The organism is Leptotrichia sp. HMT-225 (assembly GCF_030644325.1).
GTDB lineage: Bacteria > Fusobacteriota > Fusobacteriia > Fusobacteriales > Leptotrichiaceae > Leptotrichia > Leptotrichia massiliensis.
Genome location: NZ_CP130323.1, coordinates 2,076,167 through 2,133,837, shown reverse-complemented (window position 1 = coordinate 2,133,837; position 57,671 = coordinate 2,076,167). Strand labels below are relative to the sequence as shown.

47 protein-coding genes, 1 tRNA gene, 1 other RNA gene and 1 other annotated feature (2 of these 50 running past the window's edge) are annotated in these 57,671 nt (G+C 29.1%); of the genes, 35 read left to right on the top strand and 14 right to left on the bottom strand.

Features of this window, described 5'->3' with window-relative positions; all coding sequences use genetic code 11:
- A protein-coding gene (gene accC / locus QU666_RS10225; RefSeq protein ID WP_021769073.1) for an acetyl-CoA carboxylase biotin carboxylase subunit crosses the window boundary here: on the bottom strand, positions 1-857 show its 5' portion. It extends 487 nt beyond the left edge of the window; only the first 857 of its 1,344 coding nucleotides appear in the window; its start codon is at positions 855-857; its stop codon lies off the left edge, out of view.
- 578 nt (positions 858-1,435) lie between these two features.
- Positions 1,436-2,017, bottom strand: coding sequence for a helix-hairpin-helix domain-containing protein (locus QU666_RS10220; protein WP_021769074.1), 582 nt, complete (start codon positions 2,015-2,017; stop codon positions 1,436-1,438).
- 676 nt (positions 2,018-2,693) lie between these two features.
- On the opposite strand from QU666_RS10220, the gene QU666_RS10215 reads away from it, so the two are divergent.
- Both QU666_RS10215 and QU666_RS10210 read left to right on the top strand, forming a co-directional pair.
- On the top strand, positions 2,694-4,520 hold the full coding sequence (locus tag QU666_RS10215) for a DUF4153 domain-containing protein (RefSeq protein ID WP_021769075.1): 1,827 nt from the start codon (positions 2,694-2,696) through the stop codon (positions 4,518-4,520).
- Positions 4,521-4,845: 325 nt separating this feature from the next.
- On the top strand, positions 4,846-5,706 hold the full coding sequence (locus tag QU666_RS10210; RefSeq protein ID WP_021769076.1) for a lipopolysaccharide assembly protein LapB: 861 nt from the start codon (positions 4,846-4,848) through the stop codon (positions 5,704-5,706).
- A gap of 102 nt (positions 5,707-5,808) precedes the next feature.
- Here QU666_RS10210 and sfsA read toward each other — a convergent pair whose 3' ends face one another.
- Entirely contained in the window at positions 5,809-6,549 is a 741-nt protein-coding gene (sfsA, locus tag QU666_RS10205) for a DNA/RNA nuclease SfsA (RefSeq protein ID WP_021769077.1), read from the bottom strand.
- Positions 6,550-6,701: 152 nt separating this feature from the next.
- Here sfsA and QU666_RS10200 point away from each other — a divergent pair, with 152 nt between their 5' ends.
- The 5 genes from QU666_RS10200 (at position 6,702) to pflA (ending at position 14,622) form a co-directional block, all read left to right on the top strand.
- The gene (locus tag QU666_RS10200; RefSeq protein ID WP_021769078.1) at positions 6,702-7,526 is read left to right on the top strand and encodes an undecaprenyl-diphosphate phosphatase; all 825 of its coding nucleotides are present in this window, start codon (positions 6,702-6,704) and stop codon (positions 7,524-7,526) included.
- On the top strand, positions 7,527-9,050 hold the full coding sequence (locus QU666_RS10195; protein ID WP_021769079.1) for a coproporphyrinogen III oxidase: 1,524 nt from the start codon (positions 7,527-7,529) through the stop codon (positions 9,048-9,050).
- Positions 9,051-9,384: 334 nt separating this feature from the next.
- Positions 9,385-10,809 carry a hypothetical protein gene (locus QU666_RS10190; protein WP_304984825.1) on the top strand — a complete coding sequence of 475 codons (1,425 nt, stop codon included), beginning with the start codon at positions 9,385-9,387 and terminating at the stop codon, positions 10,807-10,809.
- Between the two features lie 266 nt (positions 10,810-11,075).
- Positions 11,076-13,307 carry a formate C-acetyltransferase gene (gene pflB / locus QU666_RS10185; protein ID WP_021769938.1) on the top strand — a complete coding sequence of 744 codons (2,232 nt, stop codon included), beginning with the start codon at positions 11,076-11,078 and terminating at the stop codon, positions 13,305-13,307.
- A 586-nt stretch (positions 13,308-13,893) separates the two neighbouring features.
- The gene (pflA, locus tag QU666_RS10180) at positions 13,894-14,622 is read left to right on the top strand and encodes a pyruvate formate-lyase-activating protein (protein ID WP_036071733.1); all 729 of its coding nucleotides are present in this window, start codon (positions 13,894-13,896) and stop codon (positions 14,620-14,622) included.
- 50 nt (positions 14,623-14,672) lie between these two features.
- On the opposite strand, the gene QU666_RS10175 is transcribed toward pflA, so the two are convergent.
- Together QU666_RS10175 and QU666_RS10170 are read right to left on the bottom strand one after the other, a co-directional pair.
- The gene (locus QU666_RS10175) at positions 14,673-14,990 is read right to left on the bottom strand and encodes a thioredoxin family protein (protein ID WP_021769999.1); all 318 of its coding nucleotides are present in this window, start codon (positions 14,988-14,990) and stop codon (positions 14,673-14,675) included.
- Positions 14,991-15,006: 16 nt separating this feature from the next.
- Positions 15,007-15,660 (bottom strand): 2'-5' RNA ligase family protein, encoded by a 654-nt coding sequence (locus tag QU666_RS10170; RefSeq protein WP_021770000.1) that lies wholly within the window; start codon positions 15,658-15,660, stop codon positions 15,007-15,009.
- Between the two features lie 373 nt (positions 15,661-16,033).
- On the opposite strand from QU666_RS10170, the gene QU666_RS10165 reads away from it, so the two are divergent.
- The 25 genes from QU666_RS10165 (at position 16,034) to QU666_RS10045 (ending at position 45,567) form a co-directional block, all read left to right on the top strand.
- Positions 16,034-17,521, top strand: coding sequence for a nucleotidyltransferase family protein (locus tag QU666_RS10165; protein WP_021770001.1), 1,488 nt, complete (start codon positions 16,034-16,036; stop codon positions 17,519-17,521).
- A gap of 165 nt (positions 17,522-17,686) precedes the next feature.
- On the top strand, positions 17,687-18,640 hold the full coding sequence (locus tag QU666_RS10160; RefSeq protein ID WP_036071722.1) for an alpha/beta hydrolase: 954 nt from the start codon (positions 17,687-17,689) through the stop codon (positions 18,638-18,640).
- Positions 18,641-18,737: 97 nt separating this feature from the next.
- The gene (locus QU666_RS10155; protein WP_036071726.1) at positions 18,738-20,066 is read left to right on the top strand and encodes an MFS transporter; all 1,329 of its coding nucleotides are present in this window, start codon (positions 18,738-18,740) and stop codon (positions 20,064-20,066) included.
- Positions 20,067-20,111: 45 nt separating this feature from the next.
- Complete coding sequence (locus QU666_RS10150) at positions 20,112-20,930, top strand: transketolase (protein WP_304984824.1); 819 nt, start codon at positions 20,112-20,114, stop codon at positions 20,928-20,930.
- A gap of 81 nt (positions 20,931-21,011) precedes the next feature.
- Positions 21,012-21,938, top strand: coding sequence for a transketolase family protein (locus tag QU666_RS10145; RefSeq protein ID WP_304984823.1), 927 nt, complete (start codon positions 21,012-21,014; stop codon positions 21,936-21,938).
- A gap of 41 nt (positions 21,939-21,979) precedes the next feature.
- An RNA gene (gene rnpB, locus QU666_RS10140) (RNase P RNA component class A) lies at positions 21,980-22,327 on the top strand.
- Positions 22,328-22,923: 596 nt separating this feature from the next.
- Positions 22,924-25,188, top strand: coding sequence for a glycogen/starch/alpha-glucan family phosphorylase (gene glgP / locus QU666_RS10135; RefSeq protein ID WP_021768939.1), 2,265 nt, complete (start codon positions 22,924-22,926; stop codon positions 25,186-25,188).
- A 163-nt stretch (positions 25,189-25,351) separates the two neighbouring features.
- Positions 25,352-25,525 carry a hypothetical protein gene (locus QU666_RS10130; RefSeq protein WP_021768938.1) on the top strand — a complete coding sequence of 58 codons (174 nt, stop codon included), beginning with the start codon at positions 25,352-25,354 and terminating at the stop codon, positions 25,523-25,525.
- Positions 25,526-26,030: 505 nt separating this feature from the next.
- On the top strand, positions 26,031-26,180 hold the full coding sequence (gene rpmG / locus QU666_RS10125) for a 50S ribosomal protein L33 (protein WP_006807173.1): 150 nt from the start codon (positions 26,031-26,033) through the stop codon (positions 26,178-26,180).
- Between the two features lie 16 nt (positions 26,181-26,196).
- Positions 26,197-26,272 (top strand) — tRNA-Trp (locus tag QU666_RS10120).
- 161 nt (positions 26,273-26,433) lie between these two features.
- On the top strand, positions 26,434-26,649 hold the full coding sequence (gene secE / locus QU666_RS10115; RefSeq protein ID WP_021768937.1) for a preprotein translocase subunit SecE: 216 nt from the start codon (positions 26,434-26,436) through the stop codon (positions 26,647-26,649).
- A 1-nt stretch (position 26,650) separates the two neighbouring features.
- A complete protein-coding gene (nusG, locus tag QU666_RS10110) occupies positions 26,651-27,277 on the top strand; it encodes a transcription termination/antitermination protein NusG (protein WP_021768936.1) in 627 nt (208 codons plus the stop codon).
- Between the two features lie 118 nt (positions 27,278-27,395).
- Entirely contained in the window at positions 27,396-27,821 is a 426-nt protein-coding gene (rplK, locus tag QU666_RS10105) for a 50S ribosomal protein L11 (protein WP_006805107.1), read from the top strand.
- Between the two features lie 110 nt (positions 27,822-27,931).
- Positions 27,932-28,639, top strand: coding sequence for a 50S ribosomal protein L1 (gene rplA / locus QU666_RS10100; RefSeq protein WP_021768935.1), 708 nt, complete (start codon positions 27,932-27,934; stop codon positions 28,637-28,639).
- A gap of 164 nt (positions 28,640-28,803) precedes the next feature.
- Positions 28,804-28,969: a sequence feature (ribosomal protein L10 leader region), on the top strand.
- Between the two features lie 11 nt (positions 28,970-28,980).
- Positions 28,981-29,496 (top strand): 50S ribosomal protein L10, encoded by a 516-nt coding sequence (gene rplJ, locus QU666_RS10095; RefSeq protein ID WP_021768934.1) that lies wholly within the window; start codon positions 28,981-28,983, stop codon positions 29,494-29,496.
- A 69-nt stretch (positions 29,497-29,565) separates the two neighbouring features.
- On the top strand, positions 29,566-29,937 hold the full coding sequence (gene rplL / locus QU666_RS10090) for a 50S ribosomal protein L7/L12 (RefSeq protein ID WP_021768933.1): 372 nt from the start codon (positions 29,566-29,568) through the stop codon (positions 29,935-29,937).
- Between the two features lie 623 nt (positions 29,938-30,560).
- Positions 30,561-34,007 carry a DNA-directed RNA polymerase subunit beta gene (gene rpoB / locus QU666_RS10085; protein ID WP_021768931.1) on the top strand — a complete coding sequence of 1,149 codons (3,447 nt, stop codon included), beginning with the start codon at positions 30,561-30,563 and terminating at the stop codon, positions 34,005-34,007.
- Between the two features lie 109 nt (positions 34,008-34,116).
- On the top strand, positions 34,117-38,178 hold the full coding sequence (rpoC, locus tag QU666_RS10080) for a DNA-directed RNA polymerase subunit beta' (RefSeq protein ID WP_021768930.1): 4,062 nt from the start codon (positions 34,117-34,119) through the stop codon (positions 38,176-38,178).
- A 169-nt stretch (positions 38,179-38,347) separates the two neighbouring features.
- On the top strand, positions 38,348-38,893 hold the full coding sequence (gene gmk / locus QU666_RS10075; RefSeq protein WP_021768929.1) for a guanylate kinase: 546 nt from the start codon (positions 38,348-38,350) through the stop codon (positions 38,891-38,893).
- A 91-nt stretch (positions 38,894-38,984) separates the two neighbouring features.
- Complete coding sequence (gene rpoZ, locus QU666_RS10070; protein WP_021768928.1) at positions 38,985-39,191, top strand: DNA-directed RNA polymerase subunit omega; 207 nt, start codon at positions 38,985-38,987, stop codon at positions 39,189-39,191.
- Positions 39,192-39,291: 100 nt separating this feature from the next.
- Positions 39,292-41,115 carry a DNA primase gene (gene dnaG / locus QU666_RS10065; RefSeq protein WP_021768927.1) on the top strand — a complete coding sequence of 608 codons (1,824 nt, stop codon included), beginning with the start codon at positions 39,292-39,294 and terminating at the stop codon, positions 41,113-41,115.
- Entirely contained in the window at positions 41,108-42,286 is a 1,179-nt protein-coding gene (gene rpoD / locus QU666_RS10060; RefSeq protein WP_021768926.1) for an RNA polymerase sigma factor RpoD, read from the top strand. Before dnaG ends, rpoD begins: the two co-directional genes overlap by 8 nt.
- 52 nt (positions 42,287-42,338) lie before the next feature.
- On the top strand, positions 42,339-43,289 hold the full coding sequence (locus tag QU666_RS10055; protein ID WP_021768925.1) for a DNA-directed RNA polymerase sigma-70 factor: 951 nt from the start codon (positions 42,339-42,341) through the stop codon (positions 43,287-43,289).
- A gap of 26 nt (positions 43,290-43,315) precedes the next feature.
- Positions 43,316-44,128 (top strand): Nif3-like dinuclear metal center hexameric protein, encoded by an 813-nt coding sequence (locus QU666_RS10050; RefSeq protein WP_021768924.1) that lies wholly within the window; start codon positions 43,316-43,318, stop codon positions 44,126-44,128.
- 224 nt (positions 44,129-44,352) lie between these two features.
- On the top strand, positions 44,353-45,567 hold the full coding sequence (locus tag QU666_RS10045; protein WP_021768923.1) for an NRAMP family divalent metal transporter: 1,215 nt from the start codon (positions 44,353-44,355) through the stop codon (positions 45,565-45,567).
- 95 nt (positions 45,568-45,662) lie between these two features.
- Here the strand turns inward: QU666_RS10045 and QU666_RS10040 are convergent, their stop codons facing one another.
- From QU666_RS10040 to QU666_RS10000, 9 genes are all read right to left on the bottom strand, one after another.
- Positions 45,663-46,739, bottom strand: coding sequence for a PD-(D/E)XK nuclease family protein (locus tag QU666_RS10040; protein WP_021768922.1), 1,077 nt, complete (start codon positions 46,737-46,739; stop codon positions 45,663-45,665).
- Positions 46,740-46,772: 33 nt separating this feature from the next.
- Positions 46,773-47,480, bottom strand: coding sequence for a hypothetical protein (locus QU666_RS10035; protein ID WP_021768921.1), 708 nt, complete (start codon positions 47,478-47,480; stop codon positions 46,773-46,775).
- 24 nt (positions 47,481-47,504) lie between these two features.
- Positions 47,505-48,452, bottom strand: a complete 948-nt coding sequence (locus QU666_RS10030) for a YafY family protein (RefSeq protein ID WP_021768920.1) — start codon at positions 48,450-48,452, stop codon at positions 47,505-47,507.
- 93 nt (positions 48,453-48,545) lie between these two features.
- Complete coding sequence (locus QU666_RS10025) at positions 48,546-49,646, bottom strand: hypothetical protein (RefSeq protein WP_021768919.1); 1,101 nt, start codon at positions 49,644-49,646, stop codon at positions 48,546-48,548.
- A 131-nt stretch (positions 49,647-49,777) separates the two neighbouring features.
- Positions 49,778-50,347, bottom strand: a complete 570-nt coding sequence (gene cbiT, locus QU666_RS10020; RefSeq protein ID WP_021768918.1) for a precorrin-6Y C5,15-methyltransferase (decarboxylating) subunit CbiT — start codon at positions 50,345-50,347, stop codon at positions 49,778-49,780.
- A 193-nt stretch (positions 50,348-50,540) separates the two neighbouring features.
- Positions 50,541-51,905 (bottom strand): PFL family protein, encoded by a 1,365-nt coding sequence (locus QU666_RS10015; protein WP_021768917.1) that lies wholly within the window; start codon positions 51,903-51,905, stop codon positions 50,541-50,543.
- A 49-nt stretch (positions 51,906-51,954) separates the two neighbouring features.
- Entirely contained in the window at positions 51,955-52,230 is a 276-nt protein-coding gene (locus QU666_RS10010) for an ACT domain-containing protein (RefSeq protein WP_006805198.1), read from the bottom strand.
- A gap of 186 nt (positions 52,231-52,416) precedes the next feature.
- Positions 52,417-52,782 carry a tetratricopeptide repeat protein gene (locus QU666_RS10005; RefSeq protein ID WP_021768916.1) on the bottom strand — a complete coding sequence of 122 codons (366 nt, stop codon included), beginning with the start codon at positions 52,780-52,782 and terminating at the stop codon, positions 52,417-52,419.
- Positions 52,783-52,835: 53 nt separating this feature from the next.
- Entirely contained in the window at positions 52,836-53,276 is a 441-nt protein-coding gene (locus tag QU666_RS10000) for a tetratricopeptide repeat protein (RefSeq protein WP_021768915.1), read from the bottom strand.
- A 224-nt stretch (positions 53,277-53,500) separates the two neighbouring features.
- On the opposite strand from QU666_RS10000, the gene sppA reads away from it, so the two are divergent.
- The 3 genes from sppA to thiI form a co-directional block, all read left to right on the top strand.
- Positions 53,501-55,285 carry a signal peptide peptidase SppA gene (gene sppA, locus QU666_RS09995; protein ID WP_021768914.1) on the top strand — a complete coding sequence of 595 codons (1,785 nt, stop codon included), beginning with the start codon at positions 53,501-53,503 and terminating at the stop codon, positions 55,283-55,285.
- A 214-nt stretch (positions 55,286-55,499) separates the two neighbouring features.
- Positions 55,500-56,648, top strand: a complete 1,149-nt coding sequence (locus QU666_RS09990) for a cysteine desulfurase family protein (protein ID WP_036070496.1) — start codon at positions 55,500-55,502, stop codon at positions 56,646-56,648.
- A 32-nt stretch (positions 56,649-56,680) separates the two neighbouring features.
- On the top strand, positions 56,681-57,671 hold the 5' portion of the coding sequence (gene thiI / locus QU666_RS09985) for a tRNA uracil 4-sulfurtransferase ThiI (protein WP_021768912.1). Its footprint extends 200 nt past the window's final position; only the first 991 of its 1,191 coding nucleotides appear in the window; the start codon lies at positions 56,681-56,683; its stop codon lies off the right edge, out of view.

The following is a 57,671-nucleotide window of genomic DNA, read 5'->3' as shown; positions in this document are numbered from 1 at the left end:
AAGTAATATGAGCCATCTGCTCCCATTATAAATTCTATAGTTCCAGCATTTGTATAATTTACTGCTTTTGCTGCCAGAATAGCATATTTATTTAGTGCTTCCCGAGTTTCTGGGGAAATTGCAGGAGATGGCGATTCTTCTACTAATTTTTGATGATTTCTCTGAACAGAACAGTCTCTTTCGCCAAGAGCCACTACATTTCCAAAATTATCAGCAATTACTTGAATTTCTATATGTCTTGGATCTTCTATAAATTTTTCAATGTACATAGTATCGTCACCAAACGCATTTATGGATTCCCGTTGAGCTACATTAAATAAAAATTCAAAACCGTTTCTATCTTTTACAACACGCATTCCTTTTCCGCCACCACCAGAAGAAGCCTTTACCATAACAGGGTAGCCGATATTTTCAGCAGCTTTCATTCCAGATTCTACATCATAAACAGGTTCTTTTGTTCCTGGTACAACTGGTACTCCAGCATCCATCATTGTTTTTCTAGCCTGAGATTTATTCCCCATTCTATCGATAACTTTAGCCGTTGGACCAATAAAGTTTATTCCATTTTCCTCGCACATTTTTACAAACTCTGAATTTTCCGACAAAAAGCCGTATCCAGGATGAATCGCATCTGCTCCCACATTCAAGGCAGCTGTAATAATACTTTCCTTATTCAAATAACTATTTCTTGCAGGTCCTTCTCCAATGCAAATACTTTGATCAGCCAATTTTATATGAAGACTATCCTTATCTTCCTTTGAGTAAATTGCAACACTCAAAATCCCCATGTTTCTACAGGCTCTAATAATTCTAACCGCAATTTCCCCACGATTTGCAATTAATATTTTTTTTATCATAAATATATCCCCTTTCTCTTTTTTTATTTTAAAATGATTTTATTATAGTTGATTTTGTTCAATATTATAATTTTATATGACATTATTAAGATTAATGATTTTTAATTAAAATTGATAAAAGTTATTTTTGGTAATAAATATTTTTTCTGCTTTTTTATGTTTTATCTTTTTTATAAAGCAAAGGGGAACAGTCGCCATCCCCCTTTGCAAACCTGGCTTGTCTAAGAATTTTTCTGAAATAAAAACGAAACTCGCTACGTAAAACTTCGCTCAAACAATCGTTTTTATTCCAAAAAAATCACGACAATTTTAGTTTAATTAATTCAAATGATAAGTAAAATTTCATTAAAGAAAAAATAACAGTTTGAGCTTTTTTGAGTAAAATTGAAACTATATTTAGTTAATGGTATCAAAATAATCTAAAAATAAGAAATTGATAAATAAAAATCAAGATTAAAAAAAATTATTAATCTGAATAATTAAGGATAAATTTGGCAATTTAATAAAATAATAAAAATAAAATTAGTATAAATTAGATTATTTAAGCAGCAGATTTTTTTAATTTAATACATTATATTTTATTCAATAAATTTTATTTTATCTTCAATTTCTGCATAACGCTCTTTTCCGATAATCTTTTCTAAATCGACATTCGATCTTATGTTATTTTTTTCAATTTCAGGAAGTAATTTTTTTATTTCCTTATTTGTAAATCCTATTTTTTTTAATTCTTTTTCATTTAACTTGTTAATGCTGCATTTTGTAATTTCACGTCCATAATTTTTGGTTGAATCCTGAATTTTTTCATTATCCACAAACAAAAATTTTTGTGCGATTTCAAAGCCAGACTTTCCAAATCCTGAAATATTTTTTACTTCATTAATATCTTTAATAATACCAACTTCATCTCTATATTTTACAAATTTTTCAGCCTTATTTTTATTAATTCCCAATTTTAGCAAATCCTTGTATTCAACATTATTAATATCAAATTTTACATTACTTTTTGTCAAATCAGCATCTTTTTTAGCCTTTTCCTTTTTATAATTTTTTTCCTTACTAATCTCAATTTCTGGAATATTTTTGTCCTCAATTAAAAGTCTTAAAAAATTTCCCGCAATTAACAGCATTACAAAAATAATGACATATTTTATTTTCATAAATAATCCCCCTTTTGATTACATTATACTTGAAATTTCCCCCAAATCTGCCACTTAAATAAAATAACTTATATTTTATGACAAATTATATCATATTGATTTGTTATTTGGTAGATAAAAAAATTAAAATTTGAATTTTATAATTCTGTAATCATTAAACAAAATTTTTAATTATTTAATTAAGTTATTTTCTTAATCACTTATTTTTTATAATATTTTAATTAATTATTATTTTTTTATTTATAATTCTAACAAAATTTTGCTTGGAATTTATTTTAATAAAATTATCTTTTGTAATTATACTAAAAATTGTCGTGATTTTTTTGTAATGAAATTGACTGTTTGAGCTTTTTCAAAACATTTAAGTTATAATCAATTTAAGAGTTAGTAATAACTTTTATTAAAAAGCGAGTTTCAATTTTATTTCAAAAAAATGCTTAGACGAGCCAGGATTATAAAGGGGATGGCGATTGATCCCCTTTATACTTAAAATATAAAAATAACTATTAATCAAAAAAATTTAGAAAATAACTTTGCTGAGTTTTTTGAAGTAGAAAACAAGAAAATAAAATAATTTTCTCATTTTTTTTTAATAAAAATATGGTATCATTATTATGAAATAAATGATTTATTGAATTTTAAAGAAGAAATTGAAATATGATAAGAGGTGATTTTTATGAAAAAGATTAAAGAAAATGTAAAGAAACTTCTTTTGCATTTTAAAAGTGGGGTTGAGAGATTTCCAATAACGATTATTTTAGCTTTTCTGCACTTTATTACAGGAATATACATAGCTGAAGTTAGGAGTTTTCAGTCTGATGAATTTGTTGAAGTTAATCTTCTTTTGTTTGGAAGTATTTTTATTACAGCAATGTGTGAGATGCTTTATGAAAAATATTTTTATAAGCAAAATAGATGGTTAGTTAGAGGTATTTATTCGGTTATAACATTTGCTGTATCAATTATTGTTTTTGTAGAGTATTTACGAACTAGTGATTATTACAATATTTATTATTTTACATTGATTCCGATTTCAATAGTTCTGTTTTTATTAATTCCTATTTTGAAAAAAAAGGAGAATAAAGAAAAATATTTACAGTCAGTATTTTCAAATTTTGTTATAACAGGTATTTTTGTGGCAGTTCTCTGGATTGGTATTGAAATAATACTGACAACAGTAAATTATTTGTTTTTTAATTCTGGAGATAGTTTATTTTTTAGATTGACTACTTATTCTTTTTGGTTTATAACTGAAGTATTTGGAGCATCATTGTTTTTATCTTTATTGAAAAAACCAGATGATAATCTTGAAAATTATGAATTTCCATTTATTTTTAATTTATTGATTAAATTTGTAATTATTCCATTAATTATTATTTATACAGGTGTTTTATATATTTATATGATGAAGGTTCTTATATCCATGCATTTGCCAAAAGGATTAATTTCTCACCTTGTACTTTGGTACACAGCATTTAGTGTCGCTGTTATGATTTTAATAACGCCATTTACACAGAAAGATAAATTTTTTGAGAACTTTAAGAAGTATTTTCCATATTTTTCGATACCCTTAATTTTTGCTTCACTATTTGCAGTTTTTCAAAGAACGTATCAATATGGAATTACAGAGAATCGGTATTATGTACTAATTTCAATATTCTGGCTACTTTTCTGCATGATTTTATATATTAGAAAAATGAATATCACAGGAATTTTTATAAGTTTAATTGCCTGTTTAGTCATTTCGGTTTATACTCCGCTTAGTGCCAAAAATGTAAGTAATTTTAGTCAAAGTCAAAGATTAAAAAGAATGCTTGTAAAATACGGAGCTTTAAAAGATGAAAAAATTTCTAAAATTACACAAAAATTGAATAATAGTGAAGGAAGTCAAATTTATACAACGCTTCAATATATATCTGATAACAGCACTATTGCAAAATTAAATTTCAAAAATGAAAAAGGTGAAGTTTATTCGACTCTTGGAGATTTGGAAAAAGGGCTGGATGTGAAAGAGTCATGGAAAGATTATTATTACAGAAGTGATGATGAAGGAAATTATGAAGAACGGAAAGTTGTCACATATAAAGTAAAAAATAGTGAAAATGCTGAAATTATATCTGATATAGCAGGTTATGATAACTTTATATCTTACAAGAATGTTTATAATGAGGATTCGACAAATCAGGAAAATGAATCTGAAAAATATAAAATTATTTTAAAAAATAAAACAATCACAATAAACAGTAAAGATGAAGCAGAACTTGCTAAAATAAACTACGAAGATGTAGTAAAACAAATAGCATCCAAATTAAGAACTTCAAAATTACCAGTTACAAGTGATACAGTATATGAAGTTCCACAAAAGGATTTGGAATATATTGGAACAATAGGAAAAATTAATTATAAAATTTCTTTAAGAAGTATTAATGAGGAAATAATAAATGGAAAACCAAAAGATTTATATTATGAAGAATTTGATTTTATGTTTTCTGAGAAGAAATAGTTTTATATTATACCCCATTTAAAAAGCGAATATTATATTTTAATTATTTAGAAATATTAGGTTTTACTCCTTTGCTAAATAAGTTTATAATAGACCTGTTCGATAACTATATATATTTAGAATTTAATAAAACAAATATTCTAAAGCAAGGGGTCTTGACCCCTTGTGAAAATAAAAAAACTTAGGTTATCGAACACATCTAATAAATTCCTTGTTTAAATGGGGTTTAGTATTAAAATAACGGTAAAACAGCGGCAACTCTTGAATTTAATTAAAAAAAATGTTATTATGACATAAAATAATTAATTTTTGTAGAAGGAGAGAAATGAAAGAGCGTATAATAGGTATAATTTATTTGATTGTATATTGTTTAGTTTATCTTTGTATTCTAATTCCCGTAGTTGGAATTATTGCTTTTGTGCTACTTATTTTACTTAATTTAATAAAAGTCGAAACTAGATATATTGATATTTTATTTTTATTGTTAATTTTATCAATTCCAATGTACAATTTTTTTAAGCCAGTTAAGCAAAAAGCTGATTTATGGATGAATAAACTTGTAAAATTATACGAGAAAGTCTTGAGTAAATATGTGAATCGTATGAATAAAAAATATAAAAATGATATGAATTTTTTATATGAAGACCTGAATCCAGATAAATTTATAGAATGTATAAAACATGAATATAAAAAATATAAGATACTTTTAAATATTAATCTTAGTCTTGGATATTATTTTAAGGGAGATATAGAACAATCATATAAATTTTTAAAAAATATTGATTTGTCGGAAAAATCAGTATTAGATGAAAATTCCAAATTATCAATTAATATTAGAAAGGCTGCTTTGTTAAACAAAATTGGAAGAAAGGAAGAAGCAATAAATATTTACAATAACCTTATAAAAAAAGATGATTTTGATATTGAAATAAAAAATTCATTGGAAAATTTAAAAATAGATTTGTATTATGAGAATGATAACGAGAAAATGATAAATCATATACAAACGTTATTACAAAAAGAAACAATAAAATGTTTTGTTATTGATTTAAAATTTCAACTTGCAAAATATAAAGAAAAAGCAGGAGAGATAGAAGAAGCAAGAAAATTATATGAAGAAGTTATCAAAAATGGGAATAAGTTATATATTGTAGAAGAGGCAAAAGAAAAGTTGAATAAAATGTAAGTATAAAAAAATAAATCGGAATATATTCAAAATATTGATTAATTCCGATTTTTTGTTGATTTAAATATTTTTAACTATGTTATGATTTTTTTTATTTTAATATTAAAATAGTTTTTCTGCTACTTCTATATTTTTCACAAAACACACTTTTCCATCTTTCCTGTACTCCAAAAGCATTGGATAAATTTCCACTCCATTTTTTATCGCTTCATAAAAAGTTTCTGAAAAGTCCCTGTCGATGATATGTTCAGGTGCAAAAATTTCTGATTTTCTAAAAATTAAAATAAAAACAGCCGTCCTAAATCCCTCTTTTTTAAGTTCTATGAGTTCCTTCAGATGTTTTAAGGCACGCACAGAAGGAGAGCCAGGAAATTGGGCAGTTTTTCCATTTACCAAAGTACAGCCTTTTACTTCGACATAAATTTTATCCTTTTCAGTTTCCAGATAAAAATCCAGCTTGCTGTTATTATGCTTAATTTCGGGCTTTATATACAAAGGCTTTCCAAATGGGGAAATTTGTGCATTGTTAAATATAGATTCTGTAATATAGCGATGAAAGGCTGTATTAATAAGTATAATTTCTCCATGAACTTTTACTGCGATTACGTCCCATCTAGTTTTTCGATTCTCATTATTAGCCTTTTTTATAAGCAATTCAGCTTCATCAATCAATAATTCCGTCAGCCTGCCGGTATCATGCAAATGAGCAAAATCTTCTCCAGAATAATCTTCATTTTTACAGTTGCTTTTAAATTCAAATCTAACTGTAAATCGGGTAACCCTTTCTTTAAAATTTACAATTTTATCATAATTTATTGTATAAAGAATTTTATTTTTTTTCATTTATCTTTCCTCTTTAAGTAGTTATGATTTTAGAATATCACATTTAAAATAAATAAACAAGAAAATTTTATGACTATTAATAAAGTAAAAAATATGTGATATAATAAATGATAATTTAAAAAATAGGTTTAATAAAAAGAAAGGAAAATATTATGTTTGCAGATATTATTAAAGTATTTATTTTAAGCCTTGTGGAAGGGCTTACAGAATTTATACCTGTCAGCAGCACAGGGCATATGATTATTGTGGATCAGTTTTTGCAGCTTTCACAAAATGAGGAGTTTGCCAATGCATTTAAGATAATTATACAGCTGGGGGCGATTTTATCGGTAGTTGTATATTATTGGAAAAGAATTGTTCCATTTGCAAAAGGGCTTAGCAAGAGTCAGAGGGCTGATATTATTCAGATGTGGATAAAAATAGTAATTGCAGTGCTTCCTGCAGTTGTGCTGGGACTTTTGTTTGACGATATTATTGATAAAGTGCTGTTTAATTCGGTAGTTGTGGCAATAATGCTGGTTATCTATGGAGTTATACTTATTTGGCTTGAATCTAGGAAGAAAAAGGAAGGCGGAATTGCTTCAATTACTCAGATGTCAGTAAAAACTGCAATTGGAGTAGGGCTGTTTCAATGTCTTGCGATGATTCCTGGAACTTCGAGATCGGCTGCTACAATTATTGGTGGAGTTTTGCTTGGATTAAATAGAGTTTTAGCAACGGAATTTTCATTTTTTCTTGCGATTCCAACAATGCTTGGGGCGACACTCTTGAAACTGGTAAAACTTGGTACGGCTTTAAGCGGGTATGAATGGTTTCTGATTGCTTTAGGATTCGTTTTATCATTTGTATTTGCGTATGCTGTGATAAAAGTCTTTATGGATTACATTAAAAAGCATGATTTCAAGGTATTTGGATATTATCGAATTATTCTTGGGATAATTGTGCTGGTGCTATACTTTATGGGAGCTATAAAATAGATGATAAGAGCGAATATTGAGATTAATCAGAACAAACTTGAGGAATTTATGCGTGTGCTTTTACCTGAGCACTATGATATTCTTTTTGAAAATAGTGAAAATGATGTGGAAATTAGTGTTAATTTTAGAAAAAATCAAGATGTGGAAAACTTTGACAATGATTGTGGAAAACTAAAAGATTCAGAAAGGGATAATACAGAAACAATTACTGTAAATACAGCATTAATTGATAATAAAAATGGAAAAATTTTAAAAGAAGTAACATTTTCACATAAGAAAGTCAATGAAGAATATTTTGATCAGGCAGAAGTTATGGCAAAAAGTTCCTTAATGAAACTTTTTGATAAAAAAAATGAATATAAATGGGGTATTTTAATAGGAGTACGTCCTACAAAGATTGTAGGGCGTTTTTTAAAGATGGGATTATCTTATAATGAAATTAACGAAATATTGGAAAAAATATATCTTGTAAGCAATGAAAAAAGAAAACTTCTGCTAGACATTGTAAAACGTCAAGAGCCATATCTGGACAAAGAAACAATAGGAATTTATATCGGAATCGCTTTTTGCCCTACAAAATGTTCATACTGTTCATTCCCAGCCTATCTGCTACGTGGAAAATATGCAGAGCGATATGATGAATACATAGGGTCTATTTATCACGAAATCCGTGAAATTGGTCAATTAACACAGGAATTAGGCTTAAAAATTAATACGATTTATATTGGTGGAGGAACGCCTTCAATTTTAACGGCGAAAGAAATTGACAAATTGCTAAAAACAGTAAAAGAAAACTATAATTTAGATTATTTAAAGGAATTTACATTTGAAGCTGGAAGAATTGATACGCTGGATGAAGAAAAATTAGCTATTATCAAAAGCTATGGAATAAATAAAATTAGTATAAATCCGCAGTCTTTTAATGAAAAAACTTTAAAACTTGTAAATCGTTATCACGATAGGGAGCAATTTGATAATGTTTACAAACTTGCTAAAAATTTTGGATTGGAAATAAATATGGACTTGATTTTAGGCTTGCCACGTGAAACTACAGAAGATATTTTGTACACAATGGAAGAAATTTCCAAATACGATATGGAAAATCTGACAATTCACAATTTGGCAATAAAAAATGCCAGCCGTCTTAACAAAGAAAATTATGCTCATGAAGAAATACTGGATTATGAAAAAATTTACAAGAAAATTGAAAATGTAACTGAAAATAAAGGGCTTTTTCCATATTATATGTATCGCCAGAAAAATAGCTTTCAATGGGGAGAAAATCTAGGCTATTCACTAAATGGAAGCGAGTCGATTTACAATATAGAAATGATTGAGGAAAATAAGACAATCATTGGAATTGGGGCTGGAGCGATTACAAAACTTATCTGGTTTGATGAAGAAAAAAATCGGGATAATATAAAAAGGCTTGTGAATCCCAAAGATCCGCTGGTATGGATGAATGAGCTGGAAGATCGGCTGGAACAGAAAAAATCTGAAATTCAGAAGTTATTTGAAAAATAAATATTTTTTAAAGAGAGAACGATAACAGTTTTCTCTTTTTTTATTTTGAAATATTATAAGATAAAAAATAATTGAATATTTTGAAATATATTAGTATGTATTATTCTTTAAATAATAGGTATTTTTAGATAATATTTCATGATATGTTTTAAATTGATTTAATTTTAAATTAATATATATAAAATTAACAAAAGTCAATGTTTACAGGTTATTTTTGAAAAGTAAAAAAACAAAAAATATCGTCTAAAAAAATGAACTCATAATTGTTATTATGAAAATGTTTGTAGCTATTATTATTGCTACAAAGTTAAGAATTATGGGGTGAAAGTAGGCAGTGGAAATTGACTTTAATGAGAGTGACTTGTTAAAAGAAGTTTTAAATTTTAAAATTGCAAGTAGAAAATATTTAGAAGAAAAATATGGATTTAAAAGATTGGATTATACTATTGAGAATATAAATGATTTTTTAAGAAACAACAATAATGGAATAATACACAAAACTAAACACTATTTGTATTATTTTGGAAAATATGATGAAAAAATATTTAAAATAGAAGATAGAAACATAAACATGAAAATGTTGTTTAGAAGGGAACTTATTTCAATTATTGTATTATTTAAAAAAGAAAAATTAAATATTTATCAATTTAATAAACAAATAAATCGAACACAGGAAAATACAAAAAATATACAAAATGATTTGAAGCAGATATTAAAAAATTTTAATATCAAATATTCAGAATATATGAAATGCGAAAGTATTGAAAAATTATTTAAAGAAAAAAATTATAATATAAAAGAAATAGGTGAAGGTTATTTGAAGGAAATTTTATCTAAAAGATTAGAAAAAATTTATCTTGGAAAAAGTACGTATCAAGAAAATTTTTATTTTAAATTACTTAATGACATTTTGGGTCTTAAAAATATCAAGTATATCAAAAAAGTACTTTTTTCATACATAGAAACATATACCAATATAATTTCAACAGATGAAAAATATAGTATGTTAACATATTTAATTTCTAATATAAAAAATGATAATCTAAAAAGTAGATTCAATATAAAAAGAAACAAGGAAAATGAAGAATATTTTTTTATACTAAATAAAATTTTTAAAAAAGAAAAAATAGAAATGAATCTAAAATTTGCAACAATGTTTTATAAAAAGTTACATAAAAAAAGAGAAAATTATAAAAAAGTAATGGATGAAATTAATAATGAATTGTCATTTGATGAAACTGTAAAAATACAAAATAAAAATATTGAAAAAATAAATAATCAAGATAAAATACAAATTTATAACATTGCAGAATCATCAGTACATTTTGAAAATGAAAATTTATTGAATAAACAAATAGTAAAACAGTATATTCAGTCTGACAAAATTCCTAAAATCTCAACATTAGTATTAATAGATTTGGAAGAAAAAGAAATTTTAAGAACATATAATAAAATAAAAAAACTTTTTAATTTTATAAATATAGTAAAAGTAGAACATTTAGTATCATTTAAAAAAATAATTTCTAAAATCAGCAATGATTATGAACAAATTCTCTTAATTTCAAGTTCAAAATTTGTGAATACAATAAAAAATTTTTCAGATATACCAATTTATCATTTTGAAATAGAAAAAGAAAAAGGAGCACTGAAAAATCGGATTCATTTTTTAAAACAAATGATATATTTGAGAACAATGATGTTACAACATCTAGAATTTAAAAAAGAAAGAAAAATATTTCCTAAAAAGATTAAAAATTAAAAATAAAATTAAAATAATTGGGTGCATTTCAAAAAAAAGAACAAAAAATAGTAATAAACCTTCTAAAAATAACAAGTTATTTTTTTCACTATAAATAAGAAGTTTTATAGATTTTTGTTAGAAAAAAAATATTAAAAAATTTTATAAAATATGTTTGCTTTTAAAAATTTTTTGAGGTATAATAAGACATAGAGTGAGAACAATATTATAATGATTACAAAACAAAGCAAATAAATAAAAAAATTGAAAGGATGTGTTGTTAAATAATGAACGCATGGAGAGGATTTAAAGAAGGAAACTGGAAAGACAACATTGATGTTACAGAATTTATCAGATTGAATTACACTGAGTACTTGGGAGACGACAGTTTTTTGGAAGGACCAACAGAAGCTACTACTGAATTGTGGAAAAGTCTTTCAGAAAAATTCAAGGTAGAAAGGGAAAAAGGTATTTATGATGCAGAAACTAAAATACCTTCACAAATTGACGCTTATGGAGCAGGATACATCAATAAGGATTTGGAACAAATCGTAGGATTGCAAACTGACGCTCCTTTAAAAAGAGCAATTTTCCCAAATGGTGGATTGAGAATGGTAAAAAACAGTTTGGAAGCATTTGGATATGAACTAGATCCCCAAACTGAAGAAATTTTTACTAAATATAGAAAAACTCATAATGATGGAGTTTTCTCAGCATATACTGATCAAATCAGAAAAGCAAGAAAAACAGGAATTATAACTGGACTTCCAGATGCTTACGGACGTGGAAGAATTATTGGAGATTATAGAAGAGTTGTACTTTACGGAGTAGACAGATTAATTGCTGACAGACAAAATCAATTGAAAAATATGGATCCAGCTGAAATGACAGAAGATGTAATAAGACTTAGAGAAGAAATTTTTGAACAAATTAAAGCATTACATGCATTAAAAAGAATGGCTGAAGCTTATGGATTTGACATTTCACAACCTGCAACTAATGGTAAGGAAGCAGTACAATGGTTATATTTTGCATACTTAGCTGCTACAAAAGATCAAAATGGAGCTGCAATGAGTATCGGAAGAACTTCTACATTCTTAGATATTTTCTTGGAAAGAGATTTGCAAGAAGGAACTTTGACTGAAAAAGAAGCTCAAGAAATTATGGATCACTTTGTTATGAAATTAAGAATAATCAGATTCTTAAGAACACCTGAATATGATGCATTATTCTCAGGAGATCCAGTTTGGGTAACTGAATCAATCGGTGGTATTGGAGAAGACGGAAGATCATTAGTTACTAAAAACTCATTCAGAATTTTACATACATTGTACAACATGGGAACTTCGCCTGAACCAAACTTAACAGTTTTATGGAGTGAACAATTACCTGAAACTTGGAAAAAATTCTGTGCTAAAGTATCAATTGATACATCATCAGTACAATATGAAAATGACGATATTATGAGACCACAATTTGGTAATGACTATGGAATCGCTTGTTGTGTATCTCCAATGACTATCGGACACCAAATGCAATTCTTTGGAGCGAGAGTAAACTTACCAAAAGCATTATTGTATGCAATTAATGGTGGAAAAGATGAAAAATTAAAAATTCAAGTAACTCCAGAAGGACAATTTGAGCCAATTAAGAGTGAATATCTTGAATTTGATGAAGTATGGGAAAAACTTGATAAAGTATTAGACTGGTTAGCTTCAACTTATGTTAAATCATTGAATATTATTCACTATATGCATGATAAATATTCTTATGAAGCATTAGAAATGGCATTGCATGATGTTCATATCAGAAGAACAGAAGCATTTGGAATTGCAGGGTTATCAATCATTGCAGATTCATTGGCAGCTATCAAATATGGTAAAGTAAAAGTTGTAAGAGATGAAGAAGGGGATGCAGTTGACTATATCAATGAAAAAGACTATGTTCCATTCGGAAATAATGACGATGCGACAGATCAGTTTGCAGTAGACATTACAAGAAGATTTATGAACAAATTAAGAACTCATAAAATGTACAGAGATGCAACTCCAACACAATCTGTATTAACAATTACTTCAAACGTAGTATATGGTAAGAAAACAGGAAATACTCCTGATGGAAGAAGAGCTGGAGCACCATTTGGTCCAGGAGCAAACCCTATGCACGGAAGAGATACAAGAGGAGCTGTTGCTTCACTTGCCTCAGTAGCTAAAATTCCGTTTGAAGATGCAAACGATGGAATTTCTTACACATTTGCAATTACACCAGAAACATTAGGTAAAAATTCAAATGAAAAACAAACTAACCTAGTTGGATTAATGGATGGATACTTCAATCAAACAGGACATCACTTGAATGTAAACGTATTTGGAAGAGAATTGCTGGAAGATGCAATGGAACATCCTGAAAATTATCCTCAATTAACAATCAGAGTTTCTGGATATGCAGTAAACTTTGTTAAATTGACTAAAGAACAACAATTAGATGTAATTAACAGAACAATCTCAAGTAAAATGTAATTGAAAATTGATAAAAATCTGAAAATTAACTGGTAATTTTCAACTAATATGAGCAATGTCGCATAGTTTCATAAAATATGAGTTATGCGGCATTCTTTTCTATTGTATGATAATTTATATTAAACTCCATTTAAAAATGGGAATAAATTTTTATAATAGGGTTGTTTGATAGTCAATTCATAAGCATTTAACTAAATTATTTTTTATTATTTTTTAGATATTTTGATTAATAAATATTTTTTCATATTACTATGTTTTTTCATTTTTATTTTCGTAGGATTGCTCATTGCCGCAAAACCTTATCTTGCAGTAAAGGTTTGTCCTAATAATTAAAATTGTGGCAAGATTGCTACGCAATAACCTATGGCTAGTCTACGACATTTCTCTGTACTGACAAAAAACTCGCTATGCTCAAACAGTTTTGTCAGCACAGAAAAATGCTCCGACAGATTAGTTTATACTAGACTATGTTTAAAAAAATGAAAATAATATAGTATTAAATTCCACTAGGAAATAGTATAAAATAAAATTTAAGTTATCGAATAATTTATTGAATAAAAAAAGAAAGAGAGAAATTAATATGGAAGTGAAAGGGTATATACATTCGTTTGAATCATTTGGGACTAAAGATGGACCAGGAATTAGATTTGTGTTATTTTTACAGGGGTGTCCGCTTAGATGTCTGTATTGCCATAATGTTGATACTTGGGAAATTAAAGATAAAAAGATTGTGATGACTGCACAGGAAGTCATGAAGGAGATTCTGAAAGTAAAAGGATTCATAAAGACTGGAGGAGTTACAGTTTCTGGGGGTGAGCCTTTGATGCAGCCTGAATTTTTGATGGAGTTGTTTAAGCTTTGTCGTGAAAATGGGATTCAAACGGCACTTGATACATCTGGGTATATTTTTAATGAAAAGGCAAAAAAAGTGCTAGAGCTTGTAGATATGGTACTTCTTGATATTAAGCATATAAATCCTGAAAAATATAAAATATTAACCTCAGTAGAACTTGACAATACATTAAAATTTGCAAAGTATTTGAATGAAATTAATAAGCCGACTTGGTTAAGATATGTACTAGTTCCAGGGTATTCTGACGATGAAAATGATTTGCATGAGTGGGCAAAGTTTACTTCTCAGTTAACGAATGTGGAAAGAGTGGATGTTTTACCATTTCACCAAATGGGGCAGTATAAATGGGAAAAGGTTGGAAAAGAATATAAATTAAAAGATACACCGACACCAACGAGAGAATTAGTTGAAAAAGCTGAAGAAATTTTTAAGTCTTATGGATTAAAATTGCTGGGTAAATAAAATTAAGGGAATTGGTTCTAGCTTTATTAGAATCAGTTCCCTTTTGGTATTTATTTATTTTCACTTATTTGTTCAATTCTATAATTTAATTCGTCAAAATCAATAATTTTAGCTTGTCTGTGTATCTCTCTGCCTTCATAAAATAGAATAACTACTGGGACTGAAAATAGACTTAATTGCCCAACAGCTTCAGGAATTTCAGATGCTTCGATATGATAAGCAGTAAAATTTTTCTCATTAACAATTTTCTCAACTTTTGGCATATCAGAGTGACAGATGCTGCAATTATTCATTGAAACGTATAATAAAAAATATTTTTCTTCTTTTATTTTATTAAGTATTTGTTCATAATTTTCAAGTTTTTTCATATAATTTTTTCCTTTTTTATTTTTTAAATTTTACCGAATAAATTATATTTTTTGCTTGCCCTAAATCGTCAACTTGAGCGATTCCGATACCAATGACTTTAGATTTGAAGGGTTTAAAATCATATTTTGAAGTAAATATATCTATTTTTGCTGAATCTTCTGGAGTAAGTAAAGTTATGTGCGGATCAAAACTTGTAAATACATTTGGAGAGCCGTACAAATTAAAGGATTTTACTTTTTCAGGAATAGATTTTGCCCAGTCAGGAACTTGTGCGTCCTTTGCACGAGATTTGTTTAAGCTGACTGTTATTTCGTCTGCAAGCTGTTGTATAGTTTCATTGTTTTGAGCATCAAGCATAAACCAGTTTCCGCCAGTTTTTCTTAATCTGTAAAATTCTATATCAAAGGATTTTGTCTGATTTGCAATCTTATTGACAGTATCTTTTATTGTTTTTAGTGCTTCAGGCTTATATTCTGTAAGGTAAAGAGTTAGATGAACTGCATATCCTTTGGAATAAAGGCTTTCGATTCCTGCCTCTTTAAGCCCTTTTGAAATATTTTCCACATTTCTAGTTGCGTTATTATCCATAATTACAAAAACATTGTAATTTACATTGGAAAAAATGTTTAGACAAAACATTAAAAAAATTGAAAAAAATAATTTTTTCATAATAAACCTCCTAAATTTTTTTATTTTAGATTACTTTTACTACATTATACCTTAAAATATTTTAAAAACAAGATTTAAGACTAAACTTCATAAAAAAATAGAAATAAAATTATAAAAATCTTTAAGATGATTGCTTAATGATAAAATTTAATTAAAAGGTATTTTAATAGTGTCTAAATAAGTACAGTAGCATAGTCTTATAAAAAATAATTTTAATTTCATGAATTTTTTGATTTTCGTTATTTAAACGCGAAATAATACAAAAAGGATTTTAACTAATTATAGAAATAAAAATTGAAAAAACTTTCAAAAATCAGATTATTATATGGTATAATATATATAATGTAAGAAAAGTTTTTAGGAGAGAAAATTGTTGAAAATAGGAATTGTAGCTGAATATAATCCATTTCACAATGGACATTTGTATCAAATCAGGAAAATTAAGGAGATATTTGGTGAAGATGTTTTGGTTGTGGTAGTGATAAGTGGGGATTTTGTTCAGCGGGGAGAAATTTCATTTTTGGATAAGTGGGAGAAAACATATGTTAATTTAGAATATGGAGTAGATTTGGTTGTGGAGTTGCCACTTTATTATTCAATTCAGAATGCGGAAATTTTTTCAAGGATGGCAACAAAAATTTTGGATTATTTGGGTATAGATATTCAGGTTTTTGGAGCGGAAGAGGCAAATATTGAAGTTTTGCAAAAAGTGCTTGAACTGCAGAAAAGGCAGGATTATAAGGACAAGCTTATGGAATATATGAAAAAAGGCAACAGCTACAGCACTTCTCAAAGACTGGCATTAAAGGAATATAATTTAGATGGAATTGTGAAGTCAAATAATATTTTGGCTCTGGAATATATGCGTGAGATAGAAAATAGCAATCTTAAAATAAAACCGTATATTATAAAAAGAGAAATTTCAGAATATAATGAAGAGAAAGTTTCTGAGGATAGGGAAGAGTTTGCTAGTGCTTCGTTTTTGAGAAATGAATTGGAGAAGATTTTGGATAAATTTTCTGAAGAAAAATTTGATTTTGAAAAAATAAAAAAATCTATTACTGAAAAAAAATGTAGTTTTTTAAAAAATAGAGGAGTAGAAAATTCAAAAGAAATTGTTAAAAAAAGTTATAATTTTGAGAAAAAGCAAAGCATTGGAGAAAAAATAAGTTTAGAAAGTTTGAAAAATGTAAAAGCAGAAGAAAAAATCTTTTGGAAGCTAGAAGAAATTCAGAAATTTATACCAGAAAAATCATTTGAGATTATTTTTAAAAATTTAGAATGGAAGGTAAATAACAGAATTAGTGGAGATAAAATAAAGGAAGAAATCTTTAAAATTGTGAAATATAAGGTTTTGACAGAAGAAAAAGAAAAAATAATGGAAATATATGATATAACTGAAGAAATTTATGCTAGAATATACGGAACAATGTTGAATTCGCAAAAATATATAGAATTTTTGAAAAATACAAAATCTAGAAATTTATCGAATAAACGTGTAGAACGGATTATTTTGAATATTTTACTAAATATAAAAGCTAAGATGATGGATTTTGAAATAAATTATGTAAGAATTTTAGGCTTTAATAAAAAGGGTCAGGAATATTTGAAAGAAATTCGTAAAAATAATAAAATTGAAAACTTTGATGCGAAAAATGATTTTCAGAAAAAAGATGTCTTTGTAAATTGGAAAGATATTGAAAAATTTGGAAAATTTGATAAAAAGGATGAAAATACAGAAAGCTTGGAAAATCAAGAAAATTTTTTGGAAAAAATACAAGTTGAAAAAAATGGATTTTTGATAAAAGAATTAATTTTAGGAAAAAAAAAGAAATTAAATCCGATTGTTTGTTTATATTGAATTGTTTTAACAAATAAAATATAAAAAATTATAAAAATGAATAACCATAATTTTTGTATAACGAAGATTTAATACAGTTTGTTAGAAAGAAGACTAAAATTAAAAAATATTGTATTAATGAATTTTATAAATAAAAAATAAAAAGAATAGGAGAGGATTATAGAAATGGGATTGTTAATAACAATTAATGTGCTGTTTATGATATTTTTCTTTGTGATAGCGTATATGTCAATACGGTATTTCATTAATCAGATTGAGAAGTATCCGAGAATTACATTTGAAGAGGTGTATAATAGTAAAAAATTGAGACAGAAGTATAATATTGAGAATAATAAGGCAAATCCTTATGATTATGGGTATAATTTTAAGGAAGTTGAGTATAAGTCAGGAAAAATTCAGCTTTATGGATGGCTTATTGAGAACAAGGAAGCTACAAAAACTATGATTATTTCGCATGGACGTGGCGTGAATAGATTATCATCGTTGCAATATCTGGGAATGTTTAAGGATATTGGCCTTGATAATGAGTATAGTTTTTTTATTCCAGATTTGAGAAATTCTGGAAAGTCTGATGTGGCTAAAACTAAGATGGGATACTGCTTTGGACAGGATATTTTTCATACAATGGAAATGCTTAATGAAAAATTTGGGAAAAATAATTTTACGCTATATGGATTTTCACAAGGGGGAATAGGTTCCGCCATTGCGTCTAAAATGTATATAAAAACGCTTCGGAAAAAAGGAATAGTTATTGATAAACTTATATTAGACAGTTCGATTTCAAATATAAGAAAGAGAATTAAGGAAGATGCAAAAAAACGTCGTGTTCCAAAATTTATTGTAAGTGTTATTGTAAGAATTTTTAATTTAAGAGTTGGAAGCCATCTTGATAAGCTTAGATTATCGTATTTGCTAAAAAGAATACCTACTTTGATAATACAGTCTAAAAATGACAAGGCTACAACTTATGGAATGCTTATGGAAGAGTATAACGAACTTGCACAGAATGAAAATATCAAGCTAAAAGTTTTTGAAAAAGGTTCACACACAAGAATTTATGCTGATCCTGAATGTAAAGATGAATATGCTGAGGCAGTAAAAGAGTTTTTAACAAATTAAAGCGATAAAAACTGAATAAATTTAAAGTTTGAAGATACAAGTTATAACTTTTAGGTTTGTTTTAAGCAATATAAAAAACAGAAAGGTAGAAAATTTAATGAGTTCAAGATTAACGAAAAAAAGTTACATAATTTACGGGCTTGGGGTTTCATATTTTATGATTGACCAGATTTATAATCAATGGCTGTCGTATTACTATTTGCCGCCTGAAACGGAGAAAAATTTAGTTCCGCTGTTAAAGCCTCAATATTTAGTTCTAGCATTTATTTTTGCAAGAATTATTGATGCAGTATCAGATCCCGTTGTGGGATTTTTATCTGATAACTCAAAATCACGGTTTGGAAGAAGATCAATATTTATGCTAGTTGGAGGATTACCGCTTGGGATTCTTACGGTTATGTATTTTTATCCGATTAAAAGTTCGCAGATGGCAACACTTATTTATTTATCAGTTGTTGGGGGACTGTATTTTACGGCATATACTTTAGTCGCAGCACCGTATAACGCTCTAATTCCAGATTTGGCTTCAACTAAGGAAGAAAGGCTTAATCTTTCTACAATGCAGTCAACTTTTAGGCTCATATTTACTGGGGTTGCGATGGTTCTGCCGGGTATTTTGATTTCAAAATTGGGAATGGTAAATGGAGTACTGAATACAGAAGTTGGAATACGTAAAACAGTAATTTTGATTACAATATTGTCAGTTTTGGGGATTTATGCGTGTATATTTTTTCTAAAGGAAAAGCAGCTTACACAAAATCGTCCTAAGACTGAATCGCTTGGGTTTATGAAATCAATTTCACATTTGAAGGATAAGGAAATTATTTTGTACTTTTTAGGATATTTCTTTTTCTTTTGTGGATTTAACATACTTCGTGGAGATTTAACATATTATTTGAGCGCTGTAATGCAAAAGGATATTAAATATTTGACTGTAATATCAGTTGTGCTGTTTGGAATGGCGGGGCTGTTTTTTCCGATTACAAACAAGTTTGGGAAAAAGTATTCGTATAAGAAAATATTGATTGTGGATATGCTGCTTTTAATAATCGGTACTTTTGGTCTATTGTTTATTAATAAAAATAATTCAATTTTTGCATATTTACTTTTTGTAATTTGTGGAACAGGATTAAGTGGTGCAGCGTTTATTTTCCCACAGGCAATGCTTAGTGAAATTTCTGCAAAACTGTCAGAAACCAAAAAAGTAAGTTTGGAAGGCTTTATGTTTGGAATACAGGGAATGTTTCTAAAATTGGCATTTCTAGTGCAGCAAGTTGTTCAGTCAACTTTACTTGTTGTGGGTAATCAGAATGTTCAGAATGGCGTAAAAGGTGCAACTGAAATCGGAGTTAAAGTGACACTTGTCGTGGCGTTAGTTCTGTTTGGCGTTTCACTGTTTTTCTATAATTTGAAAAAAGAGGATTAATTTTAGTTAATTATTGATATTTATAAATAAAAAATGGAGGTTTTTATGAAAATTGAAGATTTGCAAAAAGAGGCAAAAACATTGAGAAAAGATATTATTGAAATGATTTACAGGGCAAAATCAGGACATCCGGGAGGTTCACTTTCGATTGCTGATATTCTGGCTGTGCTTTACTGGAAAGAAATGAATATTGATCCAAAAAATCCAAAAATGGAAAACAGAGACAGATTAGTTCTTAGTAAAGGTCATGCTGCTCCTGCACTGTATGCGGCTTTGATAGAAAAAGGATTTTTAGGAGATGAAGGGAAAAATCTTATTCCAACACTTAGAAAATGGCACTCTCCGCTTCAAGGACATCCTGACATGAAAAAACTGTCTGGAGTTGAAATGTCAACAGGCTCACTTGGGCAAGGACTGTCTGCGGCAAACGGAATGGCTTTGAGCGCAAAAATTTACAATAACGATTTCAGAGTCTATACAATCTTAGGAGATGGAGAATTGCAGGAAGGTCAAGTTTGGGAAGCGGCTATGACAGCTGCACATTACAAGCTTGACAATTTAGTTGCGATAGTTGACTATAACAACTTGCAGATTGACGGAAAAGTTTCGGATGTAATGGATGTCGCTCCAGTTGGGGAAAAGTTCAAGGCTTTCAAATGGAATGTAATTGAGATTGACGGACACAATTATGAAGAAATCATAAATGCTCTTGACACAGCAAGAACAGTTAAAGGACAGCCGACAGTAATAGTTGCAAACACTGTAAAAGGAAAAGGGGTTTCATTCATGGAAAATAACGCTGGATTCCACGGGGCTGCTCCAAATGATGAAGAATACAAGAAGGCAATGGAAGAATTGAGTTAAGATTAAAATTACTGTGCTAACAGGATATTATAAACTTTAAAAAAAAACTGAATATCAATATAAAAATAGGAGAATATGAGAATGGAAAAAAAATCAACTAGAGTGGCTTATGGAGAAGCGTTAGTTAAATTGGGAAAAGTAAATAAAGATGTGGTGGTACTGGAAGCAGACTTGTCAAAATCAACAATGACTGCATATTTTAAAAAAGAGTTTCCAGAAAGACATATAAATGTGGGGATTGCAGAAGCTGATATGATTGGAACAGCGGCAGGTATTGCAACGACTGGGAAAATACCGTTTGCGTCAACTTTTGCACATTTTGCCGCGGGACGTGCCTTTGACCAGGTTAGAAACTCGGTGGCATATCCACAATTGAATGTTAAAATTTGTCCAACTCACGCAGGGGTTTCGTTAGGAGAAGATGGAGGTTCGCACCAGTCAGTTGAGGATATGGCTTTAATGCGTGCAATTCCAGGAATGGTAGTGCTATCGCCAGCAGATGCAGTAGAAACTGAAAAAATGGTCTTTGCGGCGGCTGAATACAAAGGGCCTGTATATGTAAGGCTTGGAAGACTAAATATACCAGTATTATTTGATGAAAACTATAAATTTGAAATAGGGAAAGCTGCAACTTTGAGAGAAGGAAATGATGTAGCAATATTAGCGACTGGCCTTATGGTATCAGAAGCTCTTGAGGCGGCGAAATTACTAGAAGAAAAAGGAGTAAAAGCAAGAGTGGTAAATGTTTCTACGATAAAACCTTTAGACACAGAAACAGTTCTAAAAGCAGCAAAAGAATGTAAATTTATTGTAACAAGTGAAGAACATTCAGTAATTGGAGGGCTTGGAAGTGCAGTTTCAGAATACTTGTCAGAAGTTCATCCAACAAAAGTTGTAAAACATGGAATACAGGATGTTTTTGGACAAAGTGCGGATGGAGAGACTATGCTTACAAATTACGGGCTTAGAGCGAAGGATATTGCAGAAATTGTCTTGAAAAATTTATAAATCAAATTGACAAAAATAGAGAAAAAATGATACTATAAATTCAGGTTTTGGAGTTAATCGCTTGAAAATTTATTTTTAAGAGGAAAGTCTGGACTTTGCAGGGCAAGGGAGGCAGCTAACGGCTGCTGGGAGAAATCTTAAGGAAAGTGCCACAGAAAATAAACCGCCTGTTCTTTCAGGTAAGGGTGAAAAGGTAGTGTAAGAGACTACCAGTAATTTAAGGAATTAAATTAGCTAGGTAAACCCCTCTCAAAGCAAGAGCAAGCAGAAAGCTGTTAAGAGGCGGCCCGTCTTGGCTTGATTGGTAGCTCGCTAAAATCCGTAAGTAATTATTGATTTAGATAAATGATTAACGAATACAGAATCCGGCTTATACCAAAGCCTATCAAACTCAGAAAATTTTCTGAGTTTTTTTGTTTTGAAAAAGTTCTATTTTTAAGTGAATCTCATACTAAACTCCATTTAAATAATGAATTTATTAAAGAATCTAGTATTTCAAAATAATTAAGATATAATTTTTTGTTTTAATTATCAGTATAAACCTTTACTGCAAGATAAGGATTTGTGGCAATGAGCAATCCTGCGAAAAAAAGAAAAAAACGAATAAAAATAGTAAAAAATGATATTAAATAAAATAATCCAATATTAAATCCCATTATAAAATAGAAACTATGTTAAGAACCAAAAGTTTTAATTTCTTACTAAATAGTATGTAGTTCAAAATTTATTAAACATTTGATATTTAAACAGAGAACCGTATTAATTTCATTCTTTGTGGGTTTTAAAAGCATTTACGTAAATGTCTTGACAAATTAAAAAAATAGTTATATAATATGCCCGCATAGTAAAACAACTTTAAAATTGGATACAAAAAATTAAAACTATTCTATTTGAGTTATTAAGTTTAATGCTTTTAGTATTCCAATTTTGAAGTAGTTTAATAACAAAAATTATAAAACAAATTTGAAAGGAAACAATTAAAATAGTGAACTACAATTTTACAGATTTTTTACAAAAAAGAAATGAAAAACAAATAAGTGAAATGACAAATCAAGAAATTTACTATAAATTACTTGAATATGTTAAAGAAAGAGCAGATGAAAAAACTGCAAACAAATCTAAAAAGAAAATATATTATATTTCTGCAGAATTCTTAATTGGAAAATTATTATCAAATAATTTGATTAATTTAGGAATTTATAAGGAAGTAAGGGAAGAATTGAAGGCTGCAGGAAAAAACTTGAGCCATATTGAAGAAGTAGAAACTGAACCTTCATTAGGAAACGGTGGACTTGGAAGACTTGCTTCATGCTTTGTTGATTCGATGTCAACTTTAGGAATTAATGGAGAAGGAGTCGGACTTAACTATCACTGCGGACTGTTTAAGCAAGTTTTCAAGAACAATGAGCAAAAAGCTGAGGCAAACTACTGGATAGAAGACCAAAGTTGGCTAAGAGATACAAACATTGGATATGAAATTAAATTCAAAAACTTCAGTTTACATTCAAAATTAAAAAGAATTGATATTTTAGGATATGAAAAAGATACAAAAAATTATTTGAATTTGTTTGATATTGAGAGCATTGACTACAATTTGATAGAAAATGGAATATCATTCGATGAAGAAAATATTGAAAAAAATCTAACATTATTCCTATATCCTGACGACAGTACAAAAAAAGGGGAATTGTTACGTATTTATCAACAATATTTCATGGTATCAAATGCAGCAAGATTGATTATTGCTGAAGCAACTGAAAAAGGAAGCAATATTCATGATTTAGCAGACTATGCCTTCGTTCAAATTAACGATACACACCCAAGTATGGTAATTCCTGAATTAATCCGTATTATGACAGAAGAGCATAATATTTCTTTTGAAGAAGCAACAGAAATTGTAACAAAAATGACAGGATATACAAATCATACAATTTTGGCAGAAGCATTGGAAAAATGGCCTTTAGACTATCTGGAAGAAGTTGTGCCAAATATTGTTGAAATTATAAAAAAATTGGATGAAGTTATAAAAGCTAAATATTCAGATGAAAAAGTACAAATTATTGATGGACAAAATAGAGTTCATATGGCAAATATGGATATTCATTTTTCTTCAAGTGTAAACGGAGTTGCTTATCTGCATACTGAAATCTTGAAAAATAGTGAACTTAAAGAATTTTATGAAATTTATCCAAACAAATTTAATAATAAAACAAATGGTATTACATTCAGAAGATGGCTTGAAAGTTGTAACGAAGACTTGGCAGATTACTTGAAAGAATTAATTGGTACAGGATACTTGACAGATGCTGAAAATCTAAAAGAACTTTTAAAATATGTTGATGATAAAAATGTTTATGAAAAATTATCAAAAATCAAACACGAAAATAAAATTAAATTGAAAAAATACTTACAGCATACACAAGGAATTGTTATTGATGAAAACAGTATCATTGATACTCAAATTAAGAGATTCCATGAATACAAACGTCAACAAATGAACGCTTTATATGTAATTAAAAAATACTTAGACATTAAAAATGGAAAATTACCAGAAAGAAAGATAACAGTATTATTCGGTGGAAAAGCTGCACCAGCTTATATCATTGCTCAAGACATAATCCACTTAATACTTTGCCTATCAGAAATAATAAATAACGATCCAGAAGTAAACAAATACTTAAATGTTTACCTAGTTGAAAACTACAATGTAGGATTAGCTGAAAAAATTATTCCAGCAACAGATATTTCTGAGCAAATCTCGCTTGCTTCAAAAGAAGCCAGTGGAACTGGAAATATGAAATTTATGCTAAATGGAGCATTAACTCTTGGAACGATGGATGGAGCAAATGTGGAAATTCATGAACTTGTAGGTGACGATAATATCTATATTTTCGGAAAACATAGTGATGATATAATAGAATTATACGAAACTTCTGGTTATGTTTCAAAAGATTACTACATTCAAGATGGAATAAAAGAAGTAGTTGATTTCATAACTTCTGATGAATTAATAAAAGTAGGAAACAAAGAAAGATTAGAAAGACTTCAAAATGAATTAATAAACAAAGACTGGTTCATGACGTTAATCGACTTTGAAGATTATTACAACACAAAAGAAAGAATGTTTAAAGATTATGAAAACAAAGACTTGTGGTACAAACAAGTAATAAATAACATAGCAAAAGCAGGATTCTTCTCATCAGATAGAACAATCGCACAATATGAAAATGAAATTTGGAAAACTAAATAAATTTTATAAGACGGGGATTTAATATCCTCGTTTTAAATTTACAAAAATCTAGATTACAAAGTAAACTCTAATCAAAAAAAAAAAAAAAAATAACAAAATTGAAATTGTAATATTATAAACATTTGTTACAATAAAACAAAAAATTGTAAGGAAGTTGATATTTATGAAAAAAATATTTTTAATTGTAATACTTATAATAATTACAGTAAGTTGTGAATTATTTAGTCCAAAAGAATGGGGAGAATATAATGAAAGAAGGGAAGAAAGAGGAGTGGGGTGTTATAGACAATATGGAAATGTACATTGTGAAGATAAAGATGGAAATCGAATTTATTAGTCTAAAATTTTAGAGAAATGATTTGCTGTGTTTGAAGTAAAATTTTTGGAATTTTCTTTCTTTTTTTATTTCATAGGATTGCTCATTGCTTCAAATCCTTATCTTGGAGTAAAAAATTATCCTAATAATTAAAATTATGGTAAGATTTTAAATTTTAAGTAAAAGACAACTTAATTTGAGTTTTTCTATTATATTTAAGTTGATAATGAACTTATGAAATTAGAATAATTTTTGTTGAAAGCAAGCTTTGTATTTACTGTAAAATTGAAATTGGAGAGCATGAGTACAGAGGTATGGCGTTTGATACCTCTGTGTTAAAATAAATTAAATATAGTAAATAAAATAAAAAACAATTATTACTCAAAAATAATTTTAGAATAAAAAAATAGAAAAGTTTAAAAAAAAGTAAAGAAAATAGTATTGACAAAAAAAGAGGAATATGATATTATTAATAAGCTAGTTTATTCTGGTAATACCAATATTTTATTGGGAGGGATAGAAAACAATGAGAGTACAAGTTATTTTAGAATGCACTGAAACTAAGTTGAGACATTATGTTACAACTAAAAACAAAAAAACTCATCCCGAAAGATTAGAGATGAGAAAATACAATCCAGTGCTTAAAAGACATTCTCTTTATAGAGAAGTTAAATAATCTCATAAAAATAGATAGGTCAGTAGTTCAATTGGTAGAGCGTCGGTCTCCAAAACCGAAAGTTGCGGGTTCGATTCCTGCCTGGCCTGCCATTTTATTTTATGGGAATTTTTTTTTAAAAATTTAGTTTTGTTAAATTTAAAAGTTAGCAAACAATTTTTTTATGATTACACAATTTAAAAATAAAATAGAAGTTTGAGATTTTGTAATAGAATAACTAAACAAAAATCTTGAAGGATTCTAGGAGAAAATCATGGGTAAATTTAATTTAAAAGAGGCTTTTGGAAATTTGCGTGAAGAATATAAAAAAATATATTGGCCTAATAAAATCGAAGTTTATCATGTTACTATAATTGTAATTTTGATGACAGCGTTTATAGCTATATATACACTTCTTTTTGATACAGCATTTAATTTTATATTGGCAAAAATAAGTGAAATATTGAGAAATCTTATAGGAGGCGCGTAAAGTGACTGAAGCAAATGAAAAACTTGAAGATGAGATTGTATACGAAAAAAAATGGTATATAATTCACACTTATTCTGGTTATGAGAAAAAAGTAGCGGCGGATCTTGAAAAAAGAATTGAGTCGCTGGATTTAACAGACAGAGTTTTTAGAATTTTAGTTCCAGAAGAAGAAGTTTTGGAAGAAAAACGTGGAAAACAAGTAAAAGTTTCAAGAAAACTTTTTCCAAGTTATGTGATGATAGAAATGCTTTCTGTTAAGGAAGAAAATGAGCTGGGATTGGGATATCGTGTTGATAGTGATGCTTGGTACGTAATTAGAAATACAAACGGAGTGACTGGATTTGTAGGAATTGGAAGTGATCCAATCCCATTATCTGATGAAGAAGCTTCAGACTTGCTGGCTAAAATTGGAATTGATGTTGATGGAAACGGACATGCTCCGAGAATTGATATTGATTTTAAAGTTGGTGAAGTTGTTGAAGTAAAAGGCGGCTCTTTTGATGGGCAACAAGGTGAAATTGCAGAAATTGACTATGAACACGGTAAAGTAAAAGTGATGCTTGAAGTTTTGGGTCGTTTAACTCCAGTAGAAGTTGAACATACCGAAATAACAAAAATAGACTACTAAAAGTCAAATACAAAGAAAATAAATCAAGAAGTATTATTAAAGAATAATAATTAGCGAAATTTTAATTTGAAAGAAAAGTGGGAGATTTAACAAATTCAATTACCACAAAGGAGGAAAAATGGCTAAAGAAGTAATCGGAAAGATTAAATTACAATTAGAAGCAGGGAAAGCGAATCCTGCACCACCAGTAGGACCTGCATTAGGACAACATGGGGTAAATATTGCAGAATTTTGTAAATCATTTAATGCACAAACACAAGATAAAATGGGATTTGTAATTCCTGTAGAAATCACTGTTTATGCAGATAGAAGTTTTACATTTGTTTTAAAAACACCACCTGCATCAGACTTGTTAAAAAAAGCAGCTAAAGTTCAAAAAGGTGCTGGAAATTCTATAAAAGAAGTTGCTGGGACTATAACTAAAGCTCAATTACAAGAAATTGCAGAAACTAAATTACCAGATTTGAATGCTGGATCAGTTGAAGCAGCTATGAATATTATTGCAGGAACTGCAAGAAGTATGGGAATTAAAATTTCTGAATAATAAAAATTATTCAAGTTTTAAAGATTGAATAAATGAAAAATAAAATTTAAATGATTTAGAATAAGTGGGAGATTTAGTAAATTCAATTACCACAGAGGAGGAAATAATAAATGGCAAAAAGAGGAAAAAGATATAATGACATTTCTCAAAAAGTGGATAAAATGAAAGTTTATACACCAGAAGAAGCATTAGAATTAGTCTTTGATACTAAAAGTGCTAAATTTGTGGAAACAGTAGAATTAGCAGTAAGATTGGGGGTAGATCCAAGACATGCTGATCAACAAGTAAGAGGTACAGTTTCATTACCAAATGGTACAGGTAAAACTGTAAGAATCTTAGTTATCACAAGTGGAGAAAATATTGATAAGGCATTAGCTGCAGGAGCAGATTTTGCTGGAGATGACGAATACATTAATAAAATCCAAAATGGATGGTTAGATTTTGATTTAGTAATTGCTACACCTGATATGATGCCTAAATTAGGAAGATTAGGAAGAATCTTAGGAACAAAAGGATTAATGCCTAACCCTAAATCAGGAACAGTTACAACAAATGTTGAACAAACAGTTCAAGAATTTAAAAAAGGAAAAGTTGCGTTTAAAGTTGATAAATTAGGATCAATTCATTTGCCAATCGGAAAAGTTGACTTTACAAAAGAAGCTATTGTAGAAAACTTTAAAGTTGCATTAGATCAAATTATTAAATTAAAACCAGCTGCTTCAAAAGGACAATATTTAAGAACAGTTGCAATCTCATTAACAATGGGACCTGGAATTAAAGTAGATCCATTATTAGCTGGAGCATTTGTAGCTAAATAGTAAACAATCTTAATAATAATTTTTATTACCGAGTAGATTTTTCTATTCGGTAATTTATACCATAATTTAAAGGTGTTTTTTCAATAAATTAATAAAAAAATGAAAAACACTTGCAATTTTGTTAAAATTGTAGTATAATACTATATATTGGTTTATAACTATATAAATCAAATATAATATAACCAAAGACAGTAGGTAGAATAAAATTTCTTTAAACCCTACCGAGGTAAGTATTATTATAAATAGATATTAAAATTAAATAATAGATATTTTTATAGTATGATACCTCTGGGCTTATTGTTTTTGTTTCAGAGGTTTTTATTATAAGGAGGTGAAACAAATTGCCAGCACAAGCAAAATTAGAAGCGGTAAAAGGTTTAGTTGAAAAATTAAAAGAAGCTAAAGCAGTAGTGTTTGTTGATTATAAAGGCATCAGCGTTAATGAAGATACTGAACTTCGTAAAACAGCTAGAGAATCTGGAGTAGAGTACTTTGTTGCTAAAAACAGATTGTTTAAAATAGCGTTGAAAGAAGCAGGTTTTGATACAAATGTTGATGATTTATTAGAAGGTACTACATCATTTGCGTTAGGATATGAAGATGGAGTTGCACCATCTAAGTTAATTTTTGATTTTGGAAAAAAATTAAAAGATAAATTAACAATTAAAGGTGGATTGCTAGAATCTGAAAGAGTTGACGTGTCAACTGTGGAAGCATTGGCTAAATTACCATCAAGAGACGAATTACTTGGTCAAATTGCTTACGGATTGTTGTCGCCAGTTAGAATGTTGGCTGTTGCATTAACAAATGTTGCAGAACAAAAAGAAACTGGAGAACCAGCAGTAGCAGCAGAGTAATTTTTAAAATTATAAATAAACTTAAAATAATAAAATAAAATCAAGAAAAAATTAGGAGGAAATAAAATAATGGCATTTAATAAAGAACAATTTATAGAAGATTTAAAAGCTATGTCTGTATTAGAATTAAAAGAAGTAGTTGAAGCTATTGAAGAAACATTTGGAGTATCAGCTCAACCAGTAGCAGTTGCAGGAGGTGCAGCAGCAGGAGGTGCAGCAGCAGAAGAAAAAACTGAATTTGATGTAATCTTAGTATCAGCAGGAGCAGCTAAATTAGCAGTAATTAAAGAAGTAAGAGGAATTACTGGATTAGGACTTAAAGAAGCTAAAGAATTAGTTGAAGCTGGTGGAAAAGCAATCAAAGAAGGAATTTCTAAAGATGAAGCTGAAGCATTAAAAGCTCAATTAGAAGGTGCAGGAGCAACTGTAGAATTAAAATAGTAAAAAACAGATTAATAGTGGAGGCACTCTTAAAATATAGAGAGTGTCTTTTTCCACTATAAAACTTGGAAAAAAGAAATTTTTCTTTTTTGTATTAATTTTTATAAAAAGTCAATATAGATTATTCATAATTACAGTAAAACACTTTAAATTTAGACATAAAATTAAAATATTTTTACATGCCTGCATGCGTTAAAAAATTTAATTTTAGCCTATTTTAAGAAGTTTAGGCACATAATAATTCATTTTAAGACTAAATATGAAAGTTTAAATTTTCAAAAAAACGGTATTTTTAGTCTATTTTTTAGTTTTTTATATAGTAAAATATTTTTGAAATTCTTAAAATTATTCAATGCTATATAATGTGAATTATAAAATAAACAGTAGAATTTAAGACTTTGTAAAAATAAAAAGATTTACAGTAAATAGTTTGAAGATATGATGTAAAGATGAATAATCAAATATTTTTTAGATTGCTTATTGAGATAATTAAATTTTTTGTAATTGGATTATTGTTTGAGTAATATGTAATAACAAATCGAAATTATGAGAACATTTTTTTGATAAAAGTTTAATTTTTGAATTAAAACAGAATATGTTCTTTATAGGGAGGAATTTTTTAAATGAACAAACTTATTGAAAGATATAGTTTCGGAAAAATAGTAGACAGAGGGGAAATGCCGCACTTTTTAGAATTTCAATTAAATTCTTATGAAGATTTTTTACAGACAAAAGTGCCACCTCAAAAACGTGAAAATAAAGGTTTTGAAGCAATCTTTAATGAAATTTTTCCAATCGAATCTAGCAACGGATTATTAAAATTAGAATACTTATGGTATGAAATTCACGATAATGACGAACCTTTAAACGATGAATTAGAGTGTAAAAAAAGAGGTAAAACATATTCTGGTCAATTAAAAGTTAGACTAAAATTAACTAACAAAAGAACAGGAGAAATTCAAGAAACATTAGTTCATTTCGGAGATATACCACTTATGACTGATAAAGCTACATTTATTATAAATGGTGCTGAAAGAGTCGTTATTTCTCAATTACACAGATCACCAGGAATCACTTTTAACAAAGAATTAAATATTCAGACAGGAAAAGATGTGTTTATTGGGAAAATTATCCCTTATAAAGGAACATGGCTTGAATTTGAAACTGATAAAAATGATATTTTAAATGTAAAAATTGATAGAAGAAAGAAAGTTTTATTACCTGTATTTTTAAAAGCAGTAGATTTTTTCCAAAATAATACCGAAATTATGGATCACTTTTTTGAAGAAAAAGAAGTTGAATTGTCAGAACTTTATGAAAAATATAGAGATACTGAGTTAGAAGAAGTTCTACGTTCAAGATTAGAAGGAAGTTTTGTAAAAGAGGATATTTTAGATGAAGAAACTGGAGAATTTGTAGCAGAAACTGAAGAAATTATTGATATGCCAGTTATTCAAAAAATAATTGATGCAAAAGTACCTGTACTAAGTATTTGGGAAGTAAAACCTGAAGATAGAATTATTGCTAATGCTTTGGTTCACGATAGTACCAAAAACAGTGATGAGGCTGTTATAGAAGTGTTTAGAAAATTACGTCCAGGAGACTTGGTAACTGTGGACAGTGCCAGATCGCTTGTTAAACAGATGTTCTTTAATCCTCAAAGATACGATTTGGCAGATGTTGGAAGATACAAGGTTAACAAAAGATTAAAACTGGATGTTCCAGCGGATGTAATCGTATTGACAAAAGAGGATGTTTTGCAAACTATTGAGTATGTAAAAAATCTTGTAAGCGGAGAAGGATTTACAGATGATATTGATAACTTGTCAAACAGACGTGTAAGAGGTGTTGGAGAGTTGCTTTCTATTCAAATAAAAGGTGGAATGCTTAAAATGTCTAAAATGGTCAGAGAAAAAATGACAATTCAAGATATTACAACATTGACTCCGCAAAGTTTATTAAATACAAAACCATTAAATGCTTTAATTCTTGAGTTTTTTGGAAGTGGACAGCTATCACAATTTATGGATCAGTCTAATCCATTGTCAGAATTGACTCATAAGAGAAGAATTTCAGCATTAGGACCAGGGGGACTTTCTAGAGATAGAGCAGGCTTTGAAGTTCGTGACGTTCATAACTCGCATTACGGAAGAATTTGTCCGATAGAAACTCCAGAGGGTCCAAATATCGGACTTATCGCTTCGCTTTCGACTTATGGAAAAGTTAATAAATACGGATTTATTGAAACTCCGTTTGTAAAAATAAACGATGGAAAAGCGGATTTTAATGATATTAGATATTTAGCGGCTGATGAAGAGGAAGGTCTGTTTATAGCACAGGCGGATACTCCTATTGATAAAGACGGAAACTTCCTGACTGATGAAGTTGTGTGCCGTTACGGAGACGAAATTGTACATATTGACAAATCAAAAGTTGATATTTTGGATGTGTCACCTAAACAGTTAGTATCTGTTTCAGCAGGATTAATTCCATTCTTGGAACATGATGATGCCAACCGTGCGTTAATGGGATCAAATATGCAGCGTCAAGCTGTACCGTTATTAAAAACTCAGGCTCCTTATGTAGGAACTGGGCTTGAAAGAAAAGTTGCTGTGGATTCAGGGGCAGTTATTACTTCAAAAGCAGCAGGAACTGTAACTTTTGTGGATGCAAGAAAAATTATTGTAACTGATAAAGAAGGAAAAGAACATTACCATAGATTACTAAACTTTGAAAAGTCTAATCAGTCAATGTGTTTACATCAAAAACCGATTATTGACTTGGGAGATAAAGTTAAAAAAGGCGATATTATTGCAGATGGACCATCTACTGCAGGTGGAGATTTGGCATTAGGTAAAAATATCCTGCTGGCATTTATGCCTTGGGAAGGATATAACTTTGAGGATGGAATTCTTATTTCTGAAAGACTTAGAAAAGATGATGTATTTACATCAATTCATATTGAGGAATTTGATATTGAAGCAAGAACTACAAAACTAGGAGACGAGGAAATTACAAGAGAAATTCCTAATGTTTCTGAGGAAGCCTTGAGAAATCTTGATGAAAATGGAATTATAAGAATAGGGGCTCACGTAACTCCTGATGATATTCTTGTTGGAAAAGTAACTCCTAAAGGGGAAACTGAACCGCCAGCAGAAGAAAAATTACTACGTGCAATCTTTGGAGAAAAGGCAAAAGATGTAAGAGATACTTCATTAAGACTTCCACATGGTGTAAAAGGTACTGTTGTAGATGTGCTTGAATTATCTAAGGAAAATGGAGATGACTTGAAAGCTGGAGTAAACAAACTAATCAGAATTTATATTGCAGAAAAAAGAAAAATAATGGTTGGGGATAAAATGTCTGGACGTCATGGAAACAAAGGGGTAATTTCAAGAGTATTGCCAGTTGAAGATATGCCGCATTTAGAAAATGGAACACCAATTGATGTGTGTCTTAACCCTCTTGGAGTACCATCACGTATGAATATTGGACAGGTTCTGGAAGTGCATTTGGGACTTGCAATCGGAGATATTGACAAATATATTGCGACGCCAGTATTTGATGGGGCAAGTGAAGAAGATGTTAAAAATTACTTGGAAGAAGCTGGATACAGCAGAACTGGTAAAGTAAAACTTATTGACGGAAGAACTGGACAGCCATTTGACAATCCAGTAACAGTTGGACGTATGTATATGCTAAAACTTCACCACTTGGTAGAAGACAAAATGCACGCCAGAGCAATTGGACCGTATTCACTTGTTACTCAACAGCCACTTGGAGGAAAAGCCCAATTTGGTGGACAAAGACTTGGGGAAATGGAAGTTTGGGCATTGGAAGCTTATGGTGCATCAAATATCCTTCAAGAAATGCTTACAGTTAAATCAGACGACATTAGCGGAAGAACAAAAACTTATGAAGCTATCGTAAAAGGACAGGCAATGCCAGAAGCAGATGCTCCAGAATCATTTAGAGTATTAATCAAGGAATTCCAGTCACTTGGACTAGATGTGGCTCTTTATGATAAAGATGGGGAACAAATTGAATTAGATAAGAATGTAGATGCTTAGAAAAAAATGATTAAAACAGATTTTTAAATTTAAAATTGGAATATAAAAAGTTTTCCCACTTTACTTTCTAAAAAAAGTGGAATTAAAGAATAGAGGAGGCTCTTAACGAATGAGTATAAGAGATTTTGACAGTATTCAAATAAAATTGGCATCGCCAGAAAAGATTTTGGAATGGTCGTATGGTGAAATTACAAAAGCCGAAACAATAAATTATAGAACTTTAAAACCTGAAATGGACGGATTATTCTGTGAGAGAATATTTGGGCCGTCTAAAGATTATGAGTGTGCCTGCGGGAAGTACAAGAGAATGCGTTACAAAGGCATGGTATGTGAAAAATGTGGTGTTGAAGTGACAACTTCAAAAGTTAGACGTGAAAGAATGGGACATATTAAACTTGCTACACCAATTGCACATATCTGGTATTCTAAAGGTACGCCTAATAAAATGAGCCTTTTATTGGGAATCAGTACGAAGGAACTTGAGTCAGTTCTGTATTTTTCAAGATACATTGTAACTGATCCAGGAGAAACTGGACTTCAAAAAGGGGAAATTTTAACTGAACGTGAATTTAAAATGCAAGAAAGTCAATTTAAAAATGAATTTACAGCAAAAATGGGAGCTGAAGGAGTTCTAGCTTTGCTTGAAGAAATTGATTTACTTGAATTAGAGAAAAAACTTCAAGATGAGATGGATACAGAACATTCTACTCAAAAAAGAAGAAAAGTTATAAAAAGATTAAAAGTAGTAAGAGATTTGATAGAAGCTGGAAATAGACCAGAATGGATGATTATGACTGTACTGCCTGTAATTCCTGCGGATTTACGTCCAATGGTTCAGTTAGATGGTGGAAGATTTGCCACTTCTGACTTGAATGATTTATACAGAAGAGTAATCAACAGAAATATAAGACTTAAAAAATTAATGTCAATAAAAGCACCTGAAATTGTAATAAAAAATGAAAAAAGAATGCTTCAGGAAGCAGTTGATGCATTAATTGACAATGGTAGACGTGGGAAACCAGTTGTTACACAAAATAACAGGGAATTAAAATCGCTTTCTGATATGTTAAAAGGTAAACAAGGGCGTTTCAGACAAAATCTTTTGGGAAAACGTGTTGATTATTCAGGAAGATCGGTTATCGTCGTTGGACCAAACTTGAAAATGAATCAATGTGGACTTCCTAAAAAAATGGCACTTGAGTTGTATAAACCATTTTTAATGAGAGAACTTGTAAAAAGGGAACTTGCCTCAAATATAAAAGTGGCTAAGAAAATGGTTGAAGAAGAAGATGAAAATGTATGGGAATTAATTGAAGAAATTATTAAAAATCACCCAGTTCTTTTAAATAGAGCACCAACATTACATAGACTTTCAATTCAAGCCTTTGAACCAACATTGATTGAAGGAAAAGCTATAAGACTTCATCCACTGGTATGTTCTGCTTTTAATGCAGATTTTGATGGAGACCAAATGGCAGTGCACTTAGTATTGTCACAAGAAGCACAAATGGAAGCAAAATTATTGATGCTCGCAACAAATAACATTATTGCACCATCAAGTGGTAGACCAATAGCGGTTCCATCACAAGATATGGTAATGGGATGTTATTATATGACAAAGGAAAGAAAAGGTGTTAAGGGAGAAGGGAAATCGTTCTCTAACAAAAATCAGTTAATCACAGCCTATCAAAATGGGCAAGTTGCAGTTCACGCACTTGTAAATGTGAGAATTGATGGAGAAATAGTTCAAACTACACCAGGACGTCTTATGTTTAATACAATGCTTCCAAAAGAAGTGAGAGATTACACAAAGACTTTTGGTAAAAGTGAATTAGGAAAATTAATCGCTGAATTATATAAAAAATTTGGATTTGAAAAAACATCAGAATTATTGGATAAAATTAAAGCATTTGGATTCCATTATGGAACACTTGCGGGGATTACTGTTGGAATTGAGGATTTGGAAATTCCAGAAAGTAAAAAAACTATTTTGGAAAAAGCTGAAAATGAAGTGGCCGAAATTGAAGAACAGTATAAATCTGGTGAAATTATCGATGCAGAAAGATACAGAAGAACAGTTGCTATATGGGATGAAGCTGTTTCAAAGGTAACTAAGGCAATGATGGATAATCTAGATGAATTTAATCCAGTTTATATGATGGCAAACTCTGGAGCCAGAGGATCAATTGCACAAATGCGTCAACTTGGTGGAATGCGTGGACTTATGGCAGATACGCAAGGTCGTATTATCGAAATGCCAATCAAAGCTAACTTTAGAGAAGGACTTAATATTCTTGAATTCTTTATGTCATCACACGGAGCAAGAAAAGGACTTGCGGATACAGCATTGAGAACTGCTGATTCGGGATATTTAACAAGAAGGCTTGTTGATATTTCACACGAAGTGATTGTAAATCATGATGATTGTGGATGCGAACACGGAATTGTGGTATCAGATTTGATGGATGCTGGGGAAGTAATCGAGAAATTAAGTGAAAGAATTTATGGAAGAAACTTGGCAACAGACTTGATTCATGAAGGAAAAGTTATTGCTGAGAGAAATACTTTGATAACTGATGATTTAATTAAGAAGATTGAAGAATTAGATATTCGTGAAGTTGAAATAAGAACGCCTTTAACTTGTAAACTGGAAAAAGGAGTTTGTAAAAAATGTTATGGATTAGACCTTTCTAACCATAAGGAAATCCTAAAAGGTGAAGCAGTTGGAGTTATTGCGGCTCAATCAATTGGAGAGCCAGGTACACAACTTACAATGCGTACTTTCCATACTGGAGGGGTAGCAACGGCAGCGTCTGTTCAATCTGATTACAAAGCTGATGTTTCTGGAAAAGTTAAACTTAAGGATATTTCCATACTTGTAAATGATGAAGGAAAAGAAATTGTTGTTTCACAAAATGGACGTGTGATAATAGGAAAACACAGATATGAAGTGCCATCAGGCTCAACTTTGCATGTGAAAGATGGAGATTCAGTTAAGAAAGGGCAAGTGCTGGTAGAATTTGATCCTTATCAAATACCGATTATTACTTCTGTGGCAGGAAAAGTAGAATTTAGAGATATTTACGTGAGAGAAAATATTGATGTAAAATATGGGGTTACTGAAAAAGTAGCAATAAAACCTGTAGAAAGTAATGATGTCAACCCTAGAATTATAATTTATACAAAAGGTGACAAGAAAGTGGAATATGCAGTTCCTTATGGAGCATATTTGATGGTAAATGAAGGAGACACAGTAAAAAAAGGACAAATTATTACAAAAATCTTGAAAACTGGAGAAGGAAATAAGGATATCACAGGAGGTCTTCCTCGTGTCCAAGAGTTGTTTGAGGCAAGAAATCCTAAAGGAAAAGCCATTTTATCAGAAGTCGCAGGGCGTGTAGTTTTCTCGGATAAAAAGAAAAAGGGTATGAGATTAATCTTGATAGAAGACCCTGAAAATGGGGAACTGATCCAAGAATATACAGTTCCAGTGGGAGAACATTTAGTTGTAACTAATGAAATGTTAATCGAAAAAGGTACAAAAATAACAGATGGACCTGTTTCACCACATGATATTTTGAAAATAAAAGGGCTTGTAGAAGCACAGCAATTTATTCTTGAGTCAGTACAGCAAGTATATAGGGAGCAAGGGGTTGCGGTTAATGACAAGCATATTGAAATAATCGTAAAACAAATGTTCCAAAAGATCAAGATTAAGGAAGCTGGAGATTCATTATTCCTAGAAGACGAATTAATTGATAAGAAAGTTGTAGAACGTGAAAATGAAATATTAATTTCAAAAGGGAAACGTCCAGCAACTTATGAGCCAGTAATTCAAGGTATTACAAAAGCCGCAGTAAATACAGAAAGTTTCATTTCGGCATCATCATTCCAAGAAACAACAAAAGTACTTGCAAATGCTGCTGTTGAAGGTAAAACAGACAGACTTGAAGGACTTAAGGAAAATGTAATTATTGGTAAGAAAATACCAGGTGGAACTGGATTTAAGGACTATAAATATTTGGATGCAGTCTTAAAAAATGACATTGTGGAAGAAGAAACAACAGGAACTGAAAGTGAAGCGAACGGAGAAGAAGTTGAAACTACAGAAACTTTGGATGCTTTGAAAGACAATTCCAATGAAACTATAGAAACAGTAGAAGTTGAATAATTAAGTTAGATAAATAGCTTAATTGTTGTAAAAAATACTTACAGTAAATGTTAGAGTATGATATTCTAATAAATTTTTAGGATTAGATTATCGGTATAAATATTGTGAATAGGGAGATTTATGAATATGAATTTCCCTTATTCGCGTAAAAAATAAAAGGCGGTTTTTAATGAAAGGAAAACTAATCATCGTTTCGGGGCCATCTGGCTCAGGAAAATCAACAGTCACAAAATTAGTAAAAGATAGACTAAATATCCCATTATCAATATCAGCTACAACTCGACAGCCAAGAGTCGGAGAAATCGACGGAAAAGACTACTTTTTTTTAACCAAGGAAATATTTGAACAAAAAATAAATAATGATGAATTTTATGAATATGCAAATGTTCATGGTAATTATTACGGTACACTGAAGGAAGTAGTAGAGAGTAATCTGAATAAAGGTTTAAATGTAATTCTGGAAATTGATGTACAAGGAGCATTAATTGCGAAAGAAAAGAAAAAGGATGCTATTCTTGTGTTTTTTCGTACAAGAGATATGGAAACGTTGGAAAATAGACTTCGCAATAGGAAGACTGACAGCGAAGAAGTTATTCAACTCCGCCTAAAAAATGCAGCAAAAGAGCTAGAATATGAACCAAAATATGATTACACTATAATAAATGATGATATTGAAATGTCTTGTCAAGAATTGATAAACATTATTAATTCATAAGTATACTCGAAATCTTTTAAAATTAAACATATAATTAACAATCGTAGATGTTGTTTTAAAGTGGTTTTATTATATAAGAGGAGAATTTAAAATGAAAAAAGAAAAAATAACAATAGATGAACTATTGACTAAAATACCTAATAAATACGAACTTGCAATTGTTTCAGGAAAAATTGCAAAAAAGGAATTTGCTAAAGGGAAACAAAAATCGGAAATAATGGATGAAGTTTTTAAGGACATAATGGATGACGAAGTAGAAGTTATTCATGAAATTGATGAAGAACATACAGAAAATTAAAAAATTTATTTACAAAGTATTGACTATTTAGAAAAACAAATTATACTAATAGTGTAAATATTTTTTATAAAGCTGTTTTTTGATGGAGGAATAAAAAATAATGATTTATGATGAAAAAGAGATACAAAAATTAATTGATAATTTGGATATTGTTCAAGTGATTGGAGAATATGTAAATTTAAAAAAGATAGGTTCAAATTATAAAGGGCTATCTCCTTTTAAAGATGAAAAGACCCCATCATTTACAGTTAGTCCAGTAAAAAATATTTTTAAGGATTTTAGTACACAGATTGGCGGAAATGTAATTTCATTTTATATGAAAATTAATGATATCAGTTTTGTGCAGGCAGTGGATGAATTGTCAAAAAAGTATAATATTCCACTAAAAAAAAATAGAGCATATCAGACAATTAATCAAGAAATTATTAGAAGAAAATCGGCTAATAAAGAATATTTTGACATAATGAACGAAGCCTTGGTATTTTTTAAGGAAAACATTGAAAAAGCCAACGAAGCATTAGAATATATGAAAGAACGTAATTTTTCCATTGAAGATATAAAAAAGTTTGGAATTGGATTTGCTTCAAATACTCGTGATGACTTGTTTCAATATTTGTTAAAAAAGGAATTTTCTGAAATAAAAATAATGGATCTAGGACTTGTCAAAAGAAATGAAAATGGCGAAATTTATGATACCTTTAGAAACAGGATAATTTTTCCTATTTATAATACTGATTCTCAAATTGTAGGATTTGGTGGGCGTATAATTGACAAAAATACTAATTTGCCTAAATATCTAAATTCACCAGATTCGCCTATTTTTAAAAAAGGAAATGAGCTTTTCGGAATAAAGTACCAAGGAGAAAATATTAAAAAAAAAGGTTTTGCAATGTTGATGGAAGGTTATCTAGATGTATTGACAGCTCAGAAAAATGGCTTTGAGAATGCCGTAGCAAGTCTTGGTACAGCATTTACTGAAGAGCAGGCACAGCTTTTAAAAAAGTACACAGATAAAATTTTGATTTCGTATGACAATGATGAAGCTGGGAAAAACGCAGTCATAAAGGCAAGCTATATTTTGAAAAAATATGATTTTGATGTAAAATGTCTTGTTATGGATGGTAATGAAAAAGATCCTGATGAATTCTTGAGAAAAAATGGGAAAAAAGCGTTTATAGAAGTTGTAAAAAAATCGGAGGAAGTATTTGATTTTTTAACTAAAGAGGCTTCAAAGGATTTGGATTTGGAAGATATAAGTGGTGAAAGAAAATTTATTGAAAGATTAAAGCCATTTTTTTCCAATGTTACAAACAATCTTACTAAAAATCTCTATTTACAAAAATTATCAACCAATTTTAATATTAATGAATTTATTGTAAAAGAGGAGTTAAAGGATTTATCAAAAGAAACTCCAAAACGAAAAAAAAGAATAAATTACGAAAACCAAAAAGTTCAATATAAAAAGGAGAAAAAAGACTTAGATATTGAGCTGGAAGAACAGACACTCACTTATATTTTGGAGTTTTACAATTCTGAAAGAGAAAAGTGTGAAGAATTACTAAATAAAAAGTTTAGTTATTCAATATTTAGCGAACTTATAGAAAAATTAAAAAGAATAAATTTTGATATAATACAGCTTGATAAAACAGATATTTCTGAAGAAAAAAGAGAAATTATTACAAAGTTGAAATTACGGGGAGATAATGATATTAACGATGAGGAGAGTTATTTTAAAGAAATTTATTCTGGTTGGCTTAAACGTGAAATAGATGAGGAAAGAAAAAAAATTGATGAAAAGAATGATAAAATAAAGAAACTTAAATTAAAAAAAATATTAGCAAAGTTAGAAAATATTAGTAAAATTGATGAAATTGAAAAAGTATATGATGAATTTATATTGATAAGGAGACAGGGGTATGTCTGATAAAAAACAAAATTTAAAAAATAGTCTCGCAAATTTTATAAAACAGGCACGAGAACAAAAAATTGTAAGTTACGAAGAAATAAATTCTGTTTTATCTATTGGATTTTCAACCGAGAAAATCGAGCAGTTAATAAAAAAATTAACTGATGATGGTATTCAAATTGTCGATACTAAAAAAGAAAAAGAAGACTTATTAAAAGTCCCTGATTCTTTAGAGGATATTGAAAAACTAGAAATATCAGATTTTGAAGATTCGCATGATGAATTTGTAGAGAATGAAATCGACGATTCGGAAGTGGATAAATTATTACAGACAGATCTATTGAAAATGGCAGAAAGTATGGATGTGGATGAGCCGATTAAAATGTACTTGCGTGAAATTGGACAAATTCCATTACTTAGCTATGAAGAGGAAATTGACTACGCTCAAAGAGTTTTAAATGGAGAAGAGGAGGCAAAACAAAAATTAATTGAATCAAATTTAAGACTTGTTGTAAGTATTGCTAAAAAGCATACAAATCGTGGTTTAAAAATGCTGGATTTAATTCAAGAGGGAAATATGGGTCTTATGAAAGCCGTAGAAAAATTTGAATATGAAAAAGGATTCAAATTTTCAACTTATGCAACTTGGTGGATTAGACAGGCTATAACACGTGCAATTGCAGATCAGGGAAGAACAATAAGAATACCTGTTCATATGATTGAAACAATTAACAAAATCAAAAAGGAAAGCCGTATTATTTTACAGGAAACTGGAAAAGAGCCAACAGCTGAGGAACTGGCTGAAAAACTAGAATTACCAGTAGAAAAGGTAAAAAGTATTTTGGAAATGAATCAGGATCCAATTTCACTTGAAACACCAGTTGGAAGTGAAGAAGACAGCGAACTTGGAGATTTTGTAGAAGATGACAAATTTGCAAATCCTTATGATGCAACAACAAGAGTTCTGTTAAAAGAACAGCTTGACGAAGTTTTAAAAACATTAAATGAACGAGAAGAGATGGTACTCAGATATAGATATGGATTGGATGACGGTTCTCAAAAAACACTGGAGGAAGTTGGAAAAATATTTAATGTTACAAGAGAGCGAATCAGACAGATTGAGGTAAAAGCATTAAGAAAATTAAGACACCCAAGCAGAAGAAAAAAATTGGAAGATTACAGGAGCTAAAGATATTATTTAGCTCTTTTTAGATATTAAGACTAACGGGAGAAAGAAAAGAATGTTAAAAGATATTTTTGAAGATATTAGAAAAAAAGGAAGTTTCAGTTTTGAAAAAATTATAGAAAATTATACAATGAACGATGATGATTTTTTTGAATTTTTAAAATTTATTCATTTGGAAAATATTCCAGAAGTTAGGACTTCAACTGATGGAAGTGATTTTATTGTTTTAGAAGATGAAAATATATTTATTGAAGAAAAAGATACAATAAAATTGTATTTGGAAAACATAAAGGAAAAATATGAAGATCTTGAGAAAAAAAGTGAAACTGGGAAAGAAAAGGAAGAATTAATTGATAAATATTTAAAAATTGCAGTAAAAGAAAGCTTGCTTTACTCAAAATATGGATTTTCATTTTTAGATACAGTTCAGGAAGCTACACTTGGAATTATATCAGGTTTGAATTATTATGATGAAATTATGAAAATAACAAAAGAGCCTGAATTTTTTGTGAAAAATTTTGCTGTAAAGTATATTTTAGAATTTCAGAAAAATCTTTTAAAGGATATTAAATCGTCTGAATTATCCTATATATTATATTTAAAAGTAAAAGTTGATAGAAGTATGGGATTTTCAATGGATGAAATTAGTAAGCAAATGAATGTTTCAACAGAATATATTGAACAGCTTGAAAAATTGTTTGACGAAGTAGAGCCTGAAGAGTTAATCGTAAATTCACAAATATTGGAGAAAGCTGATAAAATTACACAAATGTATATCTTAGAAAATATTCCAAAAAAATTGAATTATCTAGATGAACAGATTTTGGTAATGACTTATGGACTAGATGATAAAGTGTATACAGAAAAGGAAATTGCAAAATCACTAAATATAGCAAGTCACAATGTGAAGATTTTAAAGGAAAAGGCTCTTAACAAATTGTCAATTGATTTAATGAGAAATGATTTTGTGGAAAATAGTGAAGCAACGGATTATGCAATAAATTAATTAAATTACGAAAGGGAAAAATAATTATGAAACTTTGGGAAATAATGGGAGAACTACATACAATTTTTAGTCCAAGAATTGCAGAAGACTGGGACAATGTGGGGCTTTTGATAGGAGATAACACAAGAGAAGTAAACAAAGTATTGTTTTGTTTAGATATTACTGAAAAAGTTGTACAAAAGGCGATAGATAAAAATATAGATTTGATAATTTCACATCATCCAGTAATTTTTTCTGGCTTGAAACGAATTACAAATGAAACTTCACATGGAAGAAAACTTTTAAAATTGATGGAAAATAAAATAGCAGTTTACTCAATTCATACGAATGCTGACTTTGCTATTAATGGTTTGAATGACTTTATAATGGACAAATTAAATTTAGATGGAGAAAAAATAATTTATAACGAGCAAAAATTTGATGATTATAACCCAATAAAACGTAAAATGGAGCATGTACATGGCGGGCTTGCCAGAATAAAAGTATTGAACCAAGCAATGAAACTGGGAGATCTGCTTGAAAGAATAAAGGATTCGCTTGGAATAAGCTATGTAAGATATGTTGGAGATAAAAATGCTTATGTACGTAAAATTGGACTTGTTACAGGTGGTGGAAGCTCATTTTTACATGATGTTGCAGATAAAATTGATGTTTTTTTGACTGGAGATTTGAGATATCATGAAGCTTTGGATGCTCTGGAAGATGGAAAGATTCTCGTAGATGTAGGACATTTTGAAAGTGAATATTTGTTTGTGGATATGATGGAAAAAGAAATGTCAAAATTTTTTGATGGAGAAATGATAAGGCATTTTGAAGAGGAAGTATTTAAATTAGGATAGAAAAATATTAAAAATAATCTAATGAAAATTAAAAATATTGATAAAAATACTAAAAAATTTTGAATATTCAGTACAAAATGTTATAATACCTCTATAATTTCAAAAATTTGATAATCAAATGATTTGTTATAATTTTTGGAAAGACTAAGAGAAAAGGAAGGTATTTTTAAACTACTCATTCGAGTTGGTATCACAAGTTTAAATCCTTTGGACCGGGGATTCTTATGGCTTCAGCAGCTATTGGAGGTTCCCATATAGTAGCATCAACGCAGGCAGGTGCATTATATGGATGGCAATTGGCAATCATAGTTATTTTAGTCAATATTTTCAAATATCCATTTTTCCGTTTTGGGACACAATATACGCTGGAACGTAAACATTCGTTAATAGAAGGATATGAAGAAAAGGGAAAAATTTATCTTTGGATATTCTTTATTATGAATATATTTTCTGCAGTTATTAATGTGGCGGCAATTGGTATTTTGACAGCGGCAATTTTAGCAAATATTTTAAAATTAACATTTTTAAGTAGTCTTACTCCTGCAGCAATGGCTTCAATGATTAACCTGCTTACTACAATTGTTCTTGTAGGTTCACTTGCAATGCTGGTATTTGGAGGTTATAAACTGTTGGACAGCTCTTCAAAATTTATTGTTATTTCATTGACAGTTGCAACAATTATCGCAGTTGTTATTGCGTTATTCAAGCAACATCCGATGGCACCTGATTTTGTTATCCAATCGCCTTGGAAACTGACAGCATTGCCATTTATTGTATCATTAATGGGATGGATGCCAGCTCCAATTGAAATTTCCGCAATTAATTCGATGTGGACTGTTGAAAAACAGCAAAATATGAAAGTTCCCCATAAACTTGCAATGTTGGATTTTAATGTAGGTTACTGGGTTACAACAATTCTAGCCTTTGTATTTTTGGCACTTGGAGCATTGATTCAATATGGAACGGGAACAGCGATTAAAGGAGCAAGTGCTGCTTATATCGCCCAGTTTATTCAAATGTATTCAAGCGTTATTGGAAGCTGGTCAGGGCTTCTTATTGCATTTATCGCATTTATGTGTATTTTTGGTACAACAATTACAGTTGTAGATGGTTATTCACGTGCTAATGCTGAATGTCTTAGATTGATTATGAAACAGAAAGAAGTTAAAACCTCACATTTTAATATATGGATGATAGTAACAGTAGCTGTGGCAATGGTTATCGTATTCTTTTTTGCTGGAAATGTCGCCGCAATGATGAATTTTGCCATGATATTCTCATTTGTTTCAGCTCCAGTATATTCATATCTTAATTTTTCACTTGTTAAAGACAATAACAAGCTGCCTGTTTGGCTGTGGTTCCTATCAGTGGCAGGAATTATATATTTAGCAGGGTTTACAATATTTTTCCTTGTTTATTTGTCTGGAATTTTGAAATAATATTGTTATTTTAATTTTATAAAGAAAACCACCTTTCAACAAGATTTAAAATTGACATTGTAGGTGGTTTTTTCTTTTTTTGTTAATTAAAAATTTTATTCAAAATTTACATTTTGCAAATACCCATGTAGTTTTTTCACTTCATTCATTAATTTATTCATTTCATCTTTTCCAGCTTTTATATATTCTTTTAAATTAATATGTAAAATTGGTATTTCATAATCATCTTTATATTTGCAATTTTCTTCTATATTATTAATTTTTATTAACTCATTTTTATGTTCTTCAATAACTTTATAAATTTTTTTATATACAACTTCATATTTTTCTTTTCTTATATATTTTAAACTTTCATTTTCTGTATTGTATTTATGATAAAAATTCAATCTTAAATAAGGTCCTTCTTTTTTTGTATTATCCATTCTCCAGAAAATAAGGTATCTTTCACTTGTTTCAAAAATGGGAAGCCTTTTTTCTAACAAATTATATTGTGAAACAGCAGAACCATTTCCCTTATTTCTAAAACTTACTATCCTTTCTTCTGAAAAAATCACTTTTAAAAAACAATATTGTGCTATGTTAGATTTTGCTATATTCCAATCCTTGTGAGATTCTGCTTTACATTCTAAATAATTTTTTTCATTTTCTTGAGTTCTTAATTTTTCTACAAGATACTCATAATAACTGTCTAAAATTTCACTTTTATTTCTATATTTTTCTAAAATTTCTTTAAATATTTCACCTGTGATTATTTTATTAGCTTTCACATTTTTATCAGGACTGAAATGAAAACCTGTTTTAAAATAAACTGTTTTAACTTCTAGATTTCCATCAATTCTCAAATCTTTTTTTTCATTTTCATCTAACTTATTAATTTTTTCTTCATACTCTTCTAGTTGTTTTTTTCTTTCAGAAGAATTAACCTTATCTTCAATAATGTAAACTCTATTCAACTCTTTAAAAACAACTAATATATCAATTTTCTTAAATTGCCTTTTTATAAGAATTTCTTGATTATCAGAAACATCCTCTTCTCCAAACTCTTTTAATAAGTCAACAGCTAATGCTCTTAATTCACTATCCTCGTAATTTAACCAATTTAAACACCAACATATAAAAGCATCCTGTGACAGCTCTGACGTTGCAAAATTAAAAATATTGTTTCTTTCCATTCTAAATCCCTTCTTTCTATAATATTAATTAATTTATTTAACTGAATCTTCCACAATGTAAGCAATAATATTTATGAAATTTTCATTTTCTGGATATATTTGCAGTCCCCAAAGAAATGTCCGCTCATTAAGAATATTAGTCATTATTTTAGCAATATCTTTTATCTGAGTCAATTCGATATTTTTTCCTGCTGTTATATTCAAAAATATTTTATAAGTTTTATTTTTATCAAAAGTTTCCAGCTTTAGTTTTAGGTTTTGCAAAAAATCATCAAAAGTTTCTAAATTTCCTTTTTCAAAAATTACGAAAGATTTTGAGGTTTTTTGAAATACCGTTTTTAAGTCAGCTAAATCAAGAGTAACCATTCCTTTTGCTGTTAAAGTTTTTGTTATTCCGTTGATTCCATTTTTTAAATCTTCGGAAGATTTGCATTTTATGATAAAGTTTGTTTTTGAATCAAATAGGTCGGTATAGCCATTTCCAATATCATAAATACCAGTAAAAATATCGTTTTTTTCAGTGTTTCTAATTATTTCTAAGGCAAAATTTTTATCATTTTCAAAATATGTATTTAAAATTATCAAAATTACATCTGTATCTTGAAAATTTATTTTTAAATCTTTGTAGTCATTTTTAATTGTAATAATGCTTATATTTTCATGCGTAATGATTTCTTTCTCAATAGTGCTTAAAGCTGTTTCTCCTAAACTTATAATTTTTATTTTTGGTATTTTTTCCATGAATTTTCTCCTTTTTATAGAAATTTATTTTAAAATTTTGTATTCAATAACATAATCTCCCTGACTTCGTAGCCACATTTCCGCTCCAAAACTTCCATAAACTTCGATTTTTACAGTATAAACTGTAGTTCCCCGATTATTTTCCTTAACTATTTTTTCATCCAATATTTCTGCAGTTGGAAATTTATCAAGCACATACTCGATATAACCTCTATATTTAAATTCTATTCTTGTAAAAGGCCCAGAGTGCATAAAATGTATATATTTTCTAAATTCACCATCTTTAAACTTTTCAGAATAATTCAAAATCTTAAATTTCTTGCCAGTATTTTCGATTTCAGTAATTCTATCAATCCTTAAAATTGCAGGGTATTCTTCTTTATTTTCTATGTATGCGATTAAGTAGAAGTAGTATTCAGAAAACATTATGGACAAAGGCTTTATATTGTAATTTTTACCTTGTTTATTTTTTGTAGTGTAATTTATATTTATCAATTCCTGATTTTTTATATGCTGTGCTAAATTCCAGATAACTGTGAGCAGATTTTGTCCGTGCTGCAAAGGGATATAATTGGATTTTTCGTTATTGATAAGACCTTTTATTGTTTCTCTGTCATTTCCTGATGAGTGATTAATTAACTTATTTATTAATGTTTGAGTTTCATTTTTGTTAAATGCTCTGCTTTCAAGTATAATTTTACTTATTGCTAAAAGCTCTTCATTGGTAAAAGATGTTTCACTGTTTTCTTCAAGATAATATCCTTTTTTAGATTTGGAATACTTTATTTCTGCTCCATTTTCTTCCAAAAAATAGGCTCTCAAAGTTTCTATATCTCTTTGAACTGTTTTTATATCAACATTAAATTCGTTAGCTAAATCAGTTCCATTTAATATTTCCTTCTGATATAACCTTTTTATTATTTTTAGTATTCTAATTGACTTTTCTTCAGAATTTTGATTTTTTCCCGCCATAATCAAGCCTTTCGTACATTTTTTTATTCTATGCTTTAATTATAACTTTATTTCTTATTTTGTCAAATAATCAAAATTTTCTTTTCTAATCTTTTACCAAAACCGAATACCACCTTTTCGCCTTTCATCTTTAATATATTTATCGTATTCATCTTTTATATCTAAACTACCTCTCGCCTCATTAAATTTTTCTATTTTTTCTGTTATTTCATCCAATATTTTCTTTATTTTACTCAACGAAGCATCTTTATCTACTTTTAAATAAAATAATGGAACTTCTTTCTCTTTTAAGTCAACTTCTTCCAAATAAATTTTTTGAAAATCTGGAAATATATTTTTTAATTCATATTGAACTGATTCAAACATATCTTCTTGTAATTCATCAAGATGAAACCAATTTAACACAAACAGTATATCAAATTCTCTATTTTTATTTTTTTTATATATACATTCTATAAAAAATTCATCTTTTATCCACTTTATATAGTAATCATTTCTATATACATCATAGTTTTTTCTTTTTTTATCAAAATACCACTCCAAAATACGGTATAGTGCTGAAACATTAAAGGAGCCATAATCTTCTTCACTTACTTCTCGCATGAGCTGGTTATAATAACTATCAAAAATACTGTCATCAATGTCTTTTTTAAAAGTTTTAAAAAATTCTAAAAGTCTTTCTTCGTCATACATAATAATTTTTTCTCCTATTTCTTCTTTTTCATATCTAGAAATTTTATCAGGAGTAATGTATACGATTTTTATTTTATCTGTCTCATTATTTCCTAAATTTTCATATATTTTAAGTAATTGAACTAGTTCTTGATTATATTCAAAAAAATATGGTGAAAATTCGTCGTAGTCAAAACATTTGAAAAATATATATTTTCTATTGCTTTTTTTCTTTTTATTTACAATAAATAAAAGTGTATATTCATTTAGGATTCTATTAATAAAATCCTCATAGTCCTTCCCAATATAAAAATTAGAATAACATATTTCAATATCTTTCGTATTCAGTTTCTGTCCTAAAATTTCCTCAACGAATTTTTTTGCCATATTTTTTAAAGCTTTTTTATTACTATTATTTGTAGTATCGACTTTTAACCATTTTAACATCCAATACAAAAAAATATCATTATCAAATTTCATATTGTAAAAAGCATCATTTTCAGTTAATTTTAAATTACTCATAATAATTATCTCCTTATAATATTTTTTACATTATACTTTTTATAAAGGACATATTTTGTCTGTTAAAAAAAAATTGTGTAATTCTCTAAATTTTAGAGTTTTACACAAATTTAAATTATTATTTTTATTTATTATTTCTTCGCAGTAATCACATAAATTGGATTTTCTGCCATCATCATATTAAAATCTTTAACTTTTCTATTTTTACTCACAATTAACTGACAAATATCCACATCTTTAAAGTCGTATTTTTTCAATTCCTCAATAGCCGTGAAAATATTTTCCAGTACGATAAAGTTTAGTACTAAAATTCCATCGTCAACAAGGTTATCATAAGAATATTTTATAATTTCCACCAGATTTCCAGCAGAACCTCCAATAAAAATTTTATTAAACTTTGTATTTACATCTTTTAGTCCATCTGGAGCCATTCCTTTAATTACAGTAATATTTTCCAATCCTAATTTTTCCTTGTTTTTATGAATTAGCTCAACTGCCTCATCATTTCTCTCAATTACAAAAACTTTTCCGTTTCGTGCAAATCTCGCCATTTCCATACTTACAGAACCAGTTCCGCCACCAATGTCAAGACAAATATCATCATCTTTCATCTCCATTTTCCCAAGACTTACAAAACGGATTTCCTCTTTTGTCATAGGAACTTTTCCTCTTAAAAATTCTTCATCTTTTATATGATACATTTTATCAACTCCTTATTTTAAATTATAGTTTAAAAAGAAAGCCAAGAGTAAATCCTAACTTTCCATTTTTTATTTGTTGTATAGTAAAACTGCTTTAAAGCCGAACTCAAAAGCTATGACTATTTTACTCAAACCCTAAATTTATATAATTTTCAATAGTTCGGTTTTAAATGGGTTCGAGTATATTTTTAAATTAATTTTTCAACGCCTGAATTGGAGGAGCTACTTTTCCACCACGATTTATTAAGACAGAACAATCTAAATTATTTATGTTTATAATATCTGCTTCTCCTAGAAGTCCTCCAAACACTACTCTATCGCCAGCTTTTTTTCCAGGAACTGGGATTATTCTAACTGCGGTAGTTTTACTGTTTACCATTCCAATTGCCATTTCATCTGCTATTATTCCAGAAATTACAGCTTCAGAGGTATCACCTGGAATAGCTATCATATCAAGTCCAACAGAACATACACAAGTCATTGCCTCCAGTTTTTCAAGTGTCAAATATCCTTTGCTTGTTGCTTCTATCATTCCCTGATCTTCACTTACTGGGATAAATGCCCCTGTTAAGCCACCGACACGAGTTGCAGCCATTGCTCCACCTTTTTTTACAGCGTCATTCAATATTGCAAGTGCAAGTGTTGTTCCGTAAGCTCCGACTGCTTCCAGCCCAAATTCCTCCAGTACATTTCCAACACTATCGCCTACTGCTGGAGTTGGGGCAAGTGACAAGTCAATTATTCCAAATTCAACCCCAAGTCTTTCAGCAACTTCTTTTCCGATTAATTCTCCCATTCTTGTGATTTTAAAACTTACTTTTTTTATTGCTTCTGTTATTTCATCAATTTTTGCCGTTTTTGAAATGTTAGCAAGTGTGTGTCTTACAACCCCTGGCCCACTAATTCCAACATTTAGCACAACATCTGGATTTTCTACCCCATGAAATGCACCCGCCATAAATGGATTATCTGGAACAGCATTTGTAAATACGACAAATTTTGCAGCTGCCAGTCCGTCTGCATCTTTGGAAAGTTCAGCCAGTTCCTTTACAGTTTTTCCCATCATTTTTACAGCATCCAAGTTGATTCCAGACTTTGTAGAGCCTACGTTTACAGAGGAGCAAACTCTATCTGTTTCAGAAAGTGCCTTCGGAATACTGTTTATCAGCTTAACATCACCTTTTGTAAAACCTTTGTCCACAAGTGCCGAAAATCCTCCAATAAAGTCAATTCCAATTGTTTTCGCCGCTTTATCCAGTGCTTTTGCAAAAATTGTGTAATCTTCGGCGTTAGTTGCATTTCCAATTATTGAAATTGGAGTAACTGAAACTCTTTTGTTAATAATTGGCATATTGTATTTGCTTGCTACTTCATCGGCAATTCTTACCAAATCTTTTCCATTTTCCGTAATTTTGTTATAAATATTTTCTGCTGTTTTTTCGGCATCTGCATCAATGCAGTCAAGCAGGCTTATTCCCATTGTGACAGTTCTTACATCAAGATTCTGCATTTCAACCATACCTATCGTTTCCAGTATTTCATCAGGTAATAAATTCATTTTTCCCTCCTAAAATTCTTAAATAATTGCTTAAAAAATTTTGAAAAAATTAGATTCTATGCATTGCCTTAAAAATATTTTCATGTTGCAAGTAAACTCTTACCCCAATTTTTTCCTCAACATCTTTAAATTTCTCCTGCAAACCTTTTATATCTGTATTTTTTTCTGCTTCTACAAGCATAATCATGGCAAAAATATCATTTTCAAACACCTTTTGTGTGATGTCAATAATATTTAAGCTAAGTTCACTTAATTTTGTTGATACATTCGCAACAATTCCCGTTTTATCCGTTCCAATAACTGTAATAACAATTCTATCGTTCATTCTGATACCTCCTGACAAATTAAATTAAAACTCTTCTTAATATGTTAAATTATCGCATAAATTTAGGTATTTAGCAAGCGGGAAGTTTTATTTTATATTTTATAAAAAACTTAGAATGTGAAATAATTTGGATTTTAAAAAATATACAAGTAAACAACACTCTCTTTATTGGAACTTTTTTGATTATTAATATCCAGCTTGTAACATTTTTTTATAAACTTCCTGAGCTTCTTCATAGCCTAAATCAGATGCTTGTTTTACATATTTTTTTGCATTGATGCGATCATTTTGGTTATAATACAAGATTCCTAAATTATACATAGCCTTAACATGTCCTTTTTGTATAGCTTTTAAAAACATTTCTTTGGCTTTGCCAAATTTATTTTGTTCATAGTATAAAGTTCCTAAATTATACATAGCTTCAATTTCACCTTTTTGACTGGCTTCTAAAAACATCTGTTCAGCTTTGTCAAATTTTTTCTGGTAATAATATAAATTTCCCAAATTATATATAGCAAAAACAGAACCTTTTTGGCTAGCCTTCAAGTACATCTGTTCAGCTTTATCAAACTTTTTCTGGTCATAGTATAAAACTCCTAAACTGTTTATAGCAGCAACAGAATCTTTTTGAGTGGCATTTGTTCAGCTTTATCAAATTTATTTTGTTCTTTATATAAATTACCCAAGTTATTCATAGCTTCAAGATTGTTATTTTGTACAGCTTTTAGGTATGCTTGTTCAGCTTTGTCAAACTTTTTCTGATCATAATATAAAACTCCTAGATTATTCATAGCATCAATATACCCTTTTTGACTAGCTTTTAAATACATTTGCTCAGCTTTGTCCAGCTTATTTTGTTTTTGATATAAAAGTCCTAGATTATAAATAGCTTCAATTTCACCATCATTTTCTTTAATGGCTTTCAAATACATCTGTTCAGCTTTTGGATAATTATTATTCTTAAAATACGAATTCCCATCCTCTAAGTATCCAGCTTGTGCTGTATGTGCTAAAGCAATAATTCCTAATATAGCAAGTTTTTTCATTTTAATTCGTCTCCTCTGTTGTTTTTTACTATGTAAACTATAATTTAGTTACATTAATTATATACATTACTTTTTATTTTTGTCAATAATTTAATCAAAAGTACGAATTTAGATATTATTGAAAGTATAGAAAAAATATTTTATTTATTGATATTTGTAGATTAAAGTGATATAATTTGAAAAAATTAGATTTGCATAAAATCATACAAGGAGGAAAATAAAAAATGAAATTTTTGAATTTTTTCAAAAGATTTTTGATATTTACATTAAAAGAAATATATTCGTTTTTTCTAAAACTGTCGTTATTTATATTTGTAATTTTTATTATTGGAATTTCTACAATTGCAATTTTTAGTTCCAAAGATAAGAATGAAAAAATTAAAAAAAGTTATGAATATATACTTTTTAATGTTTCTGACGTTACAGAAGATAAAATTATCGGTTCAAATTTTCTATCAGATGAAAAATTATCATATATGGATATTTTAAATAGTTTAGATGATATTAAAAATAATAATCAAGTAAAAGGAGTGATTATTGCTTTAGACACTATAAATTTATCATCTGCAAAAATAGAGGAATTGTCTAAAAAATTTGAAGAATTAAAAGCAAATAATAAAAAAATATATGCTTTTGGTGCTTATATTACCAATGCCAATTATAAATTAGCTTCTATTGCCAATGAAGTAGTTATGGTTCCATCAACATCAGCAAGTCTTGATTTGACAGGATATCATTATTCAGATTTATATTATAAAGGGCTTTTTGATAAACTTGGGGTAAATATGGAAGTAGTCCGTATAGGAAATTACAAATCTTATGGAGAAAACTATACTGGAAATGAGATGACTCCCGAATTGCGTTCAGAATTAACTAGAATTTTGGAAAATCGATATGATAAATTTGTGACAGAAATTTCCAAAAATCGTAAAATTGACAAAAATGTTTTAAATAATGATATTGTAAATGGAAATAATATTAATTTGACTCCATTTGCTGCACGTGATAAAAATTTTGTTGATAAACTTGAGCATTTTTCTGATTTTACAAAACGTCTAAACATAAGGGAAGACAATGTTGCGGATATTTATGATTATTATGAAAAAAGAGTAGAAGATGGTAAAATAGGAAATCCAAGAAATGGAACAATAGCTGTAATTTATGCCGAAGGTTCGATTTTATATGATCCAACTGATGTTACTGAAGGTGTAATTACTCCAGATAATATTTTACAAAAAATTGAAAAAGCTATGAAAACTAAAAATTTAAAGGGAATTGTACTTCGGGTAAATTCAGGTGGAGGTTCAGCACTTGCTTCTGAAATAATTTATCAAGAACTTACAAAACTGAATATTCCAATTTATGTTTCAATGTCTGATACAACAGCCTCTGGAGGTTACTATATTTCAATGGCAGGAAATAAAGTATTTGCAAACAATGCCACAATAACAGGGTCAATAGGCGTAGTTTCAATGCTCCCAAAATTTAACAATGCACAAAATAAATATGGAGTTCATTCTAATTCAGTATCAAAAGGCAAATATTCAGAAATTTATGATAGCTTTGAACCATTATCTGAAGAATCTCGTACGAAAATCAGTCAATCTATGCAGGAAACATACAAGGAGTTCAAATCACGTGTTTCTAAAAATCGTAAAATAGATGAAAATACTCTTGAAGGCTATGCACAAGGTAAAATATGGCTAGGGGATGAAGCAAAAAATATAAACTTAATTGATGGAATTGCGAGTCTTGATGAAGTTATAAAAATAATGGCAAAAGACTTAAATTTACGTAACAATTATGCTGTAGAAAGTATTTATCTGGAAGAAGATTTTTCTCACAAGTTAAAATCACTCACAAGAATGGTTACAGAAAAATTCAGTTTATCAACACAATTGAAAAAAAATATTCCAGAAGCTAAAAAAGTATTTAACGAATATGATTTTGCAGTTCAAAATCAAAATAAACCACTGTATTATTTAACATACAAATTAAATTTATATTAAAAATTAAGCGGAGTAAAAGTAAAAATTGTTTTTTAGAGACACTTTTTATTAAAAAACTCCGTTTTTTGCTTATTTAGTTTTGATAAATTTTATAAAATATAGTATAATAAAAACAAGAGTTTAGAATAATTTAATTTTCATTAGAGATAGTAAAATTATTTTTTTATAGTTTCTATTTCAAAGGCTATAATATAATTTGAAACAAGGAGGAAAAATGATTTATTTGGATAATTCAGCCAGTACAAAGCCACGTAAAGAAGTTATAAATGTGTTAGTTCAAACAATGGAAGAAAATTATGCAAATCCTGATGCAATTCATGATTTTTCCCATAAAACTTTATTAAAGATAAAAAATGCTAAAAAGATAGTGTCTGATTACTTAAAAGTTGAAGCTGACAGAATTTACTTTACAGCAGGTGGCGGAGATGGAAATAACCTTGTATTGCAAGGAATTATCAATGCAAATTCACGAATAAAAAAACATCTGATTACAACAAAGATTGAACATCCTTCAGTCTACGAAGTGTTTAAGCATTATGAGAATCTGGGCTTTGAAGTGGATTATCTAAATGTGGATAAAGATGGTTTTATAGATCTTGAAGAACTTGAAAATACGATTAGGGAAGACACGGTAATAGTTTCGGTTGGAGCAGTGAATAGTGAAACTGGGGCGATTCAAAATTTGGAGCAAATTTCAAAAATTATCAAAATGAAAAACAGTGATACATATTTTCATACTGATTTTGTACAAGCATTAGGCTGTACAAACATAAAATTTGATAAAATTCCTGTGGATGCAATAACGATAAGCGGACATAAAATTCACGCACCAAAGGGAATCGGAGCAATCTATGTGAACAAACGTGTCAAAATTACAAATATAGTTTATGGATCAAATGCTGAAAACGGTATTGTGAAAAGGACTATGCCGACAGAATTAATTTTGGCTTTTGCAAAAGCTGTAGAGATTTTGATAAAAGAGGAAAAAAACGAAATGGAGCATTCACAAAAGTTAAAAGAAATGCTTGCAAATAAAATCTCTGAGGAAATTACAAATATAAAATTTAATTCTTTGCTTAGCATTGAAAAGTCAAGTCCTAAAGTATTGAATGTGTCGTTTAACGGTACAAAAGGTGAGGTGCTGACACATTTTCTAGGAATGTATCAAATTTATGTTTCTACAGGCTCAGCCTGTTCATCGAAAAAAGGGAATAGCAGAATACTTGAAGTTATGGGACTTACTCAATCAGAACTGGATGGAGCAATAAGGTTCAGTTTTTCAAAGGATAATACAGAAAAGGAAATTGATGAAGTTGTGAAACGACTGAAGGAAAGTGTGGAAAGAATTAGGAAAATGAGATAATATTTTTTATATAAAAAACAGAAAGGAAAAAGATGAGCAATTATACTGATAAAAAGTTATTGAATGCAATAGGGCTTTCTTATGGAGAGTTGTCACTAAAAGGTAAAAACAGGGGGCAATTTGAAAAGAAATTGCGAAATAAGATTAATAAGGTGTTAAAAGGATTTGATTATCAGTTATTTGATGATTTATCAAAATTATATGTTTTAATAAATCCTGAAAATTTGGATGAGGTTACAGACAAGCTAAAAAAAGTTTTTGGAATAGTGGGTCTTAATCAATCGGCAAAAGTTGAAAGAAATGATGAATTTATAAAGCAAAAAGTATTAGAATTTGCAAACTATGCCTATGAAAATGGAGCTAGAACTTTTAAAATAACGGTTAATCGTAGTAACAAGGGATTTGAGAAGAAATCTATGGAATATGCACGTGAACTGGGAGGGCATGTACTCGTAAACAGTCCTTTTGAAAAAGTTAAAATGAAAGATCCTGATGTTATGATAAATGTTGACATTAGAAAAAATGCTTATATTTATACGGATAGAATAAAAACTTATGGCGGACTTCCGCTTGGTTCAACAGGAAAAGGACTTGTTCTTTTATCAGGTGGAATAGACAGCCCAGTTGCTTCGTTTATGATGGCAAAAAGAGGAATGCGTTTAAATTTTATAACATTCCACAGTTTCCCGTTTACAAGCCAGCAGGCTCTTGAAAAAGTAAAGGAACTAACTGATATTTTATCGCTTTACATTGGTAAAACAAGACTTTATTCTTTAAATATATTAAAAATACAGGAAGCGATAAATACGCAGACAAAAAAAGATTTGGCTACAATTTTAACAAGACGGGCTATGATGCGTCTAGCTGAAAGATTGTCGAATACTATGCAGTATCATGCTTTAATTACAGGGGAAAGTCTTGGACAGGTAGCGTCACAGACGATGGGAGGGCTTACTTGTACAAATGCTTCTGTAGAAAAATTGCCAGTATTTAGACCTCTTATTGGAATGGATAAGACAGAAA

What these genes read in the sequence shown, in the direction of transcription:
- QU666_RS10170 (WP_021770000.1), bottom strand. Translation starts at nt 15,660, where the DNA reads ATGAAAAAATTATTTTTTTCAATTTTTTTAATGTTTTGTCTAAACATT.
- QU666_RS10150 (WP_304984824.1), top strand. Translation starts at nt 20,112, where the DNA reads ATGAAAATTGAAGATTTGCAAAAAGAGGCAAAAACATTGAGAAAAGAT.
- QU666_RS10175 (WP_021769999.1), bottom strand. Translation starts at nt 14,990, where the DNA reads ATGAAAAAACTTGAAAATTATGAACAAATACTTAATAAAATAAAAGAA.
- cbiT (WP_021768918.1), bottom strand. Translation starts at nt 50,347, where the DNA reads ATGTATCATATAAAAGATGAAGAATTTTTAAGAGGAAAAGTTCCTATG.
- QU666_RS10000 (WP_021768915.1), bottom strand. Translation starts at nt 53,276, where the DNA reads ATGAAAAAACTTGCTATATTAGGAATTATTGCTTTAGCACATACAGCA.
- secE (WP_021768937.1), top strand. Translation starts at nt 26,434, where the DNA reads ATGGGTAAATTTAATTTAAAAGAGGCTTTTGGAAATTTGCGTGAAGAA.
- QU666_RS10005 (WP_021768916.1), bottom strand. Translation starts at nt 52,782, where the DNA reads ATGTACTTGAAGGCTAGCCAAAAAGGTTCTGTTTTTGCTATATATAAT.
- rpoC (WP_021768930.1), top strand. Translation starts at nt 34,117, where the DNA reads ATGAGTATAAGAGATTTTGACAGTATTCAAATAAAATTGGCATCGCCA.
- gmk (WP_021768929.1), top strand. Translation starts at nt 38,348, where the DNA reads ATGAAAGGAAAACTAATCATCGTTTCGGGGCCATCTGGCTCAGGAAAA.
- QU666_RS10025 (WP_021768919.1), bottom strand. Translation starts at nt 49,646, where the DNA reads ATGAGTAATTTAAAATTAACTGAAAATGATGCTTTTTACAATATGAAA.
- QU666_RS10010 (WP_006805198.1), bottom strand. Translation starts at nt 52,230, where the DNA reads ATGAACGATAGAATTGTTATTACAGTTATTGGAACGGATAAAACGGGA.
- rplL (WP_021768933.1), top strand. Translation starts at nt 29,566, where the DNA reads ATGGCATTTAATAAAGAACAATTTATAGAAGATTTAAAAGCTATGTCT.
- QU666_RS10160 (WP_036071722.1), top strand. Translation starts at nt 17,687, where the DNA reads ATGGGATTGTTAATAACAATTAATGTGCTGTTTATGATATTTTTCTTT.
- pflB (WP_021769938.1), top strand. Translation starts at nt 11,076, where the DNA reads ATGAACGCATGGAGAGGATTTAAAGAAGGAAACTGGAAAGACAACATT.
- QU666_RS10195 (WP_021769079.1), top strand. Translation starts at nt 7,527, where the DNA reads ATGATAAGAGCGAATATTGAGATTAATCAGAACAAACTTGAGGAATTT.
- rpoD (WP_021768926.1), top strand. Translation starts at nt 41,108, where the DNA reads ATGTCTGATAAAAAACAAAATTTAAAAAATAGTCTCGCAAATTTTATA.
- dnaG (WP_021768927.1), top strand. Translation starts at nt 39,292, where the DNA reads ATGATTTATGATGAAAAAGAGATACAAAAATTAATTGATAATTTGGAT.
- QU666_RS10015 (WP_021768917.1), bottom strand. Translation starts at nt 51,905, where the DNA reads ATGAATTTATTACCTGATGAAATACTGGAAACGATAGGTATGGTTGAA.
- QU666_RS10200 (WP_021769078.1), top strand. Translation starts at nt 6,702, where the DNA reads ATGTTTGCAGATATTATTAAAGTATTTATTTTAAGCCTTGTGGAAGGG.
- sppA (WP_021768914.1), top strand. Translation starts at nt 53,501, where the DNA reads ATGAAATTTTTGAATTTTTTCAAAAGATTTTTGATATTTACATTAAAA.
- QU666_RS10055 (WP_021768925.1), top strand. Translation starts at nt 42,339, where the DNA reads ATGTTAAAAGATATTTTTGAAGATATTAGAAAAAAAGGAAGTTTCAGT.
- QU666_RS10030 (WP_021768920.1), bottom strand. Translation starts at nt 48,452, where the DNA reads ATGGCGGGAAAAAATCAAAATTCTGAAGAAAAGTCAATTAGAATACTA.
- QU666_RS10050 (WP_021768924.1), top strand. Translation starts at nt 43,316, where the DNA reads ATGAAACTTTGGGAAATAATGGGAGAACTACATACAATTTTTAGTCCA.
- QU666_RS10045 (WP_021768923.1), top strand. Translation starts at nt 44,353, where the DNA reads ATGGCTTCAGCAGCTATTGGAGGTTCCCATATAGTAGCATCAACGCAG.
- QU666_RS10215 (WP_021769075.1), top strand. Translation starts at nt 2,694, where the DNA reads ATGAAAAAGATTAAAGAAAATGTAAAGAAACTTCTTTTGCATTTTAAA.
- rpoZ (WP_021768928.1), top strand. Translation starts at nt 38,985, where the DNA reads ATGAAAAAAGAAAAAATAACAATAGATGAACTATTGACTAAAATACCT.
- QU666_RS10155 (WP_036071726.1), top strand. Translation starts at nt 18,738, where the DNA reads ATGAGTTCAAGATTAACGAAAAAAAGTTACATAATTTACGGGCTTGGG.
- rpoB (WP_021768931.1), top strand. Translation starts at nt 30,561, where the DNA reads ATGAACAAACTTATTGAAAGATATAGTTTCGGAAAAATAGTAGACAGA.
- QU666_RS10220 (WP_021769074.1), bottom strand. Translation starts at nt 2,017, where the DNA reads ATGAAAATAAAATATGTCATTATTTTTGTAATGCTGTTAATTGCGGGA.
- QU666_RS10130 (WP_021768938.1), top strand. Translation starts at nt 25,352, where the DNA reads ATGAAAAAAATATTTTTAATTGTAATACTTATAATAATTACAGTAAGT.
- rpmG (WP_006807173.1), top strand. Translation starts at nt 26,031, where the DNA reads ATGAGAGTACAAGTTATTTTAGAATGCACTGAAACTAAGTTGAGACAT.
- QU666_RS10145 (WP_304984823.1), top strand. Translation starts at nt 21,012, where the DNA reads ATGGAAAAAAAATCAACTAGAGTGGCTTATGGAGAAGCGTTAGTTAAA.
- sfsA (WP_021769077.1), bottom strand. Translation starts at nt 6,549, where the DNA reads ATGAAAAAAAATAAAATTCTTTATACAATAAATTATGATAAAATTGTA.
- rplK (WP_006805107.1), top strand. Translation starts at nt 27,396, where the DNA reads ATGGCTAAAGAAGTAATCGGAAAGATTAAATTACAATTAGAAGCAGGG.
- QU666_RS09990 (WP_036070496.1), top strand. Translation starts at nt 55,500, where the DNA reads ATGATTTATTTGGATAATTCAGCCAGTACAAAGCCACGTAAAGAAGTT.
- QU666_RS10210 (WP_021769076.1), top strand. Translation starts at nt 4,846, where the DNA reads ATGAAAGAGCGTATAATAGGTATAATTTATTTGATTGTATATTGTTTA.
- rplA (WP_021768935.1), top strand. Translation starts at nt 27,932, where the DNA reads ATGGCAAAAAGAGGAAAAAGATATAATGACATTTCTCAAAAAGTGGAT.
- QU666_RS10040 (WP_021768922.1), bottom strand. Translation starts at nt 46,739, where the DNA reads ATGGAAAGAAACAATATTTTTAATTTTGCAACGTCAGAGCTGTCACAG.
- QU666_RS10035 (WP_021768921.1), bottom strand. Translation starts at nt 47,480, where the DNA reads ATGGAAAAAATACCAAAAATAAAAATTATAAGTTTAGGAGAAACAGCT.